At 67.3% G+C, this 56281-nt stretch carries 47 protein-coding genes (1 of these 47 cut by a window edge); 19 read left to right on the top strand and 28 right to left on the bottom strand.

All coding sequences use genetic code 11. The annotated features are described in order from the left end of the window. A protein-coding gene (locus AC3WQZ_RS19365) for an RraA family protein (protein WP_010812766.1) crosses the window boundary here: on the bottom strand, nucleotides 1-200 show its 5' portion. It extends 505 nt beyond the left edge of the window; the window shows 200 of its 705 coding nt (coding positions 1-200); the start codon lies at nucleotides 198-200; its stop codon lies off the left edge, out of view. Nucleotides 201-582: 382 nt separating this feature from the next. Here AC3WQZ_RS19365 and AC3WQZ_RS19360 point away from each other — a divergent pair, with 382 nt between their 5' ends. Then, nucleotides 583-1956 carry an MFS transporter gene (locus AC3WQZ_RS19360; RefSeq protein WP_010812767.1) on the top strand — a complete coding sequence of 458 codons (1374 nt, stop codon included), beginning with the start codon at nucleotides 583-585 and terminating at the stop codon, nucleotides 1954-1956. A 40-nt stretch (nucleotides 1957-1996) separates the two neighbouring features. On the opposite strand, the gene AC3WQZ_RS19355 is transcribed toward AC3WQZ_RS19360, so the two are convergent. Beyond that, entirely contained in the window at nucleotides 1997-2488 is a 492-nt protein-coding gene (locus AC3WQZ_RS19355; RefSeq protein WP_231881453.1) for a polyhydroxyalkanoate granule-associated phasin, read from the bottom strand. A 363-nt stretch (nucleotides 2489-2851) separates the two neighbouring features. On the opposite strand from AC3WQZ_RS19355, the gene AC3WQZ_RS19350 reads away from it, so the two are divergent. Continuing rightward, nucleotides 2852-3331 carry a carboxymuconolactone decarboxylase family protein gene (locus tag AC3WQZ_RS19350; RefSeq protein WP_010812769.1) on the top strand — a complete coding sequence of 160 codons (480 nt, stop codon included), beginning with the start codon at nucleotides 2852-2854 and terminating at the stop codon, nucleotides 3329-3331. Nucleotides 3332-3559: 228 nt separating this feature from the next. On the opposite strand, the gene AC3WQZ_RS19345 is transcribed toward AC3WQZ_RS19350, so the two are convergent. The 3 genes from AC3WQZ_RS19345 to AC3WQZ_RS19335 form a co-directional block, all read right to left on the bottom strand. Then, nucleotides 3560-4066 carry an Ohr family peroxiredoxin gene (locus AC3WQZ_RS19345; protein WP_011617575.1) on the bottom strand — a complete coding sequence of 169 codons (507 nt, stop codon included), beginning with the start codon at nucleotides 4064-4066 and terminating at the stop codon, nucleotides 3560-3562. A gap of 17 nt (nucleotides 4067-4083) precedes the next feature. Beyond that, entirely contained in the window at nucleotides 4084-4842 is a 759-nt protein-coding gene (locus tag AC3WQZ_RS19340; RefSeq protein ID WP_010812772.1) for an SDR family oxidoreductase, read from the bottom strand. A gap of 144 nt (nucleotides 4843-4986) precedes the next feature. Then, entirely contained in the window at nucleotides 4987-6003 is a 1017-nt protein-coding gene (locus AC3WQZ_RS19335) for a GlxA family transcriptional regulator (protein ID WP_058696543.1), read from the bottom strand. 372 nt (nucleotides 6004-6375) lie between these two features. On the opposite strand from AC3WQZ_RS19335, the gene AC3WQZ_RS19330 reads away from it, so the two are divergent. Next, the gene (locus AC3WQZ_RS19330; protein ID WP_492301088.1) at nucleotides 6376-7395 is read left to right on the top strand and encodes a LysR family transcriptional regulator; all 1020 of its coding nucleotides are present in this window, start codon (nucleotides 6376-6378) and stop codon (nucleotides 7393-7395) included. A 37-nt stretch (nucleotides 7396-7432) separates the two neighbouring features. Here the strand turns inward: AC3WQZ_RS19330 and AC3WQZ_RS19325 are convergent, their stop codons facing one another. After that, nucleotides 7433-8368, bottom strand: coding sequence for a LysR substrate-binding domain-containing protein (locus AC3WQZ_RS19325; protein WP_081050135.1), 936 nt, complete (start codon nucleotides 8366-8368; stop codon nucleotides 7433-7435). A gap of 119 nt (nucleotides 8369-8487) precedes the next feature. On the opposite strand from AC3WQZ_RS19325, the gene AC3WQZ_RS19320 reads away from it, so the two are divergent. Then, nucleotides 8488-12054, top strand: a complete 3567-nt coding sequence (locus AC3WQZ_RS19320) for an indolepyruvate ferredoxin oxidoreductase family protein (RefSeq protein WP_011617573.1) — start codon at nucleotides 8488-8490, stop codon at nucleotides 12052-12054. 41 nt (nucleotides 12055-12095) lie between these two features. Here AC3WQZ_RS19320 and AC3WQZ_RS19315 read toward each other — a convergent pair whose 3' ends face one another. Both AC3WQZ_RS19315 and AC3WQZ_RS19310 read right to left on the bottom strand, forming a co-directional pair. Continuing rightward, nucleotides 12096-12713: a LysE family translocator gene (locus AC3WQZ_RS19315; RefSeq protein WP_492301079.1), complete on the bottom strand. Its 618-nt coding sequence runs from the start codon at nucleotides 12711-12713 to the stop codon at nucleotides 12096-12098. Between the two features lie 53 nt (nucleotides 12714-12766). Beyond that, nucleotides 12767-13390, bottom strand: coding sequence for an FMN-binding negative transcriptional regulator (locus AC3WQZ_RS19310; protein ID WP_439669263.1), 624 nt, complete (start codon nucleotides 13388-13390; stop codon nucleotides 12767-12769). Nucleotides 13391-13473: 83 nt separating this feature from the next. Here AC3WQZ_RS19310 and pdxR point away from each other — a divergent pair, with 83 nt between their 5' ends. Then, complete coding sequence (pdxR, locus tag AC3WQZ_RS19305) at nucleotides 13474-15048, top strand: MocR-like pyridoxine biosynthesis transcription factor PdxR (RefSeq protein ID WP_058696539.1); 1575 nt, start codon at nucleotides 13474-13476, stop codon at nucleotides 15046-15048. Here pdxR and AC3WQZ_RS19300 read toward each other — a convergent pair. Further along, nucleotides 15026-17125: a TonB-dependent siderophore receptor gene (locus AC3WQZ_RS19300; RefSeq protein ID WP_037023368.1), complete on the bottom strand. Its 2100-nt coding sequence runs from the start codon at nucleotides 17123-17125 to the stop codon at nucleotides 15026-15028. The two genes, pdxR and AC3WQZ_RS19300, sit on opposite strands and share 23 nt — an antisense overlap. A 203-nt stretch (nucleotides 17126-17328) precedes the next feature. On the opposite strand from AC3WQZ_RS19300, the gene AC3WQZ_RS19295 reads away from it, so the two are divergent. The 3 genes from AC3WQZ_RS19295 (at nucleotide 17329) to AC3WQZ_RS19285 (ending at nucleotide 20160) form a co-directional block, all read left to right on the top strand. Further along, a complete protein-coding gene (locus AC3WQZ_RS19295) occupies nucleotides 17329-18255 on the top strand; it encodes an IclR family transcriptional regulator (RefSeq protein ID WP_454749707.1) in 927 nt (308 codons plus the stop codon). 32 nt (nucleotides 18256-18287) lie between these two features. After that, nucleotides 18288-19100, top strand: a complete 813-nt coding sequence (locus tag AC3WQZ_RS19290) for an SDR family oxidoreductase (protein ID WP_010812782.1) — start codon at nucleotides 18288-18290, stop codon at nucleotides 19098-19100. Nucleotides 19101-19185: 85 nt separating this feature from the next. Beyond that, a complete protein-coding gene (locus AC3WQZ_RS19285; protein ID WP_010812783.1) occupies nucleotides 19186-20160 on the top strand; it encodes a Bug family tripartite tricarboxylate transporter substrate binding protein in 975 nt (324 codons plus the stop codon). Nucleotides 20161-20226: 66 nt separating this feature from the next. Here AC3WQZ_RS19285 and AC3WQZ_RS19280 read toward each other — a convergent pair whose 3' ends face one another. From AC3WQZ_RS19280 to AC3WQZ_RS19270, 3 genes are all read right to left on the bottom strand, one after another. Further along, the gene (locus tag AC3WQZ_RS19280) at nucleotides 20227-21618 is read right to left on the bottom strand and encodes an MFS transporter (RefSeq protein WP_010812784.1); all 1392 of its coding nucleotides are present in this window, start codon (nucleotides 21616-21618) and stop codon (nucleotides 20227-20229) included. Nucleotides 21619-21760: 142 nt separating this feature from the next. Next, nucleotides 21761-25156 (bottom strand): ATP-binding protein, encoded by a 3396-nt coding sequence (locus tag AC3WQZ_RS19275; RefSeq protein ID WP_492301078.1) that lies wholly within the window; start codon nucleotides 25154-25156, stop codon nucleotides 21761-21763. An 18-nt stretch (nucleotides 25157-25174) separates the two neighbouring features. Further along, nucleotides 25175-25822, bottom strand: a complete 648-nt coding sequence (locus tag AC3WQZ_RS19270) for a response regulator (RefSeq protein WP_011617566.1) — start codon at nucleotides 25820-25822, stop codon at nucleotides 25175-25177. A gap of 468 nt (nucleotides 25823-26290) precedes the next feature. Here AC3WQZ_RS19270 and AC3WQZ_RS19265 point away from each other — a divergent pair, with 468 nt between their 5' ends. Both AC3WQZ_RS19265 and AC3WQZ_RS19260 read left to right on the top strand, forming a co-directional pair. Continuing rightward, nucleotides 26291-26455, top strand: a complete 165-nt coding sequence (locus AC3WQZ_RS19265) for an FmdB family zinc ribbon protein (RefSeq protein WP_010812787.1) — start codon at nucleotides 26291-26293, stop codon at nucleotides 26453-26455. A 181-nt stretch (nucleotides 26456-26636) separates the two neighbouring features. Further along, complete coding sequence (locus AC3WQZ_RS19260) at nucleotides 26637-26891, top strand: hypothetical protein (protein ID WP_439669258.1); 255 nt, start codon at nucleotides 26637-26639, stop codon at nucleotides 26889-26891. A 9-nt stretch (nucleotides 26892-26900) separates the two neighbouring features. Here AC3WQZ_RS19260 and AC3WQZ_RS19255 read toward each other — a convergent pair whose 3' ends face one another. After that, nucleotides 26901-27344 (bottom strand): BLUF domain-containing protein, encoded by a 444-nt coding sequence (locus AC3WQZ_RS19255; protein ID WP_010812789.1) that lies wholly within the window; start codon nucleotides 27342-27344, stop codon nucleotides 26901-26903. Between the two features lie 45 nt (nucleotides 27345-27389). Further along, nucleotides 27390-28139, bottom strand: a complete 750-nt coding sequence (gene folE / locus AC3WQZ_RS19250; protein WP_439669257.1) for a GTP cyclohydrolase I — start codon at nucleotides 28137-28139, stop codon at nucleotides 27390-27392. Between the two features lie 292 nt (nucleotides 28140-28431). On the opposite strand from folE, the gene AC3WQZ_RS19245 reads away from it, so the two are divergent. Then, complete coding sequence (locus tag AC3WQZ_RS19245; RefSeq protein ID WP_041688176.1) at nucleotides 28432-28623, top strand: hypothetical protein; 192 nt, start codon at nucleotides 28432-28434, stop codon at nucleotides 28621-28623. Between the two features lie 9 nt (nucleotides 28624-28632). Here AC3WQZ_RS19245 and AC3WQZ_RS19240 read toward each other — a convergent pair whose 3' ends face one another. The 3 genes from AC3WQZ_RS19240 to AC3WQZ_RS19230 are packed head-to-tail and all read right to left on the bottom strand — an operon-like array spanning nucleotide 28633 to nucleotide 32976. Then, complete coding sequence (locus AC3WQZ_RS19240; RefSeq protein WP_492301077.1) at nucleotides 28633-29886, bottom strand: arsenic transporter; 1254 nt, start codon at nucleotides 29884-29886, stop codon at nucleotides 28633-28635. A gap of 30 nt (nucleotides 29887-29916) precedes the next feature. Beyond that, nucleotides 29917-32028 carry a penicillin-binding protein 1A gene (locus AC3WQZ_RS19235; RefSeq protein ID WP_010812793.1) on the bottom strand — a complete coding sequence of 704 codons (2112 nt, stop codon included), beginning with the start codon at nucleotides 32026-32028 and terminating at the stop codon, nucleotides 29917-29919. 30 nt (nucleotides 32029-32058) lie between these two features. Beyond that, nucleotides 32059-32976: an alpha/beta hydrolase gene (locus AC3WQZ_RS19230; RefSeq protein ID WP_011617563.1), complete on the bottom strand. Its 918-nt coding sequence runs from the start codon at nucleotides 32974-32976 to the stop codon at nucleotides 32059-32061. Nucleotides 32977-33166: 190 nt separating this feature from the next. On the opposite strand from AC3WQZ_RS19230, the gene AC3WQZ_RS19225 reads away from it, so the two are divergent. Together AC3WQZ_RS19225 and AC3WQZ_RS19220 are read left to right on the top strand one after the other, a co-directional pair. After that, entirely contained in the window at nucleotides 33167-33409 is a 243-nt protein-coding gene (locus AC3WQZ_RS19225; RefSeq protein WP_492301075.1) for a hypothetical protein, read from the top strand. 169 nt (nucleotides 33410-33578) lie between these two features. Next, nucleotides 33579-35531, top strand: coding sequence for a sigma-54-dependent Fis family transcriptional regulator (locus tag AC3WQZ_RS19220; protein WP_010812796.1), 1953 nt, complete (start codon nucleotides 33579-33581; stop codon nucleotides 35529-35531). A 96-nt stretch (nucleotides 35532-35627) separates the two neighbouring features. Here the strand turns inward: AC3WQZ_RS19220 and AC3WQZ_RS19215 are convergent, their stop codons facing one another. The 4 genes from AC3WQZ_RS19215 to AC3WQZ_RS19200 all read right to left on the bottom strand — a co-directional run bounded on the left by AC3WQZ_RS19215 (nucleotide 35628) and on the right by AC3WQZ_RS19200 (nucleotide 38766). Then, nucleotides 35628-36029: a DUF779 domain-containing protein gene (locus tag AC3WQZ_RS19215; protein ID WP_010812797.1), complete on the bottom strand. Its 402-nt coding sequence runs from the start codon at nucleotides 36027-36029 to the stop codon at nucleotides 35628-35630. 2 nt (nucleotides 36030-36031) lie between these two features. Next, complete coding sequence (gene adh, locus AC3WQZ_RS19210; RefSeq protein ID WP_010812798.1) at nucleotides 36032-37552, bottom strand: aldehyde dehydrogenase; 1521 nt, start codon at nucleotides 37550-37552, stop codon at nucleotides 36032-36034. A gap of 220 nt (nucleotides 37553-37772) precedes the next feature. After that, the gene (locus AC3WQZ_RS19205; protein WP_492301073.1) at nucleotides 37773-38111 is read right to left on the bottom strand and encodes an antibiotic biosynthesis monooxygenase family protein; all 339 of its coding nucleotides are present in this window, start codon (nucleotides 38109-38111) and stop codon (nucleotides 37773-37775) included. A gap of 25 nt (nucleotides 38112-38136) precedes the next feature. After that, entirely contained in the window at nucleotides 38137-38766 is a 630-nt protein-coding gene (locus AC3WQZ_RS19200; RefSeq protein ID WP_492301071.1) for a LysE family translocator, read from the bottom strand. A gap of 84 nt (nucleotides 38767-38850) precedes the next feature. Here AC3WQZ_RS19200 and AC3WQZ_RS19195 point away from each other — a divergent pair, with 84 nt between their 5' ends. Then, nucleotides 38851-40176, top strand: a complete 1326-nt coding sequence (locus tag AC3WQZ_RS19195; protein ID WP_010812801.1) for an aminotransferase-like domain-containing protein — start codon at nucleotides 38851-38853, stop codon at nucleotides 40174-40176. Nucleotides 40177-40198: 22 nt separating this feature from the next. On the opposite strand, the gene purU is transcribed toward AC3WQZ_RS19195, so the two are convergent. The 7 genes from purU to AC3WQZ_RS19160 all read right to left on the bottom strand — a co-directional run bounded on the left by purU (nucleotide 40199) and on the right by AC3WQZ_RS19160 (nucleotide 49884). Beyond that, on the bottom strand, nucleotides 40199-41095 hold the full coding sequence (purU, locus tag AC3WQZ_RS19190) for a formyltetrahydrofolate deformylase (RefSeq protein WP_041688172.1): 897 nt from the start codon (nucleotides 41093-41095) through the stop codon (nucleotides 40199-40201). 30 nt (nucleotides 41096-41125) lie between these two features. Continuing rightward, a complete protein-coding gene (locus AC3WQZ_RS19185; RefSeq protein WP_439672025.1) occupies nucleotides 41126-43621 on the bottom strand; it encodes a GcvT family protein in 2496 nt (831 codons plus the stop codon). A gap of 97 nt (nucleotides 43622-43718) precedes the next feature. Continuing rightward, on the bottom strand, nucleotides 43719-44570 hold the full coding sequence (locus AC3WQZ_RS19180; protein WP_010812804.1) for an EamA family transporter: 852 nt from the start codon (nucleotides 44568-44570) through the stop codon (nucleotides 43719-43721). A 98-nt stretch (nucleotides 44571-44668) separates the two neighbouring features. Next, nucleotides 44669-45802 carry a 2-aminoethylphosphonate--pyruvate transaminase gene (locus AC3WQZ_RS19175; RefSeq protein ID WP_439669253.1) on the bottom strand — a complete coding sequence of 378 codons (1134 nt, stop codon included), beginning with the start codon at nucleotides 45800-45802 and terminating at the stop codon, nucleotides 44669-44671. A 41-nt stretch (nucleotides 45803-45843) separates the two neighbouring features. Then, nucleotides 45844-47658 carry a putative 2-aminoethylphosphonate ABC transporter permease subunit gene (locus AC3WQZ_RS19170; RefSeq protein WP_058696530.1) on the bottom strand — a complete coding sequence of 605 codons (1815 nt, stop codon included), beginning with the start codon at nucleotides 47656-47658 and terminating at the stop codon, nucleotides 45844-45846. After that, nucleotides 47649-48761, bottom strand: coding sequence for a putative 2-aminoethylphosphonate ABC transporter ATP-binding protein (locus AC3WQZ_RS19165; protein ID WP_010812807.1), 1113 nt, complete (start codon nucleotides 48759-48761; stop codon nucleotides 47649-47651). The genes AC3WQZ_RS19170 and AC3WQZ_RS19165 overlap by 10 nt, the downstream gene beginning before the upstream one ends. 88 nt (nucleotides 48762-48849) lie before the next feature. Further along, complete coding sequence (locus tag AC3WQZ_RS19160) at nucleotides 48850-49884, bottom strand: putative 2-aminoethylphosphonate ABC transporter substrate-binding protein (protein ID WP_010812808.1); 1035 nt, start codon at nucleotides 49882-49884, stop codon at nucleotides 48850-48852. Nucleotides 49885-50148: 264 nt separating this feature from the next. Between AC3WQZ_RS19160 and AC3WQZ_RS19155 the strand changes: the two genes are divergently transcribed. From AC3WQZ_RS19155 to gdhA, 5 genes are all read left to right on the top strand, one after another. Then, nucleotides 50149-50859, top strand: coding sequence for a phosphonate utilization associated transcriptional regulator (locus AC3WQZ_RS19155; protein ID WP_010812809.1), 711 nt, complete (start codon nucleotides 50149-50151; stop codon nucleotides 50857-50859). A 60-nt stretch (nucleotides 50860-50919) separates the two neighbouring features. Continuing rightward, a complete protein-coding gene (gene phnA / locus AC3WQZ_RS19150) occupies nucleotides 50920-52182 on the top strand; it encodes a phosphonoacetate hydrolase (protein ID WP_011617554.1) in 1263 nt (420 codons plus the stop codon). Nucleotides 52183-52224: 42 nt separating this feature from the next. Continuing rightward, nucleotides 52225-53688 carry a phosphonoacetaldehyde dehydrogenase gene (gene phnY, locus AC3WQZ_RS19145; protein WP_010812811.1) on the top strand — a complete coding sequence of 488 codons (1464 nt, stop codon included), beginning with the start codon at nucleotides 52225-52227 and terminating at the stop codon, nucleotides 53686-53688. Nucleotides 53689-53820: 132 nt separating this feature from the next. Further along, a complete protein-coding gene (locus AC3WQZ_RS19140) occupies nucleotides 53821-54576 on the top strand; it encodes a DeoR/GlpR family DNA-binding transcription regulator (RefSeq protein WP_010812812.1) in 756 nt (251 codons plus the stop codon). 303 nt (nucleotides 54577-54879) lie between these two features. Then, on the top strand, nucleotides 54880-56223 hold the full coding sequence (gdhA, locus tag AC3WQZ_RS19135) for an NADP-specific glutamate dehydrogenase (protein WP_492301070.1): 1344 nt from the start codon (nucleotides 54880-54882) through the stop codon (nucleotides 56221-56223). Nucleotides 56224-56281: the final 58 nt, after the last annotated feature.

Here is a 56281-nt window from a genome sequence, read left to right as displayed (position 1 = left end):
TCCGACGCAAGCGCCCTGGCCGTGACTGCGGTGCCCACAAAGGAAAGAGGTTCGAAGATGGGCCGAAGGGAAGCCGACATCGCGCCGAATCGGCCCATACAGTCGGACAACGCACACGTCACGGAGTCGTACGATGCGATTAGCTCTCGATATCGACCTATCAGCTCGCTTGAAGGACGCACCACAGCAGGAATGATCATTTCAATCTCCCTTGGTGAATGGATCGTCAGCCGATAATAGACCAATGGAGTTTCGCTGGTAGCGACAGCGACCGAAGACCGAACCCCTTGACCAACGGGTGGCGCGCTTGAATGACGGTTTTCGGGAAACTCCTCTGATGACCGTTATTGGCCGAACTCGGCCGTCGGACCAGTGGCCTTCCCCGGAAATCGGCGATGAACCTTTTTTTTTTGGCCCACGCGACCCGCGGCAATTGGCTTGGCACCTGCGAGACAGACCTTGGCGTTCCCGCGCGCGTCGCGGCTGCGTCTCCACGCGACAGTAGCAGGCGATATCGCATCGATGCGTTATCGCCTGCCGCCAGTGCCCAAGAGCGCTGGCACTGGAACTACTGGAGACAAGATGAAGCTTACCTCTCTCGAACTGATGCGCGTGCGCACCGGCGACCGGCTGGAACGGCTACCCGTATGCGGGTATCACCGCCTTCTGTTTGCCATCATTGCGCTGGCCTTCTTTTTCGATAACCTCGACCTGGCCATGATGACGTATCTGCTGGGATCGATTCGGACGGAATTCGGGTTGACCGCAGCGCAGGCCGGCATGCTCGGCAGCGCCAGCTTCGTCGGCATGGCCACTGGCGCGATCAGCTCCGGGGTGCTGGCGGACAAGTTCGGCCGCAAGCCGGTCTTCCAGGTCAGCATGATCATCTGGGGCGTGGGCAGCTATCTTTGCTCCACCGCGAACGGTCCCATGGAGCTGGGTGCGTATCGGCTGTTGCTCGGGCTCGGCATGGGCATGGAGCTTCCATTGGCGCAGACGCTGATGTCGGAATTCATTCCCGCGCGCCAGCGCGGCAAGTACCTGGCGCTGATGGACGGAAACTGGCCGATCGCCTTCATTTGCGCTGGGCTGATGTCGTACTACGTGCTGAGCGCCTACACCTGGCGCACGATGTTCCTGCTCGGCGCGGTCCCGGCGCTATTCCTGATCGTAGTCCGCCGCTTTGTGCCCGAGTCCCCGCGCTGGCTGGAGTCGCAGGGACGCCATGCCGAAGCGGCCGACATTGTCGACCGTATCGAGCAATCGGTCATGCGGCGGATGAAGCTCGATGCGTTGCCGGAAGTCACGCCGGCGGCAGCGGCGGCGGAGCCGGCCACATCGGGCCTGCGCGTGCTCTGGTCCCGCGAGTACCGTAGCCGGACCTTGACCGTATGGGGCCTGTGGTTCTTCGCCCTGCTGGGGTTCTACGGCCTCAATACCTGGATTGGCGCGTTGCTGCAGCAATCGGGCCTCGGGGTAACCAAATCCGTGCTGTACACGGTGTATATCTCAATCGGCGGCATTCCCGGCTTTCTCTGGGCCGCATGGGCGGTGGAGCGCTGGGGGCGCAAGCCAGCATGCGTGGCGACTCTGGTGGGCGGGGCGTGCATGGTGTTTATCTACGGCAGGGTCGCCGGGTCCAGTCCCGACCCCATGGCGCTCTTCCTTTCCGGCGGCATGATGCAGTTCTTCATGTTCGGCATGTGGGCAGTGCTCTATACCTATACGCCGGAACTGTATCCCACGCGGGCGCGCGCTTCAGGTTGCGGGATGGCGTCGACGGTCGGGCGGATCGGATCGCTGCTGGGTCCGGCGTTGGTGGGGCTGGTTCTGCCCGTTGCCGGCCAGGCTGGAGTGTTCTGCCTTGGCGCGCTGTGTTTCCTTGCTGCGGCCGGCATCGTGTTCCGGTTCGGCATCGAGACCCGTGGCAGAGCGCTGGAGACCATTGCTGACTAATACCGCCCCTAGCGATGCATGCGCCCGGGCCCGGCAGCCTTCATGATGCACGCAGGCGCTTCGCATTTGCCATCGCGCGGCCGTGGATCGGCGCGAGGATCTGCTGCATCAGGTTTGTCGCCAGGTCTGCCAGCTGCAGCGGGTTGCCGGGGAACCCGGCGGCCAATTGCAGAAGGTCGGCCTGGCGTTCGAACCATTGCGCGGCGGATCGACTGGACGCCAGCGTCGCCGCGGCCGCGGAGGTCGCCCAAAGATGATCGCTGGTGTCCTTTGCGAGGGTCATGGTCAGGTTGATCCATCCCGAACCCATGGCAAGCAACGATTCAGACGCGGCCTCTCCTTTCTCAACGCTCATCAGGCTGAATTCGCGCTGGTCCTGTTCGCCAGGCGCCGGACCGGCGATGGCCATGCGCGTGGTGCGAATGCTGACGACATGTATTGCTGCCTGGAGCAGTTCGCACATGTCACGAAAGAGGCGGGAGGAGTTTGCAGAAGCGTCGAGGATCGGCTGCGGAAGAGGGGAGGAGGGCACGCGGGTTTTCCTTCGGCATCCGATGAATAACGGACACCTGGCAAGTTCTTGGGAGGCGAGCGGCGTCCGGGTCGCTTTTCGAAGGCGTAGCCGGCTGGCATGCCTCCAAGCATAGGGGTATTTATGTTGCATTGCACCATTTCTTTTGGTTTTCTGCGCTGGATCGGCACGACACGACAGGATCCGGCTTCCCCCGAGCCGCGCTACGCCAAAGCCCTGATTGGTGTCGAAGCCTCAACAGTGTGGGTACCTTGGCGCGCCTACCGCCGTGCGCCGCCGCGGCCTACGATTTGCTCCATGCCGCGGCACGCAGTGGTGAGTGCCACGGCATCCCTTCACATTTTCCATCCCTCAGGAGCCGACATGACTCAACGCGTGAATGCCATGAAGCAGTCCCCCGAACTCTTCAAGAAGTACCTGGAATTCGGCACCCTGCTGCAGGACAATGCGATCGAGCCATCCATCCGTGACCTGGTCGAGATTCGCGCTTCGCAACTCAATGGCTGTGCCTTCTGCCTGGACATGCACGTCAAGCAGTCGCGCATCCATGGCGAGCGAGAGCTCCGCCTTCACCATGTCGCGATCTGGCGCGAATCGACGCTGTTCCAGCCACGCGAGCGGGCCGCGCTGGCGTGGACCGAGGTGCTGACCAATATCCCGCCGCACGGTGTGCCGGATGACCTGTACGAGCGCGTGCGCGCGCATCTGTCGGAAAAGGAACTCTCGGACCTGACCTTTCTGGTCATGGCCATCAATGGCTGGAACCGGCTGAACGTGGCCTTCCGGACCGTGCCGGGCTCGGCCGACAAGGCCTATGGCCTCGATAAGGCAAAGCTGGAGTGACATCGTGAAAATCATCAGAACGCCGGGCCTGGCCCCGCTGCTGCTTTCCGTCCTGCTGGTGGCGCAACCGGCCATGGCTGCGCCGCCGGAGCCCAAGGTGACATGGTGCTGTTGCTGAAGAACAAGGGCGCTCCGATCCTGACGCCAACGAAGTAGCACATTGGCCGGCTGCGGATGCGATCCCGAAGGTTCAGGGATCGCATCCGCGGGCCCGTCGTTGCGCGCAGCTCAGTCAACCACTGCCACGACGCTGACAATGCCCTGCCTGGCCATCTTCACATAGGGGCAGAAGCGCTCGGTATTGCGCACCAGTTCTTCCGCCACCTGTCGTTGCACGCCAGGCATCCTGACCCGGATGTCCGCGGCCAGCGCGAAGCCGCCGTCAACGGGATCGCGGCCGAACGCTATCTCCACTTCCACTGCGAGGTTGTCGACGCTGACATTGGATCGCTGGGCCAGCAGGTTCAGCGCCCCATGAAAGCAGGCGGCATATCCCGCGGCGAACAACTGCTCGGGATTGGTGCCGTGGCCGTGGCCGGGGCCGCCCAGCGCCGCCGGCAGCCGCAGGTCGATGACAAGATTGCCGTCGTCGGAACGCGCCACGCCCGAGGCGCGGCCGTGTCCGGTTTCCCCGCCCGAGACGGTGACGGTCGTGGTGTAGAGGGCGTGGAAGCCCTGCCCGCGATACTTGTCGAGCAGGCTCAGCGGGGGGGCTTGCAGCCCCTTGTTGTCCATATGGCCCGCCCGCGTTGTCAGGCCTTCGGCTTCTGGCTCTGTCGCAGCCACGCTTCGAAAGCGGTCTTGCCCAGGCGTGCCGGGCCTTCCGGTACCAGCGTATCGTCTTGCAGTTCGGCGCCGAAATAGCGGGCCTTGCCATCGACGACAACCTTGCGCGGATCCTTGGTGGCATCGAGATAGCGTTGCACGAGGTCGCTCAGGTGGAAGCGTTCCGGCCCGGCGATATCGACGATGCCGTTGACGGGATCGGCAAGGGCGTGGTCGGCCACAGCTTCGGCCACGTCATCCGAGGCAATCGGCTGGATCGATGCGGATGACAGGCGCACGGAATCGCCATCGGCGCCCGACTGGACGATGCCGCCAAGGAATTCGAGGAACTGCGTGGAGCGGACAATGGTGTAAGGGATGCCGGCGTTCCGGATCAGCGCTTCCTGCGCAATCTTGCCGCGGAAGTAGCCACTTTGTGAGAGCTTGTCCGTGCCGACCACTGACAGCGCCACATGGTGCGCGACACCGGCTGCCTTCTCCGCCGCCGCAAGGTTGCGGCCGGACGTCTCGAAGAAATGCAGGACGGCATCATCCGCGAACGATGGCGAGTTGGCCACGTCCACGACAACCTGCGCCCCGGCAAGTGCCTGGCTCAGGCCTTCGCCTGTCAGCGCATTCACGCCGGTCTGCGGAGACGCGGCAACGACTTCATGGCCTTGCCCGGCAAGCCGGGCGACGACCTTGCTGCCGATCAGGCCAGTACCTCCAATCACAACGATCTTCATCATGCACCTCGATTCTGGTGGAAGGGATGGGCATCCAACCCATGTCCCATGCTAGGCGAAGGGGTGCAGTGACGGTAGCGCCGGCGGCGGACGCATGGTGTTTCCCGTTCGGCACCAATGGTGCGGCCGGGTTGTGGCGTTTTCTCAGCCGGTCACCTTCGACCGATACTCGCTGGGCGAGAAGCCCAGGTTGCGCTGGAACGTAAGGCGCATCCGTTCCTCGCTGCCGAAGCCGCACTGCCTTGCGATCTGCTCCACCGGCAGATGCAGGTCCTGGAGCAGCCGGCGTGCGGCTTCCAGCCGGAAATGCTCAACCCCCTTGGCCGGGGTGCGCCCGGTCTTTTGCTTGTAGACCCGGGCAAAGTTGCGGGGGCTCATTCCGACCTGTTCGGCGAGCTGTTCCACTGACAGCCCTTCCCGCGACAGGTTTTCGATGATCCATAGATGGAGCGCCTCGAACAGCGGCACGTGCCGGCTCTGCGCCAGCAGGATCTCGCTGATCTGAGGCTGCGTGCCCGGCCGCTTGATGAAGACCGCCAGCTCCCTGGCCGCGCTCAGCGAGATATCGTGGCCATAGTCGTCCTCGACCAGCGCAAGCGCCATGTCGATGCCGGTGGTCACGCCGGCCGAGGTCCAGATGCGGTCCTGGCGGACGAAAATGGCGTCCCGGTCCAGTTCGACCGCGGCAAAGCGCGCGCGGAACTGCGCATGCATCGCCCAGTGAGTGGCAGCGCGCCTGCCGTCAAGCAAGCCCGCTTGCGCAAGCAGGAAGGCCCCGCTGCAGACCGAGGCAACGCGGCGTACCTGTCCGGCGGCCTGCTGCAGCCAGGCGACCAGCGAGGTGGCGCTGTCGAGCACCCTGACCATCTCGGGGGCACCCGGGAGGATGATCGTATCGATGTGCTGCAGATCGATTTCCGAGAGCGCCATGGCCTGCACGGCGGTGCCTTCGGCCGAGGCAACCAGGCCGCCGTGCTCGCTTGCCAGATGGCTCCGGTAGCCGGCGAAGCCGCGTTCGCGTGCAAACCGGGAGGCAGCCCAGAACACGGTTTGCGGTCCGGTGAGATCAAGCAGGCTCATGTCCGGGAAGGCCACGAACAGAAGATTGCGTGGCTGGTCGTCAAGTGTCCGGGAAGAGGGCGCAGGCGGAGAGGGAACCATGGCAGGGATCTTGAAAGTCGATGGATGTTATGCCGCCGGCGCGATCCCGCGCAAGGCATGTGGCCGGCAAGCACGCGCAGTGCGACGCCTTCGCCACGGATCGCAGCGGAAGGCCCTGTGGACCGGCGCCTTCCGCTGCTTCATATCTGCATTGTCGCCGCTCGCGCCGGGCCGGATGGCAGAAATCCAGGGGCATCTGTCATTTACCCGGGCATGGCGGGTCATTACGATCATGCCATGGTTGTGCACCGCACAGCGTGGACCCTCATTCGTTGCGCCGCGCCGAAAGGCAATGACATGGACATCGTTGTCCCAGACGTTCACCCGACGTCCCCTGTCAACCGCGGGGGGGCGGATAGAGACGTAACCGGTATGCCGCAGCGGGGCTTTCGCCCCGGCCCGCCGGATCGCGCGGACGGGCTGTCCGCCAGTTTCGCGGCAAGCTACGCCGGCATCATCGCCTTCATGGCGGTCGCCACCGAGGGCAGCTTCTCCAAGGCGGGCGAGCGGCTGGGCATCGGCCGCTCAGCGGTCAGCCGCAACGTCCTGAAGCTGGAAACGCAGCTGAGCACGCGGCTGTTCCTGCGCACCACGCGCACCACCCAACTGACCCGCGAGGGCGAGCGCTTCTTCGAGAACTGTCACCAGGGCGTGGCGCATATCGTCGAGGCCATGAACGACATGCTGGAACTGCGCCTTGGACCGCCAAGCGGCCTGCTTCGCATTAGCGCGACGGCCGGCTTCGGGCGCAAGGTGGTGGCGCCGCTGCTGTCGAAGTTCTCGGCGGCTTATCCGGACATTTCCCTGGACCTGGTGCTCGATGACCGGCCAACGGACTTCGCGGCCGGGAACATCGACGTCGCGTTCCGCAATGGCCGCATCGAGGATTCAAGCATCGTTGCGAAGCAGCTGATCCCGATGCAGATGGCTGTGTGCGCGTCTCCTGCCTACGCGGCGCGGCATGGACTACCGTCGACGCTGGAGGATCTCGCCCGGCACGAATGCATCAACACCCGCATCGCCGGCGCGCGCATCCTTGAATGGGAATTCAAGGTCGAGGGGCATGTGCGCAAGGTTGTGCCTGCCGCAAGGCTGACGTTCAATGACCCTGAGCTGGTGCTGGCGGCGGTGCTCGACGGGCTGGGCATCGCGCAGATGGCGGGCTACCAGGCCTGCGACCGCATCGCCCGCGGCGAACTGGTCATCGCCATGGGACGGTATGCGCCTGACGACCGCGGGCATTACATCTGTTACCTCGGCCGCCAGCACCTGCCCTCGCGCATCCGCGTTTTTGTTGACTTCATGACTGAAGAGATCCGGGCGCTCAATCTGCATTGCCTGGCGGATTTCTACACGGACTACTCGACGACAGGCTACCGGTCCTTCAGATAGCGTTGTTGTAAGGGCGCGGGCAATCGAATGTCCCGCCTCAGCTCCCGCACGCGTGAATCAGGAACTCCCTCAGCGCATCCGCCGGCTTGCCCAGCTTGCGCCCGGGCTGCCACAGCATGCCAACTTCCATGTCCGGCACCGCATTGGCAATCGGGCGGGCCTCGATCTGCTTTCCCTCCAGTGACCACGGGCGATACACCATGTCGGACAGCACGGTGACGCCGAAGCCATGCGCCACCAGCCCGCGCAGGGCCTCCATCGAGCCGGTCCGGAATGCGACCTTGGGTGCGAGCCGGTGGCTGCGCCAGTAACGCAGCGTGGATTCCTCGGCCTCGTCCACGGTGATGAGGATATACGGATAGGCCGCAATATCGCGCAGCGAAGGGCGCTCGACGGCCAGCAGCGGATGGCTGGACGAAGTCCACAACTGGCGCCGGGATCGCATCAGCGTATGGCGCTGGAAGCGCTGGGGCCGCTCCAGGTTCGACAGCAGCGCGATGCCCAGCTCGATCTCCCCCGCCAGCACGGCCCGCTCGATATCGGGCCGGTCCATGTCGAGCAGATCCAGTTCGATGTCCGGATAGTTGGTGCGAAAGCGCGCCAGCAGCCCCGGCAGGAAGTAGCCCAGCACCGTATAGGAGGCGGCAAGGCGCACGCTGCCCTGCAACCCGTGCACCTGGAAGCGCGGCTCGCGCAGCGCATCCTCGACCGAATCCAGGATCTGGCGGGCGTGCTGGAAGAAGAGGTGGCCTTCTGCCGTCAACGTCACCCCATGGGGCCGGCGCTCGAACAGGCGTACCGCCAGGCGCTGCTCAAGCGCCAGCACGGCATTGGTGATGGCCGACTGCGAGACATGCTCGGCGGTCGCGGCCATCGAGAATTGCCCGGTCTCCGCGGCCGCGACGAAGTAGCGGAACTGCCTCAGCGTGACTTCCTTGGCCAGTCTTTCCGAGCCTTCGCGCGCCTTGGACATGGGAATCTCCGGGTTATCCGTTTTTCAGATATCAGGTGTTTGAATTCATGATTTTACGATGACGGCACGGATTTCTAAACTGCTCCGGATACAAGAGAACAAGCACGGAGACTGAGATCGTGAATGCCCCGCTGAACCCCGCCTTGCTCGAAGCCCTGGCCAGCGCCAGCCTGGACGACAAGTACACCCTGGAGCAGGGCCGCGTCTACATGAGCGGCGTGCAGGCCCTGGTCCGCCTGCCAATGCTACAGAAGGCGCGCGACCGCGCCGCCGGCCTCAACACCGCCGGCTTTATCTCGGGCTATCGCGGCTCGCCGCTGGGCGGCGTCGACCAGGCCCTGTGGAAGGCCAAGCAGCACCTGGCGGCCAGCGACGTGGTGTTCCAGCCCGGCGTCAACGAAGACCTTGCCGCGACCGCCGTCTGGGGCAGCCAGCAGGTCAACCTGTTCCCCGGCGCCACGCGCGACGGCGTGTTCTCGATGTGGTATGGCAAGGGGCCGGGCGTGGACCGGTCCATCGACGTGCTCAAGCACGCCAATTCGGCCGGCTCGTCGCGCCATGGCGGCGTGCTGCTGCTGGCCGGCGACGACCATGCCGCCAAGTCCTCCACCGTGGCGCACCAGTCGGAGCACGTGCTGCAGGCCGCCGGCATCCCGGTGCTGTACCCCGCCAATGTGCAGGAGTACCTCGACTACGGCCTGCATGGCTGGGCCATGAGCCGGTATTCCGGCCTGTGGGTGGCAATGAAGTGCGTCACCGACGTGGTGGAGTCGACCGCCTCGGTCGAGATCGATCCCGAGCGCGTGCAGATCGCGCTGCCGCAGGACTTTGTCATGCCGCAGGGCGGACTCAATATCCGCTGGCCCGATTCCCCGCTGGAGCAGGAGGCGCGGCTGCTTGACCACAAGTGGTATGCGGCGCTGGCCTATGTGCGGGCCAACCGCCTCAATCGCGTCGTGCTCGATTCGCCGAACGCGCGCTTCGGCATCATGACCGCCGGCAAGGCGTACCTGGACGTGCGCCAGGCGCTCGCAGACCTGGGCCTGGACGATGACACCTGCGCCCGCATCGGCATCCGCGTCTACAAGGTGGGTTGCGTGTGGCCGCTGGAGGCGCACGGCGCCCGTGAGTTCGCCACCGGCCTGGAAGAGATCCTGGTGGTGGAAGAGAAGCGGCAGATCCTCGAATACGCACTCAAGGAAGAGCTGTACAACTGGCGCGAGGATGTGCGGCCCAAGGTCTTCGGCAAGTTCGACCAGCGTGGCAACGATGGCGGCGAGTGGTCGGTGCCGCGTGGCAACTGGCTGCTGCCCGCGCACTATGAATTGTCGCCGGCGCTGATCGCCAAGGCTATCGCCCGCCGGCTGGAACGTTTTGACCTGCCGGAAGCGGTGCGCGCACGCATTGCCGCGCGCGTGGCGCTGATCGAGGCCAAGGAGCGCGAGGCCGCGCAGCCGCGCATCGCGGTGGAGCGCAAGCCCTGGTTCTGCTCGGGGTGCCCGCACAATACGTCCACGCGCGTGCCGGAGGGCTCGCGTGCGCTGGCCGGCATCGGGTGCCACTACATGACCCTGTGGATGGACCGCAATACCGACACCTTCAGCCAGATGGGCGGCGAAGGCGTGGCCTGGACCGGCCAGATGCATTTCACCGGCGACAAGCACGTGTTTGCCAACCTGGGCGACGGCACGTATTTCCACTCGGGGCTGCTGGCCATCCGCGCATCGATCGCGGCCAAGGCCAATATCACCTACAAGATCCTGTTCAATGACGCCGTGGCAATGACCGGCGGGCAGCCCATCGACGGCGTGCTGACGGTGCCGCAGATTGCGCACCAGGTGCTGGCCGAGGGCGCGAAGAAGCTGGTCGTCGTCACCGACGAGCCGCAGAAGTATGGCGACGGCGCCATGCTGCCGTCGGGCGTGACTGTGTTCCATCGCGACCAGCTCGACGCCGTCCAGGTCGAGCTGCGCGATACCGCGGGCGTCACCATCCTGATCTACGACCAGACCTGCGCGACCGAGAAGCGCCGCCGCCGCAAGCGCGGCACCTATCCTGACCCGGCCAAGCGCGCCTTTATCAACGACGCGGTCTGCGAGGGCTGCGGCGATTGCTCGGCCAAGTCCAACTGCCTGTCGGTGGAGCCGCTGGAGACCGAACTCGGGACCAAGCGCAAGATCAACCAGTCGTCGTGCAACAAGGATTTCTCCTGCGTCAACGGCTTCTGCCCGAGCTTTGTCACTGCCGAGGGGGCGCAGGTGCGCAAGCCCGCGGCAGCGGGTGGCAAAGGCACCGGCGCCGACTTCGAGGCGCTGCCGCTGCCGCGGCTGCCGGCCCTGGAGCGGCCGTACGGCGTGCTGGTCACCGGTGTGGGCGGCACTGGCGTGGTCACCATCGGCGGCCTGCTGGGCATGGCATCGCACCTTGAACGCAAGGGCGTGACCGTGCTCGACATGGCTGGCCTGGCACAGAAGGGCGGGGCTGTGATCAGCCACGTGCAGATCGCACCGGGCCCGGACGACCTGCACGCGACGCGTATCGCGACGGGTGAGGCGCGCCTGGTGATCGGGGGCGACGCCATCGTCTCGGCGTCGCCCGAGGTGTTGTCGAAGGTCCGGCATGGCCTGACCGCCGCCGTGGTCAACAGCGCCAACACGCCCACCGCGGAATTCATCAAGAACCCGAAGTGGAAGTTCCCCGGTGCCAGCGCCGAGCAGGACCTGCGCGCCAGCGTGGGCGATGCCTGCGCATTCTTCGACGCCAGCGCATGGGCGGTGACCCTGCTGGCCGACGCCATCTACTCCAACCCGCTGTTGCTCGGCTTTGCCTGGCAGAAGGGCTGGATCCCGCTGCAGCGTGAAAGCCTGCTGCGCGCGATCGAACTCAATGGAGTGTCGATCGACAAGAACCGGCTGGCATTCGAATGGGGGCGGTATCTCGCGCACCATGGCGAGGCGGCGGTCAAGGCGCACTTGCCGGGTGCTCCGGCGGCCCCGGCCGCACAGGTCGTGGCAATCCCGCAGGCGCTCGACACCCTGATCCGCAAGCGCGAGACGATGCTGGCCGAATACCAGAACTCTGCATATGCCGCCCGCTACCGCGAGGCTGTCGAGCGCATCCGCGCCGCGGAGCAGCAACTGGGCATCGACCGCAAGCTGCCGTTGACCGAGGCCGTGGCCCGTAACCTGGCCAAGCTGATGGCCTACAAAGACGAATACGAGGTGGCGCGCCTCTACGCCGATCCCGCCTTCCTGGACAAGCTGCGCGCCCAGTTTGAAGGGGAGCCCGGCCGCGACTACCAGCTCAACTTCTGGCTGGCGCCGCCGCTGCTGGCCAAGACCGACAAGGGCCACCCGGTCAAGCGCCGCTTCGGTCCGCGCACGATGACGGCATTCCGCTTGCTGGCGCGCCTGAAGGGGTTGCGTGGCACGGCGTTCGATGTGTTTGGCAAGACTGCCGAGCGCCGCGCCGAGCGGGCGCTGGTCAACGACTATCTGGCCTTGGTCGACGAGTTCGCGGCGTCCCTGAGCGCGGACAACGTCGACACCGCGCTGGCGCTTGCCGCGTTGCCGGAGGATATCCGCGGCTACGGCCACGTGAAGGAGGCCAGCATGGATGCGGCGGCAGTACGGCGGGACGCGTTGCTGGCGCAGTATCGCGGCGCGGCCCGGCGGGCTGCTGCTTGAGGGGCGGGCGGTTCGAGCCCTGCGCCGAACCGCCCCCCTGTCTATGCTTCGCGCCGGGCGAGCGCCAGAAAGGCGCCCAGGCCCAGCATCGTCACGCCCGACATCCGGGTCATCAAGCGGGCGCGAGCTTCGCGGGCGGCGCCGGACTTGAGCAGACGATGCGCGGCAAACACGACAACAACGTCGACCAGCGTATTGAGCGCGACGCAAATGCAGCCCAACAGCACCAACTGCGGCACCAGAGCTTCGCTCGCCGAGACAAACTGCGGCAGGAACGCCAGAAAGAACAGCGCCGTCTTGACGTTCAGGACCTCGACCATGATGCCCTCGACCAGAGCGCGGCGCGCACCTCTGGATGGCATGGTTTCGAGCGTGACCGGCGCCTGCTTGCGCATCAGCATGCGAATCCCCAGGTACACCAGATAAGCAGCACCCAGATACTTGAGCAGGTTGAATGCCACGGCCGACTGGGCAATGACCAGCGACAGGCCCAAGGCTGCCGCGAGCACATGGAGCAAGCCTCCGAGGGCGGTGCCGAAGCATGAAGCCAGGCCTGCGGATCGGCCGCCAGCCACCGTTCGTGCAACGACATAGGCGATGGCCGGGCCGGGGGTGATGGCGAGAACGATGGCTGCGATCAGGAAGGAGATGAATGACATGGCGGGGTATTCGTCAATGGTGAGGAAAAGCTGAGCGCGGGCCCGGGGGCAATTCAACCAGCCTTGCGCATGGACTGCGCAAGTTCGCCATACCCCCGCGCCTCCAGGGTCTCGGCGGCACCGAGGCGGTCCCGCAACTCCCTGTTCTGGCTGACCTTGACCTTGCCCACCAGCGAAGTGACGGCGATCTCGATGCCCACGATGTTGCGCAGCATGCTGTCGATGTACTCCGGCGCGGAGTCCCCCATCTTCCAGGGCCTGGGTTCGGCTGCCTCGTGCCGCCGTGTCAGGCGCGCAACCAGGCGGCGAACAAAACGCTCGTCGTCATGCACGGTGATCGTGCCGTGCGCGTGCACCACCTCGTAGTTCCAGGTCGGCACCTGGCGGTGCGCCTCATGCTTGCTCGGGTACCAGTTGGGCGAGATATAGGCCTCGGCGCCCCGGAACACGACCATGACCGGCGAGCCGGTGGGGCAACGCTGCCAGAGTGGGTTCGCGCGGGCCACGTGGGCTGTGAGCACGCCGTGGGTTCCCTCGCCGGGATCGAACTCGAACGGGATGTGGTCGGCATCCAGTCCGGCGCTGCCTTGCGTAACCAGCATCCCCAGCGGGTGCTCGCGGATGATGCGGCCCAGTTCCTCTGGCCGGTTTTCAGCAAAGTGAGCAGGAATATACATGGTGGGGAATCGGAAGCGATGGAATGCTCGATACTGTCGCCGACAACTGGCACAATCGGAAGGTCCGGTTTTCATGATTCTTTATGGGCCAGTCACGCCAGCCAGCCGGTACCCGTGCCGGAGCCACGGGCGCGGGGCGCCGCATCTACGATCTTCTGCGTGCCCAGATCGCGGACGGCACCCTGCCGCCGGGCGCCCGGGCGCCGTCCACACGGGCGCTGGCGTCCGAGTTGGGGGTGTCGCGTACCACTGTCACCGCCGCCTACGAACAACTTGCTGCCGAGGGCTTCCTCGTCACTGCGGTGGGGCGCGTGGCCCGAATCGCCAGCCCCCTGGCGGCACCGGCACCAGCCGGGATCAGCGCAGGCCGGCGCGCCAGGTCCGCCCCAACCCTGTCCGAATTCGGGCGCCGCGTGGCGGGACTCGGCATGCCGGCACTGCTGCAGGCTGAACCGGTTCGTTTCGACTTCCTGTATGGGGCGGTGGCTTCGCGGGACTTCCCAACCCTGGCCTGGCGGCGTGCCTACCAGGCCGAACTGCTGCGCCAGCAAAACAGCCTGTCTTACGCCCCGCCCGAAGGTGAGGCGTCGCTGCGACGCGCCCTCCAGGGCTATTTGCGGCGTGCCCGGGGACTGGCCTGCGAGGCCGAGCAGGTTCTGGTGGTGCATGGCTCGCAGCAGGCCATCGACCTGTGCGCGCGGCTGCTGCTGGATGCCGGCGACGCCTTTGCCTTCGAAGATCCCGGCTACCTGATGGCGAGGCGCTGCTTCGAAGCCACCGGCGCCAGGTGCCAGGCCACGCCGGTGGACGGGCATGGCCTGGATACCGCCAGCCTTCCCCAGGACGATCGTGTGCGCCTGGTGTACGTGACACCGTCGCACCAGTTCCCACTAGGGGGCGTGCTGCCGATCGGCCGGCGCCTGGAGCTGCTGCAATGGGCGCAGCGCCACGACGCCTGGATCATCGAGGACGACTACGACGGGGAGTTCCGCTACGGCCAGCGCCCGATCGACACGCTGCGCTCGATCGACACCGACGGCCGCGTGATCTACGTCGGCACTTTCTCCAAGGCGCTGTCGCCACAACTGCGGCTCGGCTACCTGGTGCTGCCGCCTGAGCTGGTGCCGGTGTTCCGGCAGGCCAAGCGGCTGGCCGACCGCCATGCGCCCGTGCTGGAGCAGCGCGTGCTGGCAGCGCTGATCGAAAGCGGTGCCTACGAACGCCATGTGCGGCGCATGCGCCGGGAAAACGAGCGCCGGCGAGCGGCCTTGCTGGATGGCGTCGCACGTTTCCTGCCAGCGGACGCGGAAGTCTGCGGTACGGCGGCGGGGCTGCATGTGGTGCTGTGGTTGCCGTCGCTGCGGCCCCGCGACGAGACAGCGCTGGTGGCCGCTGCGCGCAGCCAGGATGTGGGGGTCTACCCGGTATCACCGTTGTTTGCAGGGGCCCGGCCGCACGGACAGCGTCGAGCGGCCGGGCTGGTGCTCGGTTATGCGAGTTTGACGGTGGAGCAGATTCAGCGGGGGATGCAGATTTTAGGGGCGGTGATTGCGGCGATGGGGCGGGCGCAAGGCCAGCCACATCAGCTTGATGGCCGCCTGACTACTGGTCAGGAGGCTCCAGGCGGGGGCCGCATCAATAGTTCATCGTCACGTTGAGCATGGCCACCCGCGGATTGCCCACTGGTAGCACGTTGTTGTTCAGGCCGCCCGCGTAGTACATCTTGTCGAACACGTTCTTGACGTTGAACGCCGCGCGCCAGTGCGATGCCACGTAGCCGACGGCAAGATCGGCCACCGTGTAGCCCGGCACGGTGTAGTTAAAGCTGTAGCCGCGCTTGGCGCTCTCGCCGCGCACGCCGGCACCGACGTACCAGCCAGCCAGCGCGCCGCGGAAGCGGTACTGGCTCCACACCGAGAAGCTGTGCCGGGGCACGCTGTTGAGCGGCTTGCCGACGTTCGCAGCCGTGGTGTCTTCGGTGACTTCGCTTGCGATATAGGCATAGGCGCCCGAAACGCTGAGGCCATTGCCGAGATCCTGCGTCAGCTCCATTTCCAGCCCGCGCGAACGCTGTTCGCCCACGGCCACGCTGAAGCCTGTGTTAACCGGATCGGTACTGAGCACATTGGTGCGGGTCAGGTCGAACGCGGCCAGGGTCAGCAGGCCGGTCTTGTCCGGCATGTCGAACTTGATGCCCACTTCGTACTGGCGGCCCTTCTCGGGCTTGAACGTGGCGCCGTTGACGTCGGTGCCGGCGTTCGGCAGGAACGAAGTGGCGAAGCTCAGGTACGGACGCGCCCAGTGCGTCAGGTCGTACATCACGCCCGCGCTGCCGGTGACGGCGTTGTCGTCGTTGCCGGTTCGCGACCGCGCCAGCCGGTCCGTCGTGCTCGTCTGCGCGGATTCGTAGCGCACGCCGCCGGTCACGGTCCAGCGCTCGGCGATACGGATCTGGTCGCGCAGGTAGAGGCCAACCGCGTTTAGCGTATCGGTCGCGTCCAGGCTATAGGCGGACGGGCAGTTGATGCTGGCGCCATAGACCGGGTTGTAGACGTTCAGCGCTGCCACGCGGCACGTCTTCTGCAGGCGGTCTTCCTTCGTATGGCGGTAGTCGATGCCAAAGGTCACGCTGTGGGCATGCCCCGTGAACGCGAAAGTCCGCTGCACGTTAGTGTCAACACCGAACGAGTCCCCCGAGAAGCTCTGCTGCGTGCCACTGCGGTTCATCGCCTGGCTGTTGACGGCCATGGTGCCGGCCGACACCAGCGTGCCGGTCAGCGACGACGTCTGGTAGCGCAGGTTCTGGTTCAAGGTCCAGCCGGAGTCGAAGCGGTGCGTCAGCGCGTAGCCGATGCGGTTCTGCTCGCCGTCATAAGACGGCGCATTCGGCTCGCCGATGAAGCGGTTGCTCGGCACCACGCCATTGCGGTTCGGCACCAGGGTGCCATTCACTGGAAGGCCCTGCTGGCGCACGTAGTTGCGTTGGCTGTGGCTGGCCAGGATCGTGAAGTCCGTGCGCGTGCCAAGGTCGAGCGTCAGCGATGGCGCGATCCAGCGGTTGCGATACCAGACGTAGTCGGTCGGATCGTCGCTGTTCATCATCAGCGCGTTCAGGCGGAACGCGGCCTTGCTGTCCTTGGCCAGCGGCGTGCCGACGTCGACCGTCGCCTGCCGGAAGCCGTAGTTGCCGACGGTCAGGCCCAGTTCACCGAACAGTTCGGCACGCGGGCGCTTGCTGACCATGTTGACCAGGCCGCCCGGCTGCACCGCGCCGAACAGGATCGAGGCCGGTCCCTTGAGCACTTCCACGCGTTCCACGCCGAACAGCTCCTGCGCCACGCGGTTGTTGCTGTCGACGAGCAATCCGTCGGCAAAGATCGATTCCGATGCACGCTGGCCGCGGATGATGAAGTCGTCCCAGCCGCGCCTGCCATAGACGTTGGTGACCACGCCGGCTGAGTTCTGCAGCGCGTCGCTGAGGTTCTGTGCCTGCTGGCTGTCGAGCAGGTCACGCGTAATGACGGTGATCGACTGCGCGGCGTCGGCCGCGGATTGATCCGACTTGGTCACTCCGGCCGGCCGCCGCGTGCTGAAGCCTACGTCAGTTTGCCCGTCGGCGGCGGCGCTGACCGTCACGGATGGCAGCGTGGCGGGATCTTCGGCGGCGTGGGAAACGACGGGAGGCAGGAGCAGGCAACTGACGGCGGCGGGTATGGCAAGACGGCGGACAAGCATGAGGGCGCAAGGTGAAAACGACGAAAGTGGCGCATCATAAATGAGAATGGTTTGTATTTACAAGAATTTCGTCCGGCAAAAACCGTACTGACTTTTTGATTCGTATCCATCAACGCCGTTTCTATGGCACATGCTTTCCCTACATAGCGGTCCCTGCGCAGCCCCGTTGCTGCTATCAATGTTCTCTTCCCGGCCGCCTGCCCATGAAACGCACCACCACCATTCCAACCCCGCCGCCCGATGCCGCACATGTCCTGGTGCCGGCCGACGCGCAGGCGGGCCATGCCTGCGCCGACGACCGCAACTTCGTCACCGCGCTGGCACGCGGCATGGAGCTGTTGCGCGCCTTCGGGCCGCAGGACGATTACCTGGGCAACGCCGAGCTGTCGCGGCGCACCGGCATCCCGCGCCCGACCGTGTCGCGGCTCACCTACACGCTGGCCACGCTCGGCTATCTCACCTACATCGAAGCCACTGAGAAGTACCGGCTGGGGCAGGGCGCGATGGTGCTGGGCCACCGCTATGTAGGCGGCGCCGGCATCCGCGAGATCGCGCAGCCGCTGATGCAGTCGCTGGCGTTTGCCTCCGATTGCACGGTGGCACTGGCCATGCCGGACCGGCACGCCATGGTCTACCTGGAAAGCTGCCAGCCGCGCGGGGCGCTGGTGATCCGGCTGGCGCCGGGCGCGCGCCTGCCGATGGCCACCTCGGCGATCGGCCGCGCCTGGCTGGCGGGGCTCGATGCCGATCACCGCGAGGCCGCGCTGGCCGAACTGGCGCGCCACTATGGCTCGCGCTGGCCCGCCGTGCGCACCGGCATCGACCGTGCGCTGCGCGACCACGCACGGCGCGGCTTCTGCGTGGCGCATGCCGAATGGGACCGCACCGTCAGCGGCGCCGCCGCGCCGCTGCGCCTGGCGGGCAGCAGCGAGGTGCTGGCGTTGAATATCGGCGGGGCCGCGACACGGCTGTCGCCCGAGATCCTGGAAAGCAACCTGGGCCCGCGCATCCGCGAACTGGCCGAGACCCTGCAGGCGCGGCTGTGGCAACCCGGCGGCGCGCGCGCGACCGCCCGCTTTGCTTCCGCGCAGCCGGACCCTGATACCTATCCCCACGCGTCCAACGCATGACGCGGGCACTGAATTCAACGAGGAGACAACCCATGGAAGTACGCAACAAGACCGTCGTGGTGACCGGCGCGGCCACCGGCATCGGGCGCGCGCTGGCGCTGGCCTTTGCGCAGGCCGGCGCGCGCGGCGTGGCCGTGGCCGACCTGAACGCGGCCGGCGCCGCCACCGTTGCCACCGAGGTCCAGGCCGCGGCGCCTGCGTGCCAGGTGTTCGCCCAGCCGGTCGACGTGGCCGATGCCGCCGCCGTGCAGGGCCTGGCCGACGAGGCCACGCGCCGCTTTGGCCAGGTCGACATCTTCTGTTCCAACGCCGGCATCATCCTGCGCAAGGGGCTGGATGCGAGCGCCGACGAGTGGCAGCGCATCTGGGAAATCAACGTGATGGCGCATATCCACGCGGCCAGGGCGGTGCTGCCGCAGATGCTGGAGCGCGGCGACGGCTACTTTATCAACACGGTGTCGGCAGCGGGCCTGTTGTCGCAGATCGGCTCGGCGCCGTATGCGGTGACCAAGCACGCCGCCATCGGCTTTGCCGAGTGGCTGTCGATCACCTACGGCGACCGCGGCATCAAGGTCAGCTGCATCTGCCCGCAGGGCGTGCAGACCAACATGCTGTTCGGCGAGAAGGGCGAGCGCAAGGGCTTCCTGCAGGAAGGCTCGGTCACCGCCGAGCACGTCGCCGCGGTGACGCTGGAAGGGGTGGCCGATGAGCGCTTCCTGATCTTGCCGCACCCGGAGGTGCTTGAGTACTATCGCCGCAAGGGCCAGGACTATGACCGCTGGCTGCGCGGCATGCGGCGCCTGCATGACAAGGTGATGCAGGAGTTCGGCGGCATCGCGGTATAGAGCTTAGCAGGTTCAGACGGCGGCAGTGGCCGCCGTCTTCACATAGCAGGCGGCCACGCAGCCGCCGGCAACAGGAGGAACACCCATGCGTTTCGGCACCCTTGCCGCGGCAATGCTTGTCACATCCGCGCTGGTCGGCGCGGCCCCCGCGCTCGCGCAAACCTGGCCCGCCAAGCCGATCCGGATCGTGGTCGGCTTCCCGACCGGCGGCGCGCCCGATACGCTGGCGCGCATCGTCTCGGAGAAGATCTCGCCATCGTGGGGCCAGCCCGTGATCGTGGACAACAAGCCCGGCGCGGGCGGCAATATCGGCGCCGAGGCGGTGGCGCACGCGCCGGCAGACGGCTACACCCTGGCACTGGGCACGGTCGGCACGCACTCGATCAACGGCGCGCTGTACAGCAAGATGCCGTACGACATGGTGAAGGACTTCGCGCCGGTCATGATGATCGCCTCGACGCCCAACGTGCTGGTGGTCAACCCCGGCGTGCCGGCGAAGACCACGGCCGAGCTGATCGCACTGGCGAAGAGCAAGCCCGGCGCGCTGACCTTCGGCACCCCCGGCGTCGGCACCTCGCCGCACGTGGCCGGAGAAATGTTCAATTCGATGGCCGGCGTCAAGATCACGCACGTGCCCTACAAGGGCCGAGCCATGGCCATCCCCGACCTGCTCGGCGGCCATATCACCATGATGTTCGACAACCTGCCGTCGGCCTTGCCCGTGGTGCGCGAGGGCAAGCTGCGCGCGCTGGGCATTACCAGCGCGAAGCGCTCGGCCTCGGCACCGGATATCCCGACACTGGCCGAGCAGGGCTTGCCTGGATTTGAAGCCGATTCATGGTTCGCCGTGTTCGCGCCGGCCAATACGCCGAAGGATGTGGTGGCCAGGCTCAACACTGAACTCAACCGCATCTTCACGCTGCCCGATGTGCAGGCGAAGCTGAAGACGCTGGGGCTGGATCCGATCCTGGGGACGCCGGAGAAACTGGCGGCATACCAGCGCCAGGAGATTGCAAAATGGGCGAGGGTGGTGAAGGAATCGGGGGCGAAGGCGGAGTAGGCCTTTAAATCCAGAGGGTTTGCTCCCCTCTCCCGCTTGCGGGAGAGGGGAGCACGCAATCACTGATCAGGCGTCCGGCTCCACCGCCCCCCGCGCAGGTTCCGCGCCGCTGGCATCGCGCAACCTGCTCAGGCTGATCAAGGCCCCCAGCGCCGCCACCACCGCCGCCAGATACAGCGCAATGCGGGCCGCGCCGGTCGGCGTCAGGCTGAACAGCAGCGCCACCACCGCTGTGCCGCTGGTCTGCCCCAGCAGCCGCGTGGTCGCCTGCGCGCCGCTGGCGCCGCCGCTGCGCTCGGGCGGCGTGGCGCCGATCATGGCGCGGTTGTTGGGGGACTGGAAGAAGCCGAAGCCCGTGCCGCACATCGCCATGCGCCAGACGATATCCAGGCTGCCGGCGTCCGGGCCCAGCGTGGCCAGCCCGACCAGCCCGCCCGCCAGCATGGCCAGGCCGATGCCGGCGAGGATGCTGGCCGGATAGCGGTCCGACAGCCGGCCCGACACCGTGGCCATCACCGCCACCATCAGCGGCCAGGGCGTGATCAGCAGGCCGGTTTCCTGCAGGGAGCGGCCGAGCTGGTATTCGAGATAGAACGGCAGCGCGATAAAGGCCAGCATCTGCGTCATGAAAGAGCAGAACGAGGTGCCCACCGCCAGCGTGAAGGAGCGGCTGGAAAACAGGTCCACCGGCACCAGCGGCGCGGGGCGCCCGTGCTGGCGCCGCACCAGCAGCCAACCCAGCATCACAGCGGCGGCCATGCCCGCGGCGCCTGCGATGCGCCAGCGGGCGTGGCCCAGGCCGTCGACGCCGAGGATGAACATGCCGAACACCAGCGCCGACAGCAGCGCGCTGCGGTAGTCGAACTCGCGCGGCTGCGGCGGCGTCGCGGGCAGCGAAGTGCGGCTCAGCACCAGCGCGACGATGGCCACCGGCACGTTGACCGCGAACAGCCATTTCCAGCTGGCGACCGCCAGGATCAGCGCGCCCAGCGACGGGCCCACGGCGATGGTCACGCCGACCACCAGCGCGTTCAGCCCGATGCCGCGGCCCAGGCGCGTGGGCGGGTAGATAAAGCGCACCAGCGCCGTGTTGACGCTCATGATGCCGGCGCCGCCGATGCCCTGCAGCACGCGCGCGGCCACCAGCATCGGCAGGTTGACCGCCAGCGCGCACAGCAGCGAGCCCAGCAGGAAGGTGGCCAGCCCCGCCCGGTACACGCGCTTGTAGCCAAGGATGTCCCCCAGCGACGAGAGCGGCAGCAGGCACACGGTCACCGTCAGCTGATAAGCGTTGACCACCCAGATCGTGCTGGACGGATCGGCCTGCAGCTCGCGTGAGATCGAGGGCAGGGCGATGTTGGCGATCGAACCATCGAGCACGGCCATGATCAGGCCGAAGAAAACAGTGAGGATCGCCCAGGTCCGCTGTGGCTGGGGAAGGCCTTGTTCTGGCTGCATGGGGAGAGACATTGAAGACAATGCCGCGCCAGCATTGCTCAGGCATGGCCAGGACGGCCATGGCGCAGCGTTGCCATTATCGTCCCGCGTGGCGATGCTCGCAAATCCGCTAATTGTGGTAAGGCGCAGCGCGCCGCGCGCATTATTCCGCTGCGGCGGCCTGCGCGTATCCGCGCAGCCGTTCATGCAGGGCTTCGGCCGCGGCTGCGGCGGCCGGGGTCCACGCCTGGGCGCCGTCACACAGTGCTTCCAGTGCCAGGCATGCCCCGACGATGGGCTGGCGGCGCACGATCATGAAGGCGCCGGCTGCGGCATGGACCCAGTGCCGCAATGCCGGCAGGTTCTGCTGCGCAATGATGTGCGCCAACGCTGGCAGGTCTTGTTGCAGCTGCCGGCGCAGCATGGCTTCGTAGCGGCGGCGATCAGCGGCTTCTGCCTGGGAAGCCGCAGCTGGCTCGTCATTGGTGCGAGGGGCCGCGGCATGCCGGCGGCCGGGCAGGCCATGCAGGCACGCCTGCAGGTCCTGCAACGACGCCGGCTTGGCGATAAAGCCGGAAAAGCCGCGCAGGCGCCAGTCTGCGCATGGCTCGCTGCCAGTGAATGCGCTGAAGGCCAGTACCGGCATGTCGGGATGCTGCGCGCGCACCGCGCGCAGCAGCGCATGGCCGTCCATGACTGGCATATGGATATCGGTCAGTACGGCGTCGATGTGCGTGCTCTTCAGCTCCGCCAGTGCCTGCCTGCCGTTGCCTGCAACGATCGGGTGGCAGCCAAGTGCCTGCAGCTGTTCGGCGATCAGGGTCTGGTTCAGCGCATTGTCCTCGGCGACAAGGATCGTCAGCGGCGCCTCGGCCGATGCCGGGAGTGCCTGCGCCGCCGGCGCCGGGCCTTCGGCCGCCTGGGCCACGCAGTCGAGCAGCGCGCGGTGGCTGTAGGCCGTGACTTCGTGCATGCCGGGGGCGCACTGGCACGGCCGATGCGGGCCCTCCTGTGTCACCCACACAACCGGGACCTTTGCCGCATCGCGCAGGCCGGCCAGTGCGGCCAGGGGGTACTCTTCAGTGGCGACGATAACGCGTGGCACCTTGACCTGGAAAGACGCCAGTGCGGCCGCCTGCGATGCCAGCACATCGGCACGCCAGCCTGCCGTGGCGAGCCACGCGGCCAGGGCCTCGCCGGTGCGCATGTGCTGGCACAGCACGACCACGTCGCCGCACTGCGCCGCGGCGGGCGGGACCGGCGGCAGCGGCGTGCCAGCGGCCGCCGGCAGCGGCACCGAGACCGTGAACGCGCTGCCCACGTCCGGCACGCTGTCCACTCTGATGCTGCCGCCCATCAGCTCGCACAGCCGGGCGCAGATCGACAAGCCCAGGCCAGTGCCGCCGTAGCGGCTGGCGGTTGCGGCATCGCCCTGCACGAAGGGCTGGAACACGCGCGCCGCCAGCGACGGCGGCATGCCGATGCCGGAATCGCTGACGCGGCAGACCAGCCGCTGCGTGCCGTGGTGGTCCTGGCGCAGCTCGCCGCTTAAGGTGATGCGGCCGCTGGCAGTGAACTTGAAGGCGTTGCTCAGCAGGTTGTTCAACACCTGCACCAGGCGCATGCGGTCGCCTGTGACCTCAGCATCCAGCGATGGCGACAGCTGCAGGTGGAAGCGGATGGGGCGGCCGGCCACCATCGGCGCATGGGTCAGCGCCACGCTTTCCAGCGCCTCGACGGGGCGGAAGGGCGCGTTGACCAGCCTGAGCTTGCCGGCATCGATCTTGGAAAAATCCAGCACATCGTTGACGATCCGGCGCAGCGCCTCGGCGGCGCTGTCCAGCGCCCTGAGCCGGGGCGCGTGTGCCGCCAGGCCGCTGCCGCGCGCGAGCAGCTCCAGGTTGCCCAGCAATGCGTTCAGCGGCGTACGGATTTCGTGGCTCATCGCGGCGAAGAAGGTCGAGCGTGCGCGCATCATTGCCTCGGTGGCCTGCTGGGCGGAGCGCAACTGCTCTTGCAGTGCCTGCTGCGCGGTGCAGTCCTGCACGGCGCAGAACAGCACTGCCTCATCGCGGTAGCGCGCCGGCGCGTAGGTGATTTGCAGGAAGTGCTGGGTGGCGTCGCCGTGGCCGGATGGCTCATCCGCCGGCACGCGCGGCGGTGCCGCGACGGTAAAGCTGGAAATGGACGCTTGTCCGCTGCTGCCACCGCATGGCTGTTTCTTGAACGCCTCCGCTACGGCATCGGGCAGGTGCCCATGGGGCTGCCATTGCAGCAGCACGCCGGCCAGCGGGTTCGACGTCAGGACGGCGTAGTCGTGCTGACGCACGATGCAAAGGCCGATCGGCGTGGCATTGACCAGCACCTGGTTCATCAGCTCGCTTTCCAGCGCACGCGAGGCTTCGGCGTGCGTGCGCCGCAGCAGGTGCCGGCTCCAGTAGCGCGCGGCCAGCCCGATGGCGCCGGTCAGCAGCAGCATGGCGCCGGCGATCACGGCCAGCTCCGCTGCCAGCGCCGTGCCCAGCATGCGATACGGCAGGTGGTAGACCAGCTGCCCGAAGCCTGCCGGCAGCGGCTGCACCAGCCGCATGCCCGATGGCGTGACATCCAGCCTGCTGTGCGACAGCAGGCGCGTGCCGGCTGCCACATCGTTGACGCTGGCCGAGGCCGCCGGCCAGTCTTGCGGCGATACATCGATGACCTGACCGGCTGGATTGAGCAGTGCCAGCAGCGCCGGATCCTCCGCGCGCTGCAAGTCGGCCAGGAAGGCGTGCAGGGGCACGCAGGCGGCCACCAGCATGGTGGGCGTGTCGCCGGCATAGGCGGCGCCGGCCAGCACCATGACCGGAGTGTCGTCCACCGGGTGGCGCAGCGGACCCACCCAGACCTGCTGCTCGCGCGCCGGCACGCTGCGGCCGCTGCGCTCCAGCAGCGCCTGGGTCAGCCATGTGCGCAGCAGCGGGATCAGCGCCGGGTCGAGCGCGAGCGGTGGCGCGCCGGCCTCGGGCTGGCTGATGACCACGGCGCTGTCCTCGTTCAGCGCGACCGCGTAGGCCCCGTGGTCGAGATCGAACGCCTGTTGCGTGGCCACCGCAGCCAGGGCAATCTGCCGCAGCCGCACGTACTGCGCCGGCAGCCCGGCGCCCCAGCCCTGCCGCGTTGCCTCGGTGGCAAGCAGGTGATAGTCCTTGCGCACGGCATCGACGTGGAGGCTGGCGGTGCCGGTGCGCCGGAAGGCCCCGAAGCCGGGATCGCGCGATGGCTCCGGTGCGGGTGCATCCAGGTTGTAGCGGATGCCCAGCACGGTGCGCCGCAGGAACGAGGACTCGTTATGCAGCAACTGCGAGACCGAGCCGGCGTACCGCGAGACGTCGCTGCGGCGGTAGTCCAGGTGTTGTTCCGTGGCCAGGCCGGCAAGCAGCAAGCCGGAGAACAGCACGATGGCGATCAGCACCGCGATGGTCACTGAATACTGGTGTTGCTGGCGCCTCGCATTGTCGGCAAGCGCATCGAAGGCGCTGGCCAGGGTTTCACGGGTACGGTCGACGGTTTGCTGCATCGGCGGGTTCCGGCCGTGTCAGATCAGGCGGTTTTCATAGGCGTAGCGGATCAGGCCGGTATTGGTCTGCACCCCCAGCTTGCGCATGGCCACGGTCTTCTGGCTGGAGATGGTGCTGACCGAGCGGCCGAGCTTGCCGGCGATGTCGGTCAACTGCAGGCCCTGCACATAGAGCCGGATCACTTCCAGTTCGCGCTGCGTCAGTTCGGTGGCCGGTGCGCCGGCCAGCGTGGCGTGTTGCAGGATGGCGTGCACCGCGGGCGAATAGAAGCAGCTGCCGCCGGATGCGACGTGGATGCAGGCGCGCACGACCTCCTCCAGGTGGTCTTCCTTGCTGACGAAGGCGCGCACGCCAAGCTTCATGGCGCGGCGGATGATGGCGGGATTGGTCTGGGCGCTGATCACCACCACGCGCGTCAGCGGATGGCGACGCGCCAGGCGGCCCAGCAGGTTGAAGCCGTCCAGCGAGGTATCGCCGTGGCCCATGCAGAAATCGGTGATGGCGATATCGGCGTGATGTTGGTCCAGCGCGCCGAGCAACTCCGTGCCGTTGCGGCATTCGCAGCTGATCTGGGCACTGCCGCTGCGCTGCAGGCAGTCGCGCAGGGCGGCCACGACCAGCGGGTGGTCGTCCGCCAGGGCGACACGCAAGACTCCGTCGTACATAGCTATCTCCGGATGGGCGGCAACCGGTCCACGCCGGTTGCACTGGGCGATTGCGCCACCACAAATCCGAGATTCTGGCTATGTTCCGCACCTCCTTGAATCGTAATTCAGCTAGTTCAGGGAACTAGCTGAGGCGGGCATGGACACGGCCAGTTTGGGAAATGCGTGACCTGCCAATAGAACGGCGCCATGCCGCGATGCTTGACCTGGGTTTGCGCAGCATTGCGTCGCTTGTTCCGCGGCGAGCGCGGCCGGCTATTTGCCTTATGTCAATGCGTGGCGGAAGACGCATTCACGCAGCGGCAGGCAGGAGCGCCGCGAGAGAAAGTGAATTCGCGGTGACATCCCCGCATGCGCGCAGCGCGCCGGCTCCGGCACGGCGAACTTTCACGCTTCGGGGCACGGACCGCTGTCCTAGAATGAAGCTGACACGCGCCCCGCGGCGCGTGCACCGCGTTGGGGAACGCCATGCCCGTCTACCAATACCGCTGCGAGAAGTGCGGCCATATGTTCGAGAAAACCGAGCATCTCGCGGAACACGCCTCTGCCCATCCGAACTGCCCGAACTGCGGCAGCCAGTCCGTCCAGCACGCACCGGCCCCGTTCGTGGCAGTGACCCAGCGCAAGAGCTGAGTCCGCTGAGTCCGAACAACTACCTCCCAGGAGGGTTTGCGGCCCGCCGCAGTTGTGCGGCGGGCGCGCAGGTGTGCCGCCGGCCGACGGCCGCGGCATGTCTTTTCCAGGCGTGGTGCCCGTGCGCCACGTGCGTTAGCGCTGCGCGCAAGCGGCGATCTCAACCTTGACGGAGGATGCCATGGCAACGAGACCGTTCACCGAATTTCCCGCCGACGAGCAGCAACAGGTCCTGCAGGTATGCAGGCAGGTCGGGCTGGCGGCCGAGATGTTCGAGATTTTCGAGGAAAGCCGCGAGGCCGGGGTGCGGCGCATCAGCGTGCACCGGGTCGGCACGGACAAGACCAGTGTCTACGAGGCAGGCCCCGGTTCGGTCTGGGTCGAGGAATTCGAGAGCGACCTGGAGTGCGGCCTGTTCGGCCAGGTGACGGCCTGACGGCGAGGCTCAGTGCCGTCCGCGTTCGCCGGTGCGCGACACCACTGACGCGCCGGCGATCAGCTCCTTGAGCAAGGCCAGCGACGCCGCACCGCAGGTGCGGTACGGATCCAGTTCGGCGCGCGCCGAGAACTTGAGCAGGGTGGCGGTGTTGATGCGCGCCGCATTGACCTGGCCCATCGCCCAGCCGGCAAAGTCGCGCGTGCAGGTTTCCTCGAAATGCAGCAGGGTCACGTCGTGGTGGCGCGGGTCGCGTGCGATCGCCTGGAACAGCTGTGATACGTCCTGGCGGTCGCCTTCCAGCGCCTGCAGGAAGATGCCGTTGCCGTGGCACAGCACCCCGGTGATGCCGTGGCGCGGATTGCGTTCCAGGCTGGTGGCCAGGATGGCGTCGAGCAGGGCGGCGTCGATGGCCTGGCGGGCACGGCTGGCATAGAGCAGGCGGACTAGCATGGGCGTGGCGCTCGGTTGTGGCGGCTGGTGGGCGGGGCGTGCGGCCTAGCCGCGGTTGTGGTTCAGCAGCGTGAGGAACTCGCGGCGCAGGCTGTCGTCCTTCAGGAACGAGCCGCGCATCACGCTGTTGGTCATCTTGGCATCGGTGTCGCGCACGCCGCGCCAGTGCATGCAGAAGTGCTCGGCTTCCATCACGATGGCCAGGCCGTCGGGACTCATCTTTTCCTGCAGCAGGTCGGCGACCTGTGCCACCGCCTCTTCCTGGATCTGCGGCCGGCACATGATCCATTCGGCTAGCCGCGCGTACTTGGACAGGCCGATCAGGTTGGAATGCTGGTTCGGCATCACCCCTACCCACAGCTTGCCGATGATCGGGCACAGGTGATGCGAGCAGGCACTGCGCACGCGCAGCGGGCCGACGATCATCAGTTCGTTGAGCTGGCCGACGTTGGGGAACTCGGTCACCGGCGGCGCCTTGGCGTAGCGGCCGGCGAAGATCTCCTTCAGGTACATCTTGGCGACCCGGCGCGCGGTTTCCTGGGTGTTGTGGTCGTTGTCGACGTCGATCACCAGCGCGCGCAGCACGTCCTCCAGGCGCGCCTGCACTTCGGCCTGAAGCTGCTCCATCTCGCCCGGCTCGATGTGGTGCGAAATATTGTCGTTGGCGTGGAAGCGCTCCTGCGCGGCCTCGAGCCGTGCGCGGATGCGGGCGGAGACGCTGTGGGCGTGGGGGTGGCCGGCATCGTCGCCGGCGTTGCTGTCCTTCGCGCGGTGCGCCGCGTCCTTGCTGGTCATGGTTATGCGTGGTGGGATGGATGACTGCGCAGCGGGTGTGCCGGATTCACTATATGGCAGATGCCGTGGCCTCACAACCCGCACGGGGCATGGCAAGGTGCGGCGCGGTGGGCCGATTACGCCACAAGCCGACGTTGCTCCGTGAATAGTTCATGACATCGCTAAAGCCCGCGCCGCACAACGCCGACAAGCGCACATAATGTCTGCACAACGCCAGGCAGCCCGCCATAAAGCCGCCGGCACCCGGCCGCTGCAGCGCGCGGCCTGACTCTTTGTCGGGAATAACGTCATCATGCCGATTGCCTTTCCGTGCAGCAGCCTGATGCTGCTCCATGTGGTCACAGTGCCGCTGCCGGCCACGCCGGTGGAAACTGGCGTGGCGGAACACCACGCCAGTGCCGTGCGCCATGGCGCGACCGGCCTGCGCCGGCCCCTGCCGCAGGCCGCCAACACCCCCGCGGCCAATGACGCCGCTACCAGCTGAGCCAGCGGCCTAAAGCAGCAAAAGCGCCAGTGCCGGCAGCATCGCTGCCGGCATCACCACGGCCCCCACGCGCAGGAACTGGCCGGCGCTGACCATATGCCCTTCGCGCCGCAGCGCCGTGAGCCACAGCAGCGTGGCCAGCGAGCCGGTGACGGACAAGTTGGGGCCAAGGTCAATGCCGATCAGCACGGCACCGGTCACGGCATGCGAGGCATGTCCGCCCGCCAGCGCCGAGGCGGCGATCAGGCCGGCCGGCAGGTTGTTGGCGATATTGCCCGCCAGCGCCACCACCGCGCCCACGCCCAGCAGGGCCAGTGCGCCGCCGTCGCGCGACGCCGCTGCGACGGCATCGGCCAGCTGGCCGATCACCACGGTCTGCTCCAGTGCCGCGACCAGCACGAACAGCCCCGCCACCATCGGCAACACCCCCCATGACACCCCGCGCAGCGCCGGCACCAGCAGCTCGCGCCGGGTCGCGCAGACCAGCAGCAGCGTGGCCACGCCCGCCGCGCAGGTCGGCCAGCCCAGGTCGTTGCCGCGCAGCGAGGCCACCAGCAGGATCAGGCCGGTCAGCACGATGCCCAGCGCGGTCAGCCGGGCCTGCGGCGACAGCGGCGGCACCGGCACGTCATGTTCGATGGGCTCGGCCAGCGCCGCGCGCTGGGTCCACCACAGCGCTGCCAGCGTGGCCAGCACCGCGGCCAGCGACGGCAGCGCGAAGCTCGCCAGCCAGCCCGCCAGCGGCGGCATGCGTGTGCCGAAGATGACCAGGTTGGCCGGGTTGGAGATCGGCAGCACGAAGCTGGCGGCATTGGCGATGAAGGCGCACGCGTACAAGTAGGGCAGCGGATGCCGGACCCGCGCGGCGCGGGTGGCGGCCAGCACCGCGGGCGTCAGCACCACGGCGGTGGCGTCGTTGGACATGAATGCCGTCACCAGCGTGCCGAAGCCGTACACCATCAGGAACAGCCGCGGCGCCGAGCCGCGCGCCCGGCGCACGGCGAGCGCGGCGACGTGGTCGAACAGCCCGGTCTTGCGGGCCAGCTCGGAGATCAGCATCATGCCCGCGAGAAACAGGTACACGTCGTAGCCGCGCAGCACCGCCGCCAGCGCGTCGGGCAGCGTCATCAGGCCGGTGACCCACAGCAGCAGGGCGCCGGCGGCGGCCCAGAAGGCTTCGGGCAGGCGGAACGGGCGGAACAGGACGCCGGCCGTGGTCAGCGCGGCGACCGACCAGATCAGCAGCGGGGCGTGGCTGGACATCGGGATCGGGGACAGTGGAAAGCCGGAAGTCTACAGCCTGGCGTCCGCGGGGACGGCCGGCGTGGCAGCGCCGGGCGCCGGCAGGCCAGTTGCCTCGCTGGTGACAGGTGTCGGCGCGGGGGCAGCCGGGGCCGGCGCCGCGGTCCCGCCGAGGTTGCTGGCGACCGGATCGACCGCCGGCGCCGCCGCGGGTGCCGGCGGCGGGAAGCCGATGGCGGCGATGCCGTGGCTGCCATCGGCATACTCCGCGTACATCCAGTCATCTCCCACGCGGACCACGCCGGCGGGCGCTTCAGCTTCAGGCACGGGCACGCCCGCAAGGCGGCCCTCCATATAGGCGGCCCACACCGGCAGCGCGGTGGTGGCGCCGAACTCATGTTCGCCCAGGCTGCGGTTGTCGTCGTAGCCCATCCACGCCACCGTGACGACGCCGCCGGCGTAGCCCGCGAACCAGCCGTCGACCGAGTCATTGGTGGTGCCGGTCTTGCCGGCCACGTCGGCGCGGCGCAGGTAGCGGCGCACGCCGGCGCCGGTGCCGTCGTCGACCACGCTGCGCAGCAGGCTGTCCATGACGAAGGCGTTGCGGGCGCTGATCACGCGCGGCGGGGCCGGGCTGTCCGCGGCGTCCTCCGACTCGGCAGAGAACAGCACCTTGCCTTCGCTGTCGGTGATGCGCGCGATCAGGTAGGGCTCGATGCGGTGGCCGCCGTTGGCAAAGACGCCATAGGCCGCGGCCAGGCGCAGCGGCGAAGTGGTGCCGGTGCCCAGTGCCAGCGGCAGGTAGCGCGGCAGCCGCCTGGGCGCGAAGCCGAAACGGCTGGCGAACTCCACCGTGTACGGGATGCCGATCGCCTGCAGCGTGCGGATCGCCGGCAGGTTGCGCGATTCCGCCAGCGCCTGGCGCACGGTGATGGGGCCGACAAAGCGCCCGTCGTCATTGGACGGCTGCCAGCGCGAACCATTGGGCAGCGGCGCGTCGTTGATCAGCGTGCCGGGCGACACGCCGCGCTCCAGCGCCGCCGCATAGACGAAGGGCTTGAAGGTCGAGCCCGGCTGGCGCTGCGCCTGGGTGGCGTGGTTGAAGCGGCTGGTGGCAAAGTCGGCGCCGCCCACCATCGCCTCGATCGCGCCGGTGGCGCTGTCCAGCGATACCAGCGCACCCTGCGGGCCCTGCGACAGGTCCTTGACGAACTTGCGGTGGCGCCGCGCGTAGCCTTCCAGCCCGCCGTGCACCGCATCGTAAGCCAGGGTCTGGCGCACCGACGACACCGTGGTGTAGACGTTCAGGCCGCGCGTGTAGGCCTCGTCGCCAAAGCGCTCGCGCGCCAGCTGGCGCGCGAGTTCGGCCACGTACTCGGCATGCCCGGCAAAGCTGCCGGGGCTGTCGTCGGAGATTGCCAGGCGCGCGGCGCGGGCCTCGCGGTAGTCGTCCTGGCTGATCATGCCCAGTGCCAGCATGCGGCCCAGCACATATTCCTGGCGCCGCTTGGCGCGCGGGAAGTTGACCACCGGGTTGATGGACGAAGGGGCCTTGGGCAGCCCCGCCAGCATCGCCGCCTCGGCCAGCGACAACGACGCCAGCGGCTTGCCGAAGTACGCATGCGCGGCGCTGCCGAAGCCGTAGGCATGCTCGCCCAGGTAGACCTGGTTCATGTACAGCTCAAGGATGCGGTCCTTGGGCAGGGTCTGGTCGATGCGCCAGGCCAGCAGCATTTCATACCACTTGCGCGCCAGCGTCTTCTCGCGCGACAGGTAGAAATTGCGCGCCACCTGCATGGTGATGGTGGACGCGCCCTGCGCATAGCCCTGGCCCAGGTTGGCCAGCGCGGCGCGCAGCACGCCGGGCATGTCGACACCCTCGTGCTCGTAGAACTGGTCGTCCTCGGCTGCCAGCAGCGCCTGGACCATGCGCGACGGCATCTGCCCGAAGGGGATGAACTCGCGGTGCTCGCTGCCGAACTCGCCGATCTGCACATTGTCGCTGGTGTAGATCCGCAGGGGCACGTCGGGCCGGTAGTCGCGCAGGGAGTCGACTGCGGGAAGCTGCCGCAGGCTTACCACCGCGGCAAAGCCGGCAAGCAAGGCACCGGCTGCAGCCAGCGCCAGTACGGCGCCGCCTGCCTTGACTGCGATTTTTTTCATGCGCGCATTTTACCCGCTGCCTGACTGGCGCTAGCGGCCGGCCGCCAGCGGCAGCGGGTTGCCGAGCTCGTCATGGTCGATGGGCGGCGTGCCGGTGGCGGCCGGCGGTGCGGGCTGGGCTGTAGCCACGCGCAGCCTGGCCTGGCCGTGATGCCGGGCAAATTCGCACAGCGCCAGCCAGGTTTCCTCGCGTTCGATAATGGTGAAGTGATTCGTGGCTGGCACGGTCTGCAACGCCACCGGGCCGGGCCAGGCAGCCATGAGCCGTTCCGAGCATTCATGCGGCACCACTTCATCGGTCTCGGCCAGCAGCACCTTGGTGCTCTGCACGACCTTCTTGCAATGCGAGATCGAATCGAAATGGTGGCGCATCAGCTGGCGCAGCGGCACCAGCGGGAAGCGCTTGCGCACCAGTTCAAGCAGCGAGTCGTAGGGCGTGATCAGCTGCAGGCTGTCGAAGTCCTGCAGATCCGCCAGCTGGATCGCGACGCCGGTGCCCAGGCTGCGGCCCACCACATGCACCCGGGTGTCGGGGAAGACACGCCGCGCATGCAGCAGGAACTGGCTGGCGTCGGCCACTGCGGCGCCCTCGGACGGCAGGCCGTCGGAGTGTCCCAGGCCGCGGTAGTCATAGGTGGCGAAGGCCATGCCGGCGGGCAGCCAGCGCGCGTACTGCAGCGTTTCGAGCACATCCTCGCCACGCCCGGGCAGGTAGAACAGCAGGTCGCGCACGTTGTCGCCGGGGCTATGGTAGATGTAGCCGCGCACCACGCCGCCGGGGATCAGGTGCGAGTAGCCAATGATGCCGTCGGGCAGGTCGCGCGGCGGACGCCGGCGCGCATCGAACAGCAGCCGTTCCTGGTTGAGCGTCAGGTAGGTCCAGTAGCAGGCGAAGCCGCTGGCAGTCATCAGCGCGGCTGCCAGCGTACGGCGGGTGATCAATGGCATGGCTAGTCTTCAGTGTCGCTGCCAGGCGGGGCGCACCAGCGCCGGCCTTGCCGCCCAGCCGCGCAGCCTACCTCATTTTTGTCAGGCGCGAGCGCGCAGCGCAAGCCGCCCGGCGCAGTTCTTGTACGATATACCTCATTCACGCGCGCGCACCCCCTCCCGAGACGGCGCGCATACGGAGCAAACGGGCATGAGCGAGCAGAAACACGAGCAATACCGCGCCGAAGAGGCGCAGGCCATAGAACGCGTGGTCGCGGCCACGCGGCAGGTGCAGGTGGCCTTCACCGCCTTGCAGGCCCACTATCCGCCGCAGGGCAGCGGCAAGCCTTCCAAGCTTGCGCTGCAGACGTTCGATGCGGCGCTGCAGGCGCTGGAAGATGCCCAGGCCACCTTCGACGAAATCCTGAACGACCTGCTCGACGAAAAACGCTGACCCCGGCCCGGCATGGCGCGGGGGCAATACATGGCCGGGAGCCTGTGATAAGGTTGCCGGACTACAGCCGCCCGGCCTGCCGCCGCACCTGAGCTGCACGGCACGCGCCACGGGACGGCAGGCAGCGGCCGCGACGCGCGCCGCCTGCTGATACAGGAGACCCGCCGCCATGCACCGTGCCGCCCATCCCGCTGCGCCTTCCGATGTTGCCCGCCAGGCTGCCCATGTCGACCCGGCCGATGCCGACCGCGCCGGCCTGATCGCCCGCGCGCATGCGCGTTCGGCCGGCTTCGGGCTGGATGTGCGCCATGCGCCCGGCTTCGATGCCGTCAGCCCGCGCGCGCTGGGTGAGCTGGTGGACGCCAGCCGCGACTTGTACCGCCATGCCTTGCCGGTGATGGAGACCCTGCACGCGCAGATCGCCAATACCGACAGCATGGTGCTGCTGACCGACAGCAGCGGCGTGATCCTGCACAGCCTGGGCGACGGCGAATTCGTCGCGCGGGCGCGGCGCGTGGCGCTGGCACCGGGGGTATCGTGGTCGGAGCCGAGCAAGGGCACCAATGCCATCGGCACCGCACTGGCGGAGGCCCGTCCCACCCTGATCCATGCCAGCGAGCATTTCCTCGAGTCCAACCACCAGCTGACCTGCTCCTGCGCGCCGATCGCCAGCCCGACCGGTGCCATCCTGGGCGCGCTCGATGTCAGCGGCGATCATCGCGGCTTCCACCGGCACACCATGGCGCTGGTGCGGATGTCGGCGCAGATGATCGAGAACCACCTGTTTGCCAACCACTTCCCGGACGCGCTGCTGGTGCGCTTCCATGCGCGGCCCGAGTTCGTCGGCACGCTGTTCGAGGGCGTGGCGGCGTTCTCGCCCGACGGCGCCTTCCTGGCTGCCAACCGCAGCGGCCTGTTCCAGCTGGGGCTGGCCCCGCACGCGCTGGCGGACGCCGGTTTTGCCGGGCTGTTCGGCCAGCCGGTGCGCGCGGCGATGCAGGCGCGCGGTGGCGCGGCGGGATCGCTGCAGACGCTGACGCTGCCCAGCCGGGTGCAGGTGTTTGCCCGCATCGAATACCTGGCCGCGCCCATCGCGGTGCGCCAGCCCGGCGCCGAAGACCCGCTGCCGCCGGCACTGGCCGCGCTCGATACCGGCGACGCCGCGGTGGCCGCGGTGCTGCGCCGCGTGCGCAAGGTCAGCGGGCGCGATATCACCATCCTGGTCCAGGGCCGCACCGGCACCGGCAAGGAGTGGCTGGCGCGCGCCATCCACGCCGCCTCGCCGCGCGCCGGCGGGCCTTTCGTCGCGGTCAACTGCGCGGCCATCCCCGAATCGCTGATCGAGGCCGAACTGTTCGGCTATGAAGAAGGCGCCTTCACCGGCGCGCGTCGCCGCGGGAGCGAGGGCAAGGTCGTGCAGGCGCACGGCGGCACGCTGTTCCTGGACGAGATCGGCGACATGCCGCTGGCACAGCAGGTGCGGCTGATGCGCGTGCTGCAGGAGCGCGCGGTCACCCCGCTGGGCAGCGCCCGCGCGCTGCCGGTCGATGTGCGCGTGGTCTGTGCCACCCACCGCGACCTGCGCGCGATGATTGCCGATGGCGCTTTCCGCGAAGACCTGTACTACCGCATCAATGCGCTGGCCGTGACCCTGCCGCCGCTATGCGAGCGCAGCGACCTGCCGCTGCTGGTCGATCGCATCCTGCAGCGGCAGTGCGAAGAAGCCGGCCTGCCGTCCCCGGTGCATGTCGACGCGCAGGTGCTGGCGCTGCTGCGCCGGCACCCGTGGCCGGGCAATATCCGGCAGCTTGCCAACGTGCTGCGCACCGCGGCGATCCTGGCGGAAGGGGAGGCGCAGATCGGGGTGGAGCACCTGCCGGAAGGGTTTGAGCAGGAGTGCGGCGATGAGGCGGAGCGCTGTGACGCGGCGGCTGCCGTGCAGGCGCCGGCGCCATCAAAATCCGCCCGCATGCGCGACTGGGAAGCAGGCCTGATCCGGCAGGCGCTCGCCAGGCACGGCGGCAATGTCAGCCACGCGGCGCGTGAGCTGGGGGTGTCGCGCAATACGATCTATCGGAGGTTGAGGGAGGGGTTGGAGGGCGACGAGGAAGCGGAGCGCTGAAGGCCTTCCGATCCCGCTTGTTTGCTCCCTCTCCCGCTTGCGGGAGAGGGAGCACTCCGTCGGCAAGCAACTACCGACATCAGCAAGCAATCATCCTCACAACCCCGGCTGCGCCGCGAGCCACGCGGCCTCTTCATCGCTGAACAACTCCGACCGGGTCAGGAACCGCTTCCCCGTCCGTCCCTCCAGCGAGAACATCCCGCCCGCCCCCGGCACCACATCGATCACCAGCCGCGTGTGCTGCCAGTACTCGAACTGCGCCCGCGTCATGTAGAACTGCGCGCCGCCGATCTCGCCCAGGCAGACATCGGCCTGCCCCACCAGCAGTTCGCCGGCGGGGTAGCACATCGGCGCGCTGCCGTCGCAGCAGCCGCCGGACTGGTGGAACATCAGCGGGCCATGCCGCGCGGCCAGCTCCGCGATCAGCGCGAGCGCGGCCGGGGTTGCCACCACGCGTGCGACCGGCGCGGTGGCGGGAGCGGACGTCGGGCCCGCCATGGTCAGAAGAACCCGAGCGCGTTGGGGCTGTAGCTCACCAGCAGGTTCTTGGTCTGCTGGTAGTGGTCGAGCATCATGCGATGGTTCTCGCGGCCGATGCCGGACTGCTTGTAGCCCCCGAATGCCGCATGCGCGGGGTAGGCGTGGTAGCAGTTGGTCCACACGCGCCCCGCCTGGATGCCGCGGCCCATGCGGAATGCGCGCGCGCCGTCACGTGTCCAGACACCCGCACCGAGCCCGTAGAGCGTGTCGTTGGCGATGGCCAGCGCTTCTTCCTCATCCTTGAAGGTGGTCACCGAGACCACCGGCCCGAAGATCTCTTCCTGGAAGATGCGCATCTTGTTGTGGCCGGCGAACACGGTCGGCTTGACGTAGTAGCCGCCCGCGAGGTCGCCGTCCAGCACGTTGCGCTCGCCGCCGGTGAGGCACTGCGCGCCTTCCTTGCGGCCCAGGTCGATGTACGACAGGATCTTCTCCAGCTGTTCGGCGGACGCCTGCGCGCCGATCATGGTGCCGGTGTCGAGCGGATGGCCCTGGCGGATCGCGGCCACGCGCTTGAGCGCGCGCTCCATGAAGCGGTCGTAGATCGATTCCTGGATCAGCGCGCGCGACGGGCAGGTGCAGACCTCGCCCTGGTTCAGCGCGAACATGGCAAAGCCTTCCAGCGCCTTGTCGAAGAAGGCGTCGTCCGCGGCCAGCACATCCTCGAAGAAAATGTTGGGCGACTTGCCCCCCAACTCCAGCGTCACCGGGATCAGGTTCTGCGACGCGTACTGCATGATCAGCCGGCCGGTGGTGGTCTCGCCGGTGAAGGCGACCTTGCTGATGCGCGGGCTCGATGCCAGCGGCTTGCCGGCTTCCAGGCCGAAGCCGTTGATCACGTTGACCACGCCCGGCGGCAGCAGGTCGCCGATCACTTCCATCAGCACCAGGATCGAGGCCGGCGTCTGCTCCGCGGGCTTGAGCACCACGCAGTTGCCGGCGGCCAGCGCCGGCGCCAGCTTCCAGGTGGCCATCAGCAGCGGGAAGTTCCACGGGATGATCTGGCCGACCACGCCCAGCGGCTCATGGAAATGGTAGGCAATGGTGTCGGCGTCGATCTCGGAGATGCCGCCTTCCTGCGCACGGATGCAGCCGGCGAAGTAGCGGAAGTGGTCGACCGCCAGCGGCAGGTCGGCGGCGGTGGTTTCACGCACCGGCTTGCCGTTGTCGATGCTCTCGGCCACGGCCAGCAGCTTCAGGTTGGCCTCGATGCGGTCGGCGATGCGGTTCAGGATATTGGCGCGCTCGGTGGTCGAGGTGCGAGCCCACGCGGCCTTGGCGGCGTGCGCGGCGTCCAGCGCGGCGTCGACATCCTGCTGGCCGGAGCGCGGCACGCGCGTGAACGGCTTGCCGGTGATCGGCGTGGTCGATTCGAAGTACTCGCCGCCGGCGGGCGGCACCCAGGCGCCGCCGATGTAGTTCTCGTACTGCTGCTTGTAGGGGTTGCTGACGCCCAGCTGGGCGATTTCCGCCATGTTCATGTCTCGCTCCGTTCAGAGATTTCTGTGGTGTCGTCACGGCATTCCGGCCGTGCGCACGGCAGGCAGATCGCAAGAGCTGTGCCGGGGCGTGAATCGAACGAAAAAACGGGGAAAAGCGGGGGGCGCGTGCGCGTGGCACGGGTGGGAGATGTCACGCGCCGGCACGGCTGTGCCAGCGCGTGACACCGGGTGTTCCAGAATGGAACACCCGGGGCAGGGCTTACCCCTGCCGCTGGCGCCGGCCGTCGGGCACGAAGTGCCGGAGCGAACCGTCGCCATAGGCGCGCTGCACTTCGGATATCACCACGTGATAGCCGTCATACCACTTGCGGTACTGGCGCTTGGCGTCCAGGTGCCGCGGGTGGGTGGCGAAGGCCTGCAGGGAGTCCTTGTCGCGCCAGTAGTAGCTGGCGTTGGACAACTGGCCATCTGGCGAGCGCCAGGACTCGGCACCGACAAAGCCGGGTATGCCGGCGGCGATCTCGTCGATCAGGGCGCTAAGGCGGTGGAACTCGTCATCGGCCTGGCCGGGCCGGTAAATAAAGGCTGCGATATACATCAGGGGCTCTGCGTGGGAAACGGGTTCAGGCCGGGCGTGAGGTCAGCACCAGCCGCAGCGCCAGCAGCACCAGCACGGCTGCCAGGCCGCGCGACTGCAGTGTTGCCGCCTTGGGATGGCGTGACAGGAAGCGGCGCACGGTGCCGCCAGCCGCGCCGAGCAATGCGTGAAACACGGTGGCGATCACCGTCAGGACCAGGCCAAGCACGAGCAGCTGCCGGGCCACGCCGCCCTTGCCGGGATCCACGAACTGCGGCAGGAAGACCATGAAGAACAGCAGCGCCTTGGGATTGAGCAGGCTGTTGAGCATGGCGCGCACGAACACCGAGCGCAACGACGCCTGCGTCACCACTGCCTCTTTCAGCGCAAGCGGCTGCCGCAGCGCCTTGACCGCCATCCACAGCAGATAGGCCGCGCCGGCATAGCGGATCAGGTCGAACGCCGGCGCCCACGCCATCACCAGGGCGGTGATGCCGGTGGCTGTCAGGACCGTGAGGATCAGGTCGGCCACGGCAATCCCCAGTGCCGTCGCAACGCCGCCCCGAAGGCCATAGGTGATGCCATGTGCCATCACGAAGGCCATGTTCGGGCCGGGTGACAGGAGCAGCAGCATCACTGCCGCCGCGAAGACCGACAGGGTGGTCAGGGCAATCATGTGCAGGAAATGGTTAGCGTTGACTAGGCATGCAGGCTATTCTTCTGGCCTGATACACGCAAAGCATTGTTCTAGATACAAAGTATGGCCCACGCGCGCTACAAAACCATTGTTGACGAGATTGCCGCGCGCATTCATCGCGGCGAACTGCCTCCGGGCACGCAACTGCCGACGGTGCGTGCGCTGATGAAGCAGTACGGCGTGGCGCTGGCGACCGCGGCACGCGTCTACGTCGAGCTGGAGGCCGTCGGCCTGGTGGTCGGCGAGACCGGCCGGGGCACGTTCGTGCGCGATACCTCGCTGCCGCGTGGCCTGGGGCTGGAGCAGCATCCGGTGCGCGCCGGCGCGGTGGACCTGACTTTCAACTATCCGTCGCTGCCCGGGCAGGTTGAACTGTTGCGCGATGGCTTGCGCAGCATCGCGGCTTCGGGCGACCTTGACGCGTTGCTGCATTCCGCGCCGCAGGGCGGGCGCCCGCACGAACGGCAGGCCGTCGCCCGGCACCTGCGCAACCGCGGTATCCGGGTGCCGGGCAGCCAGGTGCTGATCGTCAACGGCGCGCAGCAGGGCCTGGCGGTGACGGTGATGGGGCTGCTCAATCCCGGCGACGTCTTGGCGGTTGACGCGCTGACGTACCCGGGCATGAAGGCGCTGGCGCAGTTGTATCGGCTCGACCTGGAGCCGTTGCCGGTGACCGCCGCGGGCCTGGACCTGGATCGCCTTGCCGCGCTCTGCAAGCGGCGTCCGGTGCGGGCGGTCTACACCATGCCGACCATGCACAATCCGCTGGGCTATGTCATGAGCGAGGCGGACCGCGGTCGCCTTGCGGCCCTGGCGCAACGGCATGATCTGCTGATCATTGAAGATGGCGCCTACGCCTTCCTTGCCGAACCGGCGCCGAAACCGGTGTTCACCTTCGCGCCAGAGCGGACCGTCTACGTCTCGGGCCTGTCGAAGAGCGTGGCATCGGGACTGAGGATGGGGTTTGTCGCGGCGCCCGCGCCGCTGGTGCCGGCCCTGGAACGCGCCATTCGCGTGTCAACCTGGAACACGCCGTCGCTGACCGTGGCGCTCGGCTGCCTCTGGATCGAAGCCGGCATCGTCGATGACCTGGAAGATCGCAAGCGCAAGGATGCCCGGCGCAGGCAGAGCCTGGCGCGGCGCATCCTGCGCGGCTGCCGCGTCACGGCGCACCCGTCTTCATACTACCTGTGGCTTGAACTCGAGGAGGACCTGCGCGCCGACCAGGTCGTGGCCGCCCTGGAGCACGAGGGTGTGCTGGTGACGACGGCCGAGCCGTTCGCGGTCGGCGCGAGCGTGCCGCATGCGCTGCGGCTGGCGCTCGGGTCGATTTCCATGGATGCGCTGGAGCAGGCGTTGCGCAAGGTCCGGCGGGCGGTGGCCGGCTGAAGCTGCGGCAAAGGCTGCCGCGTCAGCGGAACACCAGGGTCCTGCCGCCGTTGCGCAGGACCCGATGTTCCGCATGCCATTTCACCGCACGCGCCAGCGCCACGCATTCCACGTCGCGTCCGATGGCGGTCAGCTGTGCGGCGTCCATGGCATGGTCCACGCGCGCGACTTCCTGTTCGATGATGGGGCCTTCGTCGAGGTCGCCGGTCACGTAGTGCGCTGTGGCGCCGATCAGCTTGACGCCGCGCTCATAGGCTTGCGCGTACGGGCGCGCGCCCTTGAAGCTGGGCAGGAAGGAATGATGGATGTTGATGGCGCGGCCCTCCAGGCGGCGGCACAGGTCGTCGGACAAGACCTGCATGTAACGGGCCAGGACGACCAGGTCGATGCTGTAGTCGCAGACCAGGTCCCACAGCCGCGCTTCTTGCGCGGCCTTGCCTTGCGGCGTGGCATTGAGCAGGGGCAGGTGATGGAACGGGATGTCGTAGCTCGCCGCAAGCTGGTAGAAGTCCTTGTGGTTGGAGACGATGGCCGGAATCTCGATGGGCAGCTGGCCGGTGCGGTAGCGGAACAGCAGGTCGTTCAGGCAGTGGCCGATCCTTGACACCATCAGCATCACGCGCGGCTTGCGCGCGGCGTCGTGGAGGGACCAGTCCATCTCATGCGCGGCCGCCACGCCTGCCAGCGTGCTGCGCAGGGCAGCGAGCGCATCGCCGGCATCCTGGCCTTCGGGCAGCGGCCGCTGGAAGTGCACGCGCATGAAAAACCGTGCGCTGTCGCGATCGCCGAACTGCGCGGAATCGACGATATTGGCGCCGGCTTCCACCAGCAGCGCTGAAACGGCATGGACAATGCCGGGACGGTCGGGGCACGACAGCGTCAGGATGTAGCTGGCGGTTTCGGTCTGGATCACTGGCATGGGCACTCCGGTATCCGCTTGCATCGAGGTTCAGGCCTTGGTCCGCTCGCTGGCCGGATCGTACGGCGCGCGCAGGTGGATGCGCGCGGGCAGCAGTTCCCCGGCCAGGTCTACGTGATACTTGCCGCCCTCGATCCATGCCGCGTCGGCCGGACCATCGGCGCGTGCCAGCAAGCCCATGCCCACTGGACAGCCAAGGGTGTGGCCGAACGCGGCCGACGTGACGAAGCCGGCCGGGCGCACGGTGCCGTCCGGGGCGGTGCGCAGGATCGCCTCGCCGCCCCAGAGCATGGCCTCGCTGGCGCCGTCCAGCGTGACCACGGCAACGCGCCGCCGCACCTGCGCGGCACCGCCGGCAGCGCGCAGCTTGAGCAGCGCTTCGCGCCCGCGGAACGGGATGTCCGTGTTCAGCTTGCAGGCAAACGACAGCCCGGCCTCGAACGGATGGATGTCGGTGGTCAGTTCGCGGCTCCAGGCGCGGTAGCCCTTCTCTATACGCAGCGATTCGATGGCGTAGTAGCCGGCGTTGACCAGTCCGAAGCGTTTCCCGGCCTCGTGCAAAGTGTCATGGACGCCCACGGCGAATTCCACCGGGACATACAGCTCCCAGCCCAGTTCGCCCACATAGGTCAGGCGTGTGGCGCGCACCGTGGCATAGCCGAGATCGATCTCTTTCGAGGTGCCGAACGGGAACGCCTGATTGGAAAAATCGGTGCGCGACACGCTCTGCAGCAGCTCGCGCGAGCGCGGGCCCATCACCGCCAGCACGGCGTACTGCCCGGTGACATCGACAATCGCGCAGCGCTTGTCGGCCGGAATCAGGCGCTCGATATAGTTGAAGTCGCGCGTGGTCTGCGCCGAGCCGGTCACCAGCAGGTACTGGTCGTGCGCCAGCCGCGTCACGGTCAGGTCGGATTCATAGGTGCCGCGATCGTTGAGCATGGCGGTGTACACGGTCTGCCCCGGCGGCACGGCCACGTCGTTGCTCATCACGTATTGCAGCACGGCCTCGGCATCGGCACCCTTGACGATGTACTTGGAGAACGAACTCATGTCGAACAGCGCCACCGCCTCGCGGCAGGCGCGGTGTTCCGCGCCGCTCCACGGCAGCCAGTTCTGTTGCCCGAACGAGTAGCGGATCTCGGGCGATTGTCCGGCAGGCGCGAAGAAGTTTGGCCGCTCCCAGCCCATCTTGCTGCCGAAATTGGCGCCGGCAGCGTGCAGGTGGGCATAGAGCGGCGAGCGCCGGAACGGCCGCGCCGTATCCAGTTCCCGGTTGGGCCAGGGCATCGCGTAGTGCAGGCCCAGCGTTTCCTTGACGCGGTCGTGCAGCCAGCTTTGGTTGCCGTTGAAGCCGGCAAAGCGGCGGATATCGACCGGCCACAGGTCCATGGTCGGCTCGCCCGCGACGATCCATTCCGACAGTGCCATGCCGGCGCCGCCGGCAGACGCGATCCCCATTGAGTTGAAGCCCGCGCCCACGTAGAAATTGCGCAGCTCGGGCGCTTCGCCGAGGATGAAGTTGTTGTCCGGCGTGAAGGACTCGGGCCCATTGTAGAACTGCTTGACCTGCGCCGACTCCAGTGCCGGAACGCGGATCAGCGCGTTCTCCATCAGGATCTCGAACTGATCCCAGTCATCAGGCAGCAACTGGAACTCGAACGGCTCAGGAATGCCCTGCATGCCCCACGGCTTGGCATTGGGCTCGAAGCCGCCCATCACCAGCCCGCCCACTTCTTCCTTGAAGTAGATGAAGCCGTCCGGGTCGCGCATCACCGGCAGGTCAGGATGCACGCCGGCAATGCGCTCGGTGACGATGTAATAGTGCTCGGCCGAGTGCAGCGGCACGGTCACGCCGCACATCTGCCCGACCTGGCGCGCCCACTGGCCGGCGCAGTTGACGACGATCTCCGCCTCGATGCGGCCTTCGTCGCCGGCCTTGTTGCGCCAGCTCACGCCGGTGGCGCGGCCATCGCGGGTATGGATCGCGGTGATCTTCGTATCCTGCGCGATGACCGCACCGCGGCTGCGCGCGCCGCGCGCCAGCGCCTGGGTCAGGTCAGTCGGGTTGGCCTTGCCGTCGCCCGGCAGCCAGACCGCCCCAAGCAGGTCGTCAGTGCGCATCACCGGCCATAGTTCGCCGGCCTGGGCGGGCGAGATCACCTCGCAATCCACGCCATAGGCCCGCGCCACCGCCGCGGTGCGGCGCAGTTGCGTCATGCGTTCCGCGGTGCGCGCGACCGACAGCGAGCCGCATTGCTTCCAGCCGGTGCCGAGGCCCGTTTCCGCTTCCAGTTCGCTGTACAGCTGGGTGGAGTAGCGGATCAGTTTCGTCATGCTTTCCTGCGAGCGCAGTTGCCCGACCAGCCCGGCTGCGTGCCAGGTGGTGCCGCAGGACAGTTGTCCCTGTTCCAGCAGGACCACATCCTTCCAGCCGAGCTTGGTCAGGTGATAGGCGACGCTGCAACCGATGATGCCGCCGCCGATGATGACGACGCGGGAGTGGGATGGGATGACAGGGGACATGGCGGGAAAACCTCGGCAGGAAAGGGTTTGGCGTTGCCTGCCATGTTATGCAAAAAAACGCCAACAAACAACACAAAATGCAACATGCATCGACGGATCAGCGCGCCAGTTGCAGTGTCAGGATCCCCGCCAGGACCAGCGCGGTCGCAATCAGCCGCCGCCGGTCGAAGGGCTCGCGCAGCAGGAAGTGGCCCAGCAGCGCGGCAAAGATCACGCTCGATTCACGCAGCGCCGCCAGCTTGGTCACGGGCGCCATGGTCATCGCCCACAGCATCAGCGCATACGAGCCCACCCGGTTGATGCCGCCGATCCACGCGCGCTTCCATTCCGTGCGCATCAGCGTGACCAGCGCGTTGCCGCGCCGGCTGAAGGCGTAGGTCGGCATGAAGATGTGCGACATCGCCTGCAGCCAGACGATGTAGGTGAAGACCTCGCCGTAGCGCTTGACCGCGGTGCCGTCGATCACGGTGCCGGCCGCCAGGCAGGCCCCGGCCAGCAGCGCAAAGCCGAGCAGGTCGGGCGATTGCCGGCGCCAGCGCACCAGGCTGACCAGCCCGCAGCAGATCAGCGCGATGCCGGCATAGCCGCCTGGCCCCAGCCGTTCGCTGCCGGCCAGCAGCAGCAGGATCGCCACCATCATCGGCGCCGAGCCGCGCATCAGCGGATAGGCCTGGCTGAAGTCACCACGGTTGTAGGCAGCCACCAGCGACAGCTTGTAGCCGACTTCCAGCGCCACTGTGGCCAGCAGGAAGGGCCACACCTGCGGCGCGGGCAGGGGCACCAGGAACAGGAAGGGCAAGGCCACCAGCAGGCAGAAGGTGTCGATCAGCGCCATCGACGACAAGCGGTCGCCGCCGATCTTGACGATGGCGTTCCACGACGCGTGCATCAGCGCGGACAGCATCACGGCGGCAAAGGCGAGGCCGTGAAAGTCTTGGGGGAGGGGCATGAAGGGTTGAGTTTGCGAACCGATGGTTTGCTCCCCTCTCCCGCTCGCGGGAGAGGGGAGCCTGCTGCTAGGCGAGTGAGGTGAAGATGCTCAAGGAGTCAAGCCGCTTCTGCCAGCGGCGCCTGCATCTTGATCCCCATCTCGCGCAGCACCTCGCCAATCGCCGTCACCACATTGCGCATCTCGTTGTCATCGATCGCACCAATGCACCCGACGCGGAAGGTCTCCATCTGCGTCAGCTTGCCCGGATACAGGATGTAGCCGCGCTCGCGCACCCTGGCGTAGAAGGTCTTGAAGTCATAGCGCGCGTCGGCCGGCGCATGGAAGGTGACGATGATCGGCGCCTGCACCGCCGCCGGCAGGAAGGCGCGGAAGCCGAGTGCGGCCATGCCCTGCACCAGCGTGTCGCAGTTCCTGCGGTAGCGCGCGCCGCGCACCGGCTGGCCGCCTTCTTCCAGGAACTGGTCGAGCGCGGTGCGGAACGCCGCCACGACGTGCGTGGGCGGCGTGAAGCGCCACTGCGTGGTCTTCTGCATGTAGACGTACTGGTCGTACAGATCCAGCGCCAGCGAGTGGCTGTTGCCCTGGCTGGCTTCCAGCACGTCTTTCTTCACCAGCACGAAGCCCATGCCCGGCACGCCCTCGATGCACTTGCCGGTGGCGGCCACCAGCGCGTCGAACGGCATGGTGCGGGCGTCGATCTCGATCGCGCCGAACGAGCTCATCGCGTCGACGATCAGCCCCTTGCCCAGCCGCTGGCACAGCGCGGCGATTTCCTGCAGCGGGTTGAGCACGCCGGCGCCGGTCTCGCAGTGCACCTGCGCCACGTGCGTGATCGACGGGTCGCGCCGGATGGCCTCTTCTATCAGCGCGGCGGTGGCGGGCTGGTCTTCGGGGATCGGCAGTTCCACGCTGGCGCGGCCAAGCACCTTGCAGATCTTGAGGATGCGCTGGCAATAGGCGCCGTTCTGCGGCACCAGCACCTTGCCGTCGCGCGGCACCACGTTGGCGATGGCGGCCTCCACCGAGAACGTGCCGCTGCCCTGCATCGGCACGCACACATGGGTGCCTTCGCCGTGGACGATGCGCACCAGGTCGTCGCACAGGCTGCGCGTGATGGCGTTGAAGGCGGCGTCCCACGAGCCCCAGTCGCGCAGCATGGCCTGCTTGGTGGCGAGCGAGGTGGTCAGGGGACCGGGGGTCAGAAGGATCGGGTCGTTGCCGCGAATCATGATGAGCTCCTGATTGGGAAGGAGTGGAAACAGGGGAAAGGTCAGTCGTTGCCCTGGCGCCAGGCCTGGGTCTTGCAATCGAGCACGCGTTGCAGCAGGTAATAGAGCAGGCAGGCGAAGGCCGAGGTCAGCACCACCAGCGTCGCCATTGCCGCCGCGGGGCCGATGTCGCCGGATTCATCCAGGTTGACGATCTCGACCGAGGCCAGCTTGGTGTCGGCGCCGTACAGGAACACCACTGCGGAGACCGTAGTCATCGCATTGATGAACAGGTAGCGCGAGATCTCCAGGATGGCCGGCAGGCAGGCCGGCACCGTGACTTTGAAGAAGGTCTTGTAGAACGGCACCTTGAGCGAGGCGGACACGGCCTCGAACTCGCTGTCGAGCTGCTTGAGCGCGGTGACCGCCGTCAGGTGGCAGGACGCGTAATAGTGGACGATGGTCACCAGCACCAGGATCCCCAGCGTCTGGTACAGCCCGTGCATCGGGTTGGCCTGCGGCACGAAGAAGAAGATGTAGCCCAGGCCCAGCACCAGCCCGGGCACGCCCATCGGCAGCACCGCCATCAGCCGCACGAAGCTGCGCAGCCAGTCCATGCCGCGGGTCTTCTCCAGCAGGTAGGCGGTGGCGAAGATGAACACCGGCCCGATCACCGCGGCCAGTCCCGCCATGCGCAGGCTGTTCAGGTAGGAATCGACCACGCCGCCCTCGACCAGCCCCACCCGGTAGTGGTTCAGCGACAGCGAGAAGTTGTACGGCCACAGCTTGACGAAGGACGCGTAGATCGCCATGCCCATCACCGCCAGCATCAACGCCGCCATCAGCCAGCAGAGCATCGCCATGGCCAGGTCGAAGCGGCGGCTGCGGCGCGGCACGTAGGGCACCGAGCGTGCCGACATCAGCGCCATCTGGCGGCGCTGCACGCGCGCATCGACACAGTAGGTGACGGCCACCGGCACCAGCAGCATCAGCGACACCACCGCGCCCTGCGAGAAGTCCTGCATGCCGATCACCAGCTTGTAGATGTCGGTGGCCAGCATATGGAAATTGCCGCCGATCACCTTGGGGATGCCGAAGTCCGAGATCGCATAGGTGAACACCACCATGGCCGCGCTGACCAGGCCGTAGCGCGCGCCCGGCACGGTGATGGTGAAGAACTTGCGCACGGTCGAGGTGCCCAGCGCATCGGCCGCCTCGTACAGCCGCGCGTCGGTCAGCGACAGCGCGGTGATCAGGATCATCAGCGCATGCGGGAAGGTGGCGAACACCAGCGAGGCCACGATGCCCAGCGGCCCGTAGATCTGGGTGCTGCCCATCCACGGCTTGAACAGCCCCTGGTTGCCGAACCAGAAGATGAAGGAGATCGCCGCCAGCAGCGATGGCGCCAGCAGCGGGATCAGCGCCAGGTTGCGCAGCAGGCCCTTGCAGGCGATGCGGCTGCGCGTCAGCGCATAGGCAAAGCTGAATGCCAGCGGCAGGGTGATGCAGGTGGCCAGGGCAGAGACCCACAGGCTGTTCCACACCGAGCGCAGCAGCGCGGGCGACTCGAAATACGCGCGGAAGTGCGCGATGCCGGCCAGGCTGCCGTCGCGGTTCTGCACGCTCTTGGCCAGGATCATCACGATCGGCGCCAGCACGAAGCAGGCGAGCGCCAGCGCGGCCAGCGCCAGCAGCACGTGGGCGAGGCGGTCGGTCCAGTGCGCGCGCACGGCGGTTGCGACCACGGCCGGCGGCGCGGGTTGCGCGCCAGGGTTGGCAGGCCCGGCCGGCCCGCTGGTGGCGGGAGCGGGGATGGTATCGGTGGCCGGCATGGTGGCAGACGTATTGGCCGGCGCCGCAGTGAGGCTCATGCGCATGCGTGGCGGAAAATGCGGATACGGTCAGCGGGAATGGCCAGGCGCAGCAGGTCGCCGGTGTTCGGGCGCAGCTCGTGCAGGTCATTGAGGGAGAGGTCCGCGTACAGGGCGCCGGACGCTGCGTCAGGCAGGCGCAGCGTCAGCCGCGAGAACGCGCCGAGGAACTCGATCTTGTCCACGGTGGCCTCCAGCACGTTGGGGCCATGCTGTTCGATGCCGCGCACGCATACGTCTTCGGGGCGGAAGAACACCTGCACGTCCTCGTCGGCGCAACAGCCCGGGGGCGCGGCGCAGCGCATGCGCACGCCGCCCAGGTGCAGCTCGCCGTCGCCGCAGACGCGCGCGCCCAGCATATTGGTCTTGCCGACGAAGTCCGCGGCGAACGGCGTGGCCGGGCGCTGGTAGATCTGCGCCGGCGTGCCCACCTGCTCGATCGCGCCCTGGTTCATCACCACGATGCGGTCGGCCATCGACAATGCCTCTTCCTGGTCGTGCGTGACCAGGATGGTGGTGATGTTCAGCCGCTGCTGCAGCGCGCGGATCTCGCTGCGCAGCCGCACCCGCACGCGGGCATCGAGCGCGGACAGCGGCTCATCCAGCAACAGCAGGCCGGGCGAGGTGGCCAGCGCGCGCGCAATTGCCACGCGCTGCTGCTGGCCGCCGGACAGCTGCGCCGGGTACTGGTTGCCGCGCTCGGGCAGCCCTACCAGCGTCAGCAGCTCATCCACGCGGGCGCGGCGCTGGTCACGCGGCATGCGGCGGTTGACCAGGCCGTAGGCCACGTTGTCCGCCACCGTCAGGTTGGGGAACAGCGCATAGGACTGGAACACGATGCCGTAGTCGCGCTCCATCGGCGGCAGCGTGGAGATGTCGCGCCCGCCCTGGCGGATGGTGCCGGCGCTCTGCGATTCCAGCCCGGCGATGATGCGCAGCAGCGTGGTCTTGCCGCAGCCCGACGGGCCCAGGAAGCACAGCAGCTCGCCCTGGCGCACGTCCAGGTCGATATTGTGGAGTGCGACGAAGGCGCCGCTGCTGCCGCCGAAGCGCTTGTGGATGCCTTTCAGGCTGAGGTAGGTCTCGGCCGTGGATGGGGAGGTCTGCATGGCGTGGGGCCCGGTGAGTTCTGTTGGGGGACCCGGCGTCCTCTGCCCCAGGGGGCGAGGGCGCCGGTACAGGACGGCGCTCAGGCGCTCAGGGCTGCTTCTCCGACTTGCTGGCATAGCGCTTCTGCCACTCGGCCAGCACGCGCTCACGGTTCTTGGCGATATGGCTGAAATCGTTCTTGACCAGCATCTGCTCGTAGTTGGCCGGGATGGTCTCGATCTTCCTCGCCACGCCCGGATAGGCGACGATGGCCCAGTCCTTGGCAAACAGCTGGTTGGCCTCCTTGCTGGCCAGCCAGTCCATGTAGCGCTGCGCGGCCTCCATTTTCTTGGTGCCCTTGACGATGCCGGCAGCCTCGATGTCGTAGCCCAGGCCTTCCTTGGGGAAGATCATCTCGATCGGCGCGCCCGAGGCCAGCGTCTTGTGCGCGCGCAGCTCGAACGAGATGCCGATCGGGAACTCACCAGAGCCGGCCTGCTTGCATGGCTTGGAGCCCGAATGGGTGTACTGGGCGATGTTCTCGTGCAGTGCATCCATGTACTTCCAGCCATCCTGTTCGCCATAGAGCTGCAGCCACGCGGTCACGTCCAGGAAGCCGGTGCCGGAAGAGGCCGGGTTGGGCATCACGATGGTGCCCTTGTAGACGGGCTTGGCCAGGTCCTTCCAGGTCTCGGGGCGCGGCAGGTTGCGCTTCTTGGCTTCGATGGTGTTGAAGCAGATGGTGGCGCCCCAGACGTCCAGCCCCACCCAGGACGGCGGCGTGGCCTTGTCGCTGTAGTCGCGCGTCAGTTTCTCGAAGCCCTTGGGCGAGTAGGGCGCCAGCATCCCTTCCTGCTTGAGCAGTTCCAGGCTCGACGCAGCCAGCCCGGCGATCACGTCGGCCTGCGGGTTGCCTTTTTCGGCGAGCGCCTTGGCGGTGATGACGCCGGTGGAGTCGCGCACGTACTTCAGTTCGATATCGGGCGCCACCTTGGCAAAGCCCTCGGCGTACGGCTTGAGGGTCTCGATCTCCCACGCCGTGTAGACGGTGAGGGTGGTCTTCTGGGCCAGCGCCGTGCCGGAGGCGGCTAGCGCAAGCAGGGCGGCGGCGGTGCGCAGGGTGGAAGTGAAGGACGGTTGCATGGGGACTCCTTCTGGCATTGTAGGTGGAGATATGTGTCAATTTGGTGAATATGTTGCATTGCCATAGGGCGTGCTGCACAACATTGAATCACCGTGAAACCCTTGTACTACAACACTTGCAAGACATATGCCTGGGTTTTCGCGCTCCGTGCGTCACCATCCGCGCCACATCGATGTCTTGATTGTTGACAATATACAAACCGCTTGCTTTAATGGCAATAAGGATTTTCGATATTGCGCAATCCCTCACAAACGGGAGTTTTCATGTCACGCCAAGCACCGCTGGCGAGCGAAATCACCATCCTGCAGAGCCAGTCCCTGGCCACCCTGGTGCAGCGCGAACTGGAACTGCGGATCATGTCGGGCGACCTGCCCCCCGGCGCCAAGCTCAATGAGATCGAGGTGGCAGGGCAGCTCAATGTGTCGCGCGGACCGGTGCGGGAAGCCTTCCGGGCGCTGGAGCAGGCCGGCCTGCTGCGCACCGAGAAGAACCGCGGCGTGTTCGTGCGCGCCATCTCGGTGGAAGAAGCCGATGAGATCTATGAGCTGCGCGCCGTGCTGGATGAGTTCATCGGCCGCCAGCTGGCCGCCCGCATCACGCCCGAGGGCCTGCGCGAACTGCGCGCGCTGGTGGAATCGCTGGGCGTCGCCAGCCAGGCGCGCGATGTCGATGAATACACGCGGCTGAACCTGGAGTTCCACGACCGCATGGTCGAACTGGCCGGCAACCGCAAGCTGCTGGATACCTACCGGCGCCTGGTCAAGGAACTGACGCTGTTCCGGCGCGAAGCGCTGTCCGGCAGCCACGCCGCCATGCCCGACTCCACCCGCGAGCACCGCGCCATCGTCTCGGCGATTGCCGCGCGCGACGGCGAACTGGCCGCGCGCCTGATGCGCGAGCACGTGGAGCGTGGCCGCGCCCGCATGCATGCCGCGGTGGACCCGGCCAGCGCCGACAAGGGCGCCGCTGCCTGAATCCGACCGTATCCATGGAAAGTACCGACCCCGATCGCGCCCAAGCACAGGAACCCCAACATGCCTGACACCAATGCCCGCACCATTACCGTCAACCAGCGCACCTACCGCTGGATGCAGCAGCCCGTCGTGGTGGTCTGCGTCGACGGCTGCGAGTTCGACTACCTGGAAGCCGCCGCCGCCAGCGGCCGCGCGCCCTACCTGAAGCGGCTGCTGGAAGCCGGCTCCGCCTTCCGCGGCGCCTGCGTGGTGCCCACCTTCACCAACCCCAACAACCTGTCCATCGTCTGCGGCGCGCCGCCGGCGGTGCACGGCATCTGCGGCAACTACTTCTTTGACCGCAGCGCCAACGGCGGGCGCGGCGAGGAAGTGATGATGAACGACCCCAAGTACCTGCGCGCCGGCACCATCCTGGCCGCGTTTGCCGATGCCGGGGCCAGCGTCGCCGTGGTGACCGCCAAGGACAAGCTGCGCCGCCTGCTGGGCCACGGCATGCAGGGCATCTGCTTCTCGTCGGAGAAGGCCGACCAGGCCACGGTGGAAGAGAACGGCATCGACGGCGTGGTCGAACTGGTCGGCATGCCGGTTCCAGACGTGTACAGCGCGGAGTTGTCGGAGTTCGTCTTCGCCGCCGGCGTGCGCCTGATGGAAACGCGCCGCCCGGACCTGATGTACCTGTCCACCACCGACTATATCCAGCACAAGTTCGCACCCGGCTCGGACGGCGCCAACGCTTTTTACGCCATGATGGACAAGTACCTGGCGCGGCTGGACGAACTGGGCTGCGTGGTCGCGCTGACCGCCGACCACGGCATGAACGCCAAGCACGACGACGCCACCAAGGCGCCCAACGTGATCTACCTGCAGGACCACCTGGACGCATGGCTGGGCCGCGGCGTGGAAGACGGCGGCGCGCGCGTGATCCTGCCGATCACCGATCCCTACGTGGTCCACCACGGTGCGCTCGGGTCCTACGCCACCATTTATCTGCCCGACGATGCGGACCCGGCCGCGATCAAGGCCCGGCTGTCCGACCTGCAGGGCGTGGAAAGCGTGCTGACCAATGCCGAGGCCTGCGCGCGCTTTGAACTGCCGCCCGACCGCGTCGGCGACCTGGTGGTGACCAGCGACAAGCATGTGGTGCTGGGCACCAGCCACAGCCGCCACGACCTGTCCGGGCTGGACGCGCCGCTGCGCTCGCACGGTGGCGTGTCGGAGCAGACCGTGCCGCTGGTATTCAACCGCGCCACGGCCGGTATCCCCGGCAAGGCCCTGCTGCGCAACTTCGACATTTTCGATGTCGCGCTGAACCATCTGCACTGAGTGCATCGAGCCGTACCGAACCGTGTTGACCGGAGGAGATTTATGAACGCCCCCCAATTCCCCGCTGGCGCCGTCAGCCCCCATTTCCGCGCCGAGGCCCTGCGCATCGACGGCCAGAAGATCGTGCGCGAGCGCATGATCGAAGTGCGCAACCCGTATGACGGCACTCTGGTCGGCACCGTGCCCAAGGCCACGCTTGACGATGTGCGCCGTGCCTTCGAAGTGGGCCAGGCCTACCGCTCCACGCTGACGCGCTATGAGCGCGCCGCCATCCTGAACCGCGCCGCCGCGCTGCTGCGCGAGCGCACTGAAGAAGCGTCGGACCTGATCACGCTGGAATCCGGCCTGTCCAAGAAGGATTCGCTGTATGAGATCGGCCGCGTCGCCGACGTGCTTGGCTTTGCCGCCACCGAGGCGCTGCGCGACGATGGCCAGCTGTTCTCGTGCGACCTGACCCCGCACGGCAAGAAGCGCCGCGTGATGACCCAGCGCGAGCCGCTGCTGGGCGTGATCTGCGCCATCACGCCGTTCAACCACCCGATGAACCAGGTGGCGCACAAGGTGGCGCCGTCGATCGCCACCAACAACCGCATGGTGCTCAAGCCGTCGGAGAAGGTGCCGTTGTCGGCGTTCTACCTGGCCGACCTGCTGTATGAAGCCGGCCTGCCGCCGCAGATGCTGCAGGTGATCACCGGCGACCCGCGCGAGATCGCCGACGAGCTGATCACGCACCCCGCCGTCGATCTGGTGACCTTTACCGGCGGCGTGGCGATCGGCAAGTACATTGCCAGCAAGGCCGGCTACAAGCGCGTAGTGCTGGAGCTGGGCGGCAACGACCCGCTGATCGTGCTGGACGATGCCGACCTGGACCGCGCTTCGGACCTGGCGGTGCAGGGCTCCTACAAGAACTCGGGCCAGCGCTGCACCGCGGTCAAGCGCATGCTGGTGCATGAGGCCGTCGCCGCGCGCTTTACCGAACTGGTGGTCGAGAAGACGCGCGCTTGGAAATACGGCGACCCGATGGATCGCGGCGTGGACATGGGCACGGTGATCGACGAGCAGGCCGCGATGCTGTTCGAGGCGCGCGTCAATGAAGCGGTAGCGCACGGCGCGCGCCTGCTGGTGGGCAACCACCGCAACGGTGCCAGCTATTCGCCGACCGTGATCGACCGCGTGGACCCGTCGATGACGGTGGTGCGCGAGGAGACGTTCGGGCCGGTGTCGCCGATCATTACCTTCCGCGATGTCGATGACGCCATCCGGATTTCCAACGGGACCGCGTTCGGGTTGTCTTCCGGCGTGTGCACCAACAATATCGAGGCCTTCACCAAAATCGCCAACTCGCTGCATGTGGGCACGGTCAATCTTTGGGAAGTGCCGGGCTACCGCATCGAACTGACGCCGTTTGGGGGCATCAAGGATTCGGGGCTGGGCTATAAGGAAGGCGTGCAGGAGGCGGCCAAGAGCTTTACCAACCTGAAGACGGTGACGTTGCCGTGGGCGTGAAGCACCGGGGGAAATGAATCTGTCGCTGGTTTGGCCCCTCTCCCGCAAGCGGGAGAGGGCATGGTCCTTGGCACACCGCAGCACCCGCTGCGCTAGAATCAGCCCCCAGTCCCTGACGCTTCCGGAGTCACCGTGCTCGCCGAACAACGGCAGAAATACATCCTCGACCAGCTCTCCGCCACCGGCGCGCTGGCTATCAGCGAACTGGTGACCGAGCTCGACGTCTCGCGCGAGACCGTCCGGCGCGACCTCAACGCGCTGGCCGCCCGTGGCCTGCTGGTGCTGACCCACGGCGGCGCGCTGGCTTCTGACCGCACCGAGCCCGATACCCAGACCCGCGCCGCGGTCAATGCCGAAGGCAAGCGCGCGATCGGCGTGCGCGCCGCCGAGCTGGTGCGCGACGGCGCCTCGCTGATCCTGGACTACGGCACCACCACCCACGCGGTGGCGCAGGCGCTGCATGGCCACCACAACCTGCTGGTCTACACCAACGACCTTGCCATCGCCCAGCTGCTGGGCCGGCGCAACGGCAACCGGGTGATCGTGCTGGGCGGGGAGCTGCAGGACAACGAAGACGCCACGCACGGCTGGGACACCATCGAACAGCTGTCGCGCTACCACACCGACTTTGCCTTTGTCGGCATCGGCGGCGTCACGCCGCGCGGCGAGATCTGCGACTTCTCCCGCGCCGCGGCGGAACTGCGCAGCCGCATGCTGCTGGCCGCCGACGTGGCCTGCGTGGTGGCTGACCATACCAAGTTCGGCCGCAATACCGGCGTGACCATCAAGCATTTCGACCTGGCTGCCTGGCTGATTACGGACATGGCGCCGGAGCCGGAACTGGCCGCGGCGCTCAAGGAGCGGGGCGCCAAGCTGCTCATCGCCTGAAGGCCCAGAGCGTCCGCCCCAGTCGGATTCCCAAAGGCAGCGCTGTCCGCTGATCGCACGGAAATCCCCGCCTGATGCACTAAAATGCGGCTTTCACGCCGCTGTCACAGGTGTTTTGACTATCGTGTGCCCCACGCTGGTGCTAAAGTGCTGCATTGTCCGACAGGCACGGCCCCACCGTGAATGTGCGGACAACCGGAGGCCACCCACCTTCCATCGGCGCAACGCCAGACGGCACCACAGACCGGCACCAAGCCGGCAAGGCTGCCGGATCCAGCCACTCCAGCACAGCAAGAGACATCCGTGAATTCTCCCTCCCTTGACGCATTCCTGGCGGGGGTTGCCCGCCGCGACCCCAATCAACCTGAATTCCTCCAGGCCGTGAAGGAAGTGATGATGACGCTCTGGCCCTTTGTCGAGCGCAATCCGCGCTACGCCGACCAGGCCCTGCTCGAGCGGCTGGTGGAGCCCGAGCGCGTGATCCAGTTCCGTGTGGCCTGGACCGACGACCAGAACCGTGTGCAGGTCAACCGCGCCTTCCGCGTGCAGCACAGCTCGGCCATCGGCCCGTTCAAGGGCGGCATGCGCTTCCACCCGACTGTGAACCTGTCGGTGCTAAAGTTCCTGGGCTTCGAGCAGACCTTCAAGAACGCGCTGACCACGCTGCCCATGGGCGGCGGCAAGGGCGGCTCGGACTTTGATCCCAAGGGCAAGTCCGATGGCGAAGTGATGCGTTTCTGCCAGGCGCTGGTGACCGAGCTGTTCCGCCACCTGGGCCCGGATACCGACATCCCGGCCGGCGACATCGGCGTGGGCGCACGTGAAGTCGGCTTTATGGCCGGCATGATGAAGAAGCTTTCCAACCAGTCCGCCTGCGTCTTCACCGGCAAGGGCCTGGCCTACGGCGGCAGCCTGATGCGCCCGGAAGCGACCGGCTACGGCACGGTCTACTTTGCGCAGGAGATGCTGCACCGGCGCGGGCGCGCTTTCGACGGCATGCGCGTGCTGATCTCGGGCTCGGGCAACGTGGCCCAGTACGCGGCCGAGAAGGCGATCGAGCTGGGCGCCACGGTGCTGACGCTGTCCGATTCAGGCGGCGTGCTGCACTACCCGCAGGGCATGACTACCGAACAGCTGGCCGAAGTGATGGCCTTCAAGAATGAAGAGCGCGGCCGCCTGTCTGACTTTGCCGCCCGCCACGGCATGGCCTTCGAAGCCGGCCGCACCCCGTGGCACGTGCCCGCCGACGTGGCGCTGCCGTGCGCCACCCAGAACGAGCTGGACGGCAACGACGCCGAGACCCTGCTCGGCAATGGCGTGATCTGCGTGGCCGAAGGCGCCAACATGCCGTCGACGCTGGAAGCCGTGGACCGCTTTGTCGATGCGAAGATCCTCTACGCCCCGGGCAAGGCCAGCAATGCCGGCGGCGTTGCCACTTCCGGCCTGGAAATGTCGCAGAACGCCATGCGCCTGTCCTGGCACCATGCCGAGGTCGACGAGAAGCTGCACGCGATCATGAAGGACATCCACCAGAACTGCATCCACCACGGGCAGAAGGCGGATGGCTATATCAACTACGTGGAAGGCGCGAACATCGCCGGCTTCGTCAAGGTGGCCGACGCCATGCTGGCGCAAGGCGTGATCTGACCTGAAGTTCCGGCCGGCGCAATGCCGGCCGTTGCCCGGCGGGATCACGCACCTACCC

The organism is Cupriavidus sp. FW305-26 (assembly GCF_058787975.1).
Note: the sequence above shows the minus strand (reverse complement) of the source record. Positions and strands in the feature narration are given on the sequence as shown.

What these genes read in the sequence shown, in the direction of transcription:
- AC3WQZ_RS19340 (WP_010812772.1), bottom strand. Translation starts at nt 4,842, where the DNA reads ATGAAGATCGTTGTGATTGGAGGTACTGGCCTGATCGGCAGCAAGGTC.
- phnA (WP_011617554.1), top strand. Translation starts at nt 50,920, where the DNA reads ATGCCTGACACCAATGCCCGCACCATTACCGTCAACCAGCGCACCTAC.
- AC3WQZ_RS19155 (WP_010812809.1), top strand. Translation starts at nt 50,149, where the DNA reads ATGTCACGCCAAGCACCGCTGGCGAGCGAAATCACCATCCTGCAGAGC.
- AC3WQZ_RS19220 (WP_010812796.1), top strand. Translation starts at nt 33,579, where the DNA reads ATGCACCGTGCCGCCCATCCCGCTGCGCCTTCCGATGTTGCCCGCCAG.
- AC3WQZ_RS19175 (WP_439669253.1), bottom strand. Translation starts at nt 45,802, where the DNA reads ATGATTCGCGGCAACGACCCGATCCTTCTGACCCCCGGTCCCCTGACC.
- AC3WQZ_RS19260 (WP_439669258.1), top strand. Translation starts at nt 26,637, where the DNA reads ATGGCAACGAGACCGTTCACCGAATTTCCCGCCGACGAGCAGCAACAG.
- AC3WQZ_RS19350 (WP_010812769.1), top strand. Translation starts at nt 2,852, where the DNA reads ATGACTCAACGCGTGAATGCCATGAAGCAGTCCCCCGAACTCTTCAAG.
- folE (WP_439669257.1), bottom strand. Translation starts at nt 28,139, where the DNA reads ATGACCAGCAAGGACGCGGCGCACCGCGCGAAGGACAGCAACGCCGGC.
- AC3WQZ_RS19240 (WP_492301077.1), bottom strand. Translation starts at nt 29,886, where the DNA reads ATGTCCAGCCACGCCCCGCTGCTGATCTGGTCGGTCGCCGCGCTGACC.
- purU (WP_041688172.1), bottom strand. Translation starts at nt 41,095, where the DNA reads ATGCCAGTGATCCAGACCGAAACCGCCAGCTACATCCTGACGCTGTCG.
- AC3WQZ_RS19225 (WP_492301075.1), top strand. Translation starts at nt 33,167, where the DNA reads ATGAGCGAGCAGAAACACGAGCAATACCGCGCCGAAGAGGCGCAGGCC.
- AC3WQZ_RS19315 (WP_492301079.1), bottom strand. Translation starts at nt 12,713, where the DNA reads ATGTCATTCATCTCCTTCCTGATCGCAGCCATCGTTCTCGCCATCACC.
- AC3WQZ_RS19180 (WP_010812804.1), bottom strand. Translation starts at nt 44,570, where the DNA reads ATGCCCCTCCCCCAAGACTTTCACGGCCTCGCCTTTGCCGCCGTGATG.
- AC3WQZ_RS19165 (WP_010812807.1), bottom strand. Translation starts at nt 48,761, where the DNA reads ATGCAGACCTCCCCATCCACGGCCGAGACCTACCTCAGCCTGAAAGGC.
- AC3WQZ_RS19205 (WP_492301073.1), bottom strand. Translation starts at nt 38,111, where the DNA reads ATGTATATCGCAGCCTTTATTTACCGGCCCGGCCAGGCCGATGACGAG.
- AC3WQZ_RS19285 (WP_010812783.1), top strand. Translation starts at nt 19,186, where the DNA reads ATGCGTTTCGGCACCCTTGCCGCGGCAATGCTTGTCACATCCGCGCTG.
- AC3WQZ_RS19255 (WP_010812789.1), bottom strand. Translation starts at nt 27,344, where the DNA reads ATGCTAGTCCGCCTGCTCTATGCCAGCCGTGCCCGCCAGGCCATCGAC.
- AC3WQZ_RS19345 (WP_011617575.1), bottom strand. Translation starts at nt 4,066, where the DNA reads ATGGACAACAAGGGGCTGCAAGCCCCCCCGCTGAGCCTGCTCGACAAG.
- AC3WQZ_RS19335 (WP_058696543.1), bottom strand. Translation starts at nt 6,003, where the DNA reads ATGGTTCCCTCTCCGCCTGCGCCCTCTTCCCGGACACTTGACGACCAG.
- AC3WQZ_RS19290 (WP_010812782.1), top strand. Translation starts at nt 18,288, where the DNA reads ATGGAAGTACGCAACAAGACCGTCGTGGTGACCGGCGCGGCCACCGGC.
- AC3WQZ_RS19280 (WP_010812784.1), bottom strand. Translation starts at nt 21,618, where the DNA reads ATGCAGCCAGAACAAGGCCTTCCCCAGCCACAGCGGACCTGGGCGATC.
- AC3WQZ_RS19265 (WP_010812787.1), top strand. Translation starts at nt 26,291, where the DNA reads ATGCCCGTCTACCAATACCGCTGCGAGAAGTGCGGCCATATGTTCGAG.
- AC3WQZ_RS19360 (WP_010812767.1), top strand. Translation starts at nt 583, where the DNA reads ATGAAGCTTACCTCTCTCGAACTGATGCGCGTGCGCACCGGCGACCGG.
- AC3WQZ_RS19310 (WP_439669263.1), bottom strand. Translation starts at nt 13,390, where the DNA reads ATGTATATTCCTGCTCACTTTGCTGAAAACCGGCCAGAGGAACTGGGC.
- pdxR (WP_058696539.1), top strand. Translation starts at nt 13,474, where the DNA reads ATGGGCCAGTCACGCCAGCCAGCCGGTACCCGTGCCGGAGCCACGGGC.
- AC3WQZ_RS19330 (WP_492301088.1), top strand. Translation starts at nt 6,376, where the DNA reads ATGCCGCAGCGGGGCTTTCGCCCCGGCCCGCCGGATCGCGCGGACGGG.
- AC3WQZ_RS19295 (WP_454749707.1), top strand. Translation starts at nt 17,329, where the DNA reads ATGAAACGCACCACCACCATTCCAACCCCGCCGCCCGATGCCGCACAT.
- phnY (WP_010812811.1), top strand. Translation starts at nt 52,225, where the DNA reads ATGAACGCCCCCCAATTCCCCGCTGGCGCCGTCAGCCCCCATTTCCGC.
- AC3WQZ_RS19170 (WP_058696530.1), bottom strand. Translation starts at nt 47,658, where the DNA reads ATGCGCATGAGCCTCACTGCGGCGCCGGCCAATACGTCTGCCACCATG.
- AC3WQZ_RS19275 (WP_492301078.1), bottom strand. Translation starts at nt 25,156, where the DNA reads ATGCAGCAAACCGTCGACCGTACCCGTGAAACCCTGGCCAGCGCCTTC.
- AC3WQZ_RS19195 (WP_010812801.1), top strand. Translation starts at nt 38,851, where the DNA reads ATGGCCCACGCGCGCTACAAAACCATTGTTGACGAGATTGCCGCGCGC.
- adh (WP_010812798.1), bottom strand. Translation starts at nt 37,552, where the DNA reads ATGAACATGGCGGAAATCGCCCAGCTGGGCGTCAGCAACCCCTACAAG.
- AC3WQZ_RS19215 (WP_010812797.1), bottom strand. Translation starts at nt 36,029, where the DNA reads ATGGCGGGCCCGACGTCCGCTCCCGCCACCGCGCCGGTCGCACGCGTG.
- AC3WQZ_RS19300 (WP_037023368.1), bottom strand. Translation starts at nt 17,125, where the DNA reads ATGCTTGTCCGCCGTCTTGCCATACCCGCCGCCGTCAGTTGCCTGCTC.
- AC3WQZ_RS19185 (WP_439672025.1), bottom strand. Translation starts at nt 43,621, where the DNA reads ATGTCCCCTGTCATCCCATCCCACTCCCGCGTCGTCATCATCGGCGGC.
- AC3WQZ_RS19235 (WP_010812793.1), bottom strand. Translation starts at nt 32,028, where the DNA reads ATGAAAAAAATCGCAGTCAAGGCAGGCGGCGCCGTACTGGCGCTGGCT.
- AC3WQZ_RS19270 (WP_011617566.1), bottom strand. Translation starts at nt 25,822, where the DNA reads ATGTACGACGGAGTCTTGCGTGTCGCCCTGGCGGACGACCACCCGCTG.
- AC3WQZ_RS19325 (WP_081050135.1), bottom strand. Translation starts at nt 8,368, where the DNA reads ATGTCCAAGGCGCGCGAAGGCTCGGAAAGACTGGCCAAGGAAGTCACG.
- AC3WQZ_RS19160 (WP_010812808.1), bottom strand. Translation starts at nt 49,884, where the DNA reads ATGCAACCGTCCTTCACTTCCACCCTGCGCACCGCCGCCGCCCTGCTT.
- AC3WQZ_RS19245 (WP_041688176.1), top strand. Translation starts at nt 28,432, where the DNA reads ATGCCGATTGCCTTTCCGTGCAGCAGCCTGATGCTGCTCCATGTGGTC.
- AC3WQZ_RS19230 (WP_011617563.1), bottom strand. Translation starts at nt 32,976, where the DNA reads ATGCCATTGATCACCCGCCGTACGCTGGCAGCCGCGCTGATGACTGCC.
- AC3WQZ_RS19200 (WP_492301071.1), bottom strand. Translation starts at nt 38,766, where the DNA reads ATGATTGCCCTGACCACCCTGTCGGTCTTCGCGGCGGCAGTGATGCTG.